50 protein-coding genes and 1 pseudogene (1 of these 51 running past the window's edge) are annotated in these 57,671 nt (G+C 50.3%); 19 read left to right on the forward strand and 32 right to left on the reverse strand.

What is annotated here, in order from left to right; all coding sequences use genetic code 11:
• Nucleotides 1-560: 560 nt before the first annotated feature.
• Entirely contained in the window at nucleotides 561-1,484 is a 924-nt protein-coding gene (locus BOC67_RS16080) for an AraC family transcriptional regulator (RefSeq protein ID WP_291911632.1), read from the reverse strand.
• A 164-nt stretch (nucleotides 1,485-1,648) separates the two neighbouring features.
• Between BOC67_RS16080 and BOC67_RS16085 the strand changes: the two genes are divergently transcribed.
• Both BOC67_RS16085 and gyrB read left to right on the forward strand, forming a co-directional pair.
• A complete protein-coding gene (locus BOC67_RS16085; RefSeq protein ID WP_291911633.1) occupies nucleotides 1,649-3,325 on the forward strand; it encodes a hypothetical protein in 1,677 nt (558 codons plus the stop codon).
• Nucleotides 3,326-3,447: 122 nt separating this feature from the next.
• A complete protein-coding gene (gene gyrB / locus BOC67_RS16090; protein WP_291911634.1) occupies nucleotides 3,448-5,427 on the forward strand; it encodes a DNA topoisomerase (ATP-hydrolyzing) subunit B in 1,980 nt (659 codons plus the stop codon).
• Nucleotides 5,428-5,497: 70 nt separating this feature from the next.
• Here gyrB and BOC67_RS16095 read toward each other — a convergent pair whose 3' ends face one another.
• Complete coding sequence (locus tag BOC67_RS16095) at nucleotides 5,498-6,718, reverse strand: tetratricopeptide repeat protein (protein WP_291911635.1); 1,221 nt, start codon at nucleotides 6,716-6,718, stop codon at nucleotides 5,498-5,500.
• Nucleotides 6,719-6,721: 3 nt separating this feature from the next.
• Complete coding sequence (locus BOC67_RS16100) at nucleotides 6,722-8,044, reverse strand: AAA family ATPase (protein ID WP_291911637.1); 1,323 nt, start codon at nucleotides 8,042-8,044, stop codon at nucleotides 6,722-6,724.
• Between the two features lie 408 nt (nucleotides 8,045-8,452).
• Here BOC67_RS16100 and BOC67_RS16105 point away from each other — a divergent pair, with 408 nt between their 5' ends.
• Together BOC67_RS16105 and BOC67_RS16110 are read left to right on the forward strand one after the other, a co-directional pair.
• Nucleotides 8,453-8,917: a hypothetical protein gene (locus BOC67_RS16105; RefSeq protein ID WP_291911638.1), complete on the forward strand. Its 465-nt coding sequence runs from the start codon at nucleotides 8,453-8,455 to the stop codon at nucleotides 8,915-8,917.
• Between the two features lie 240 nt (nucleotides 8,918-9,157).
• On the forward strand, nucleotides 9,158-12,385 hold the full coding sequence (locus tag BOC67_RS16110; RefSeq protein WP_291911639.1) for a carboxypeptidase regulatory-like domain-containing protein: 3,228 nt from the start codon (nucleotides 9,158-9,160) through the stop codon (nucleotides 12,383-12,385).
• Nucleotides 12,386-12,454: 69 nt separating this feature from the next.
• Here BOC67_RS16110 and BOC67_RS16115 read toward each other — a convergent pair whose 3' ends face one another.
• The 4 genes from BOC67_RS16115 to BOC67_RS16130 all read right to left on the reverse strand — a co-directional run bounded on the left by BOC67_RS16115 (nucleotide 12,455) and on the right by BOC67_RS16130 (nucleotide 18,495).
• Nucleotides 12,455-13,159: an SIMPL domain-containing protein gene (locus BOC67_RS16115; RefSeq protein ID WP_291911640.1), complete on the reverse strand. Its 705-nt coding sequence runs from the start codon at nucleotides 13,157-13,159 to the stop codon at nucleotides 12,455-12,457.
• A gap of 262 nt (nucleotides 13,160-13,421) precedes the next feature.
• A complete protein-coding gene (locus BOC67_RS16120) occupies nucleotides 13,422-14,105 on the reverse strand; it encodes an SIMPL domain-containing protein (RefSeq protein ID WP_291911641.1) in 684 nt (227 codons plus the stop codon).
• Nucleotides 14,106-14,183: 78 nt separating this feature from the next.
• On the reverse strand, nucleotides 14,184-17,558 hold the full coding sequence (gene mfd / locus BOC67_RS16125) for a transcription-repair coupling factor (protein WP_291911642.1): 3,375 nt from the start codon (nucleotides 17,556-17,558) through the stop codon (nucleotides 14,184-14,186).
• Between the two features lie 112 nt (nucleotides 17,559-17,670).
• Nucleotides 17,671-18,495, reverse strand: coding sequence for a hypothetical protein (locus BOC67_RS16130; protein WP_291911643.1), 825 nt, complete (start codon nucleotides 18,493-18,495; stop codon nucleotides 17,671-17,673).
• Nucleotides 18,496-18,656: 161 nt separating this feature from the next.
• Between BOC67_RS16130 and BOC67_RS16135 the strand changes: the two genes are divergently transcribed.
• Nucleotides 18,657-19,376: an FAD-binding oxidoreductase gene (locus tag BOC67_RS16135; protein ID WP_291911644.1), complete on the forward strand. Its 720-nt coding sequence runs from the start codon at nucleotides 18,657-18,659 to the stop codon at nucleotides 19,374-19,376.
• Nucleotides 19,377-19,419: 43 nt separating this feature from the next.
• Here the strand turns inward: BOC67_RS16135 and BOC67_RS16140 are convergent, their stop codons facing one another.
• The 6 genes from BOC67_RS16140 to dtd form a co-directional block, all read right to left on the reverse strand.
• Nucleotides 19,420-20,847 (reverse strand): glycine--tRNA ligase, encoded by a 1,428-nt coding sequence (locus BOC67_RS16140; RefSeq protein WP_291911645.1) that lies wholly within the window; start codon nucleotides 20,845-20,847, stop codon nucleotides 19,420-19,422.
• Between the two features lie 80 nt (nucleotides 20,848-20,927).
• On the reverse strand, nucleotides 20,928-21,866 hold the full coding sequence (locus BOC67_RS16145) for a YihY/virulence factor BrkB family protein (RefSeq protein ID WP_291911646.1): 939 nt from the start codon (nucleotides 21,864-21,866) through the stop codon (nucleotides 20,928-20,930).
• Between the two features lie 7 nt (nucleotides 21,867-21,873).
• Nucleotides 21,874-22,200 (reverse strand): nucleotide pyrophosphohydrolase, encoded by a 327-nt coding sequence (locus tag BOC67_RS16150; protein WP_291911648.1) that lies wholly within the window; start codon nucleotides 22,198-22,200, stop codon nucleotides 21,874-21,876.
• A gap of 226 nt (nucleotides 22,201-22,426) precedes the next feature.
• On the reverse strand, nucleotides 22,427-22,948 hold the full coding sequence (locus BOC67_RS16155; protein WP_291911649.1) for a hypothetical protein: 522 nt from the start codon (nucleotides 22,946-22,948) through the stop codon (nucleotides 22,427-22,429).
• An 80-nt stretch (nucleotides 22,949-23,028) separates the two neighbouring features.
• The gene (locus BOC67_RS16160) at nucleotides 23,029-23,550 is read right to left on the reverse strand and encodes a hypothetical protein (RefSeq protein ID WP_291911650.1); all 522 of its coding nucleotides are present in this window, start codon (nucleotides 23,548-23,550) and stop codon (nucleotides 23,029-23,031) included.
• Nucleotides 23,551-23,619: 69 nt separating this feature from the next.
• Nucleotides 23,620-24,072 (reverse strand): D-aminoacyl-tRNA deacylase, encoded by a 453-nt coding sequence (dtd, locus tag BOC67_RS16165; RefSeq protein ID WP_291911651.1) that lies wholly within the window; start codon nucleotides 24,070-24,072, stop codon nucleotides 23,620-23,622.
• 111 nt (nucleotides 24,073-24,183) lie between these two features.
• Between dtd and arfB the strand changes: the two are divergent.
• Both arfB and BOC67_RS16175 read left to right on the forward strand, forming a co-directional pair.
• A pseudogene (gene arfB, locus BOC67_RS16170) lies at nucleotides 24,184-24,567 on the forward strand (alternative ribosome rescue aminoacyl-tRNA hydrolase ArfB); the annotation flags it as partial.
• Between the two features lie 20 nt (nucleotides 24,568-24,587).
• A complete protein-coding gene (locus tag BOC67_RS16175; RefSeq protein ID WP_291911653.1) occupies nucleotides 24,588-26,123 on the forward strand; it encodes a polysaccharide biosynthesis C-terminal domain-containing protein in 1,536 nt (511 codons plus the stop codon).
• A 61-nt stretch (nucleotides 26,124-26,184) separates the two neighbouring features.
• Here the strand turns inward: BOC67_RS16175 and BOC67_RS16180 are convergent, their stop codons facing one another.
• Entirely contained in the window at nucleotides 26,185-26,826 is a 642-nt protein-coding gene (locus BOC67_RS16180) for an MBL fold metallo-hydrolase (RefSeq protein WP_291911654.1), read from the reverse strand.
• A gap of 57 nt (nucleotides 26,827-26,883) precedes the next feature.
• Between BOC67_RS16180 and BOC67_RS16185 the strand changes: the two genes are divergently transcribed.
• Complete coding sequence (locus BOC67_RS16185) at nucleotides 26,884-30,306, forward strand: hypothetical protein (RefSeq protein WP_291911656.1); 3,423 nt, start codon at nucleotides 26,884-26,886, stop codon at nucleotides 30,304-30,306.
• 86 nt (nucleotides 30,307-30,392) lie between these two features.
• On the opposite strand, the gene BOC67_RS16190 is transcribed toward BOC67_RS16185, so the two are convergent.
• The 5 genes from BOC67_RS16190 to BOC67_RS16210 form a co-directional block, all read right to left on the reverse strand.
• Nucleotides 30,393-31,070: a DUF1361 domain-containing protein gene (locus BOC67_RS16190; RefSeq protein ID WP_291911657.1), complete on the reverse strand. Its 678-nt coding sequence runs from the start codon at nucleotides 31,068-31,070 to the stop codon at nucleotides 30,393-30,395.
• A 41-nt stretch (nucleotides 31,071-31,111) separates the two neighbouring features.
• Complete coding sequence (locus BOC67_RS16195) at nucleotides 31,112-31,477, reverse strand: diacylglycerol kinase (protein WP_291911658.1); 366 nt, start codon at nucleotides 31,475-31,477, stop codon at nucleotides 31,112-31,114.
• A gap of 155 nt (nucleotides 31,478-31,632) precedes the next feature.
• A complete protein-coding gene (gene creD, locus BOC67_RS16200) occupies nucleotides 31,633-32,985 on the reverse strand; it encodes a cell envelope integrity protein CreD (RefSeq protein ID WP_291911659.1) in 1,353 nt (450 codons plus the stop codon).
• A 51-nt stretch (nucleotides 32,986-33,036) separates the two neighbouring features.
• Complete coding sequence (locus BOC67_RS16205; RefSeq protein WP_291911660.1) at nucleotides 33,037-33,333, reverse strand: transcriptional regulator; 297 nt, start codon at nucleotides 33,331-33,333, stop codon at nucleotides 33,037-33,039.
• A gap of 2 nt (nucleotides 33,334-33,335) precedes the next feature.
• Nucleotides 33,336-33,980, reverse strand: coding sequence for a hypothetical protein (locus BOC67_RS16210; RefSeq protein ID WP_291911661.1), 645 nt, complete (start codon nucleotides 33,978-33,980; stop codon nucleotides 33,336-33,338).
• A 133-nt stretch (nucleotides 33,981-34,113) separates the two neighbouring features.
• On the opposite strand from BOC67_RS16210, the gene BOC67_RS16215 reads away from it, so the two are divergent.
• The gene (locus BOC67_RS16215; RefSeq protein ID WP_291911662.1) at nucleotides 34,114-36,621 is read left to right on the forward strand and encodes a DUF5686 family protein; all 2,508 of its coding nucleotides are present in this window, start codon (nucleotides 34,114-34,116) and stop codon (nucleotides 36,619-36,621) included.
• Between the two features lie 41 nt (nucleotides 36,622-36,662).
• Here the strand turns inward: BOC67_RS16215 and BOC67_RS16220 are convergent, their stop codons facing one another.
• On the reverse strand, nucleotides 36,663-37,844 hold the full coding sequence (locus BOC67_RS16220) for an aspartate aminotransferase family protein (RefSeq protein WP_291911663.1): 1,182 nt from the start codon (nucleotides 37,842-37,844) through the stop codon (nucleotides 36,663-36,665).
• Nucleotides 37,845-37,934: 90 nt separating this feature from the next.
• On the opposite strand from BOC67_RS16220, the gene BOC67_RS16225 reads away from it, so the two are divergent.
• Together BOC67_RS16225 and BOC67_RS16230 are read left to right on the forward strand one after the other, a co-directional pair.
• Nucleotides 37,935-38,474 (forward strand): gamma carbonic anhydrase family protein, encoded by a 540-nt coding sequence (locus BOC67_RS16225; protein WP_291911665.1) that lies wholly within the window; start codon nucleotides 37,935-37,937, stop codon nucleotides 38,472-38,474.
• A gap of 199 nt (nucleotides 38,475-38,673) precedes the next feature.
• Nucleotides 38,674-38,820, forward strand: a complete 147-nt coding sequence (locus tag BOC67_RS16230) for a hypothetical protein (protein ID WP_291911666.1) — start codon at nucleotides 38,674-38,676, stop codon at nucleotides 38,818-38,820.
• Between the two features lie 36 nt (nucleotides 38,821-38,856).
• On the opposite strand, the gene rsgA is transcribed toward BOC67_RS16230, so the two are convergent.
• The 5 genes from rsgA to BOC67_RS16255 form a co-directional block, all read right to left on the reverse strand.
• Complete coding sequence (gene rsgA / locus BOC67_RS16235) at nucleotides 38,857-39,786, reverse strand: ribosome small subunit-dependent GTPase A (protein WP_291911667.1); 930 nt, start codon at nucleotides 39,784-39,786, stop codon at nucleotides 38,857-38,859.
• A gap of 91 nt (nucleotides 39,787-39,877) precedes the next feature.
• Nucleotides 39,878-40,888: a VWA domain-containing protein gene (locus BOC67_RS16240; protein WP_291911668.1), complete on the reverse strand. Its 1,011-nt coding sequence runs from the start codon at nucleotides 40,886-40,888 to the stop codon at nucleotides 39,878-39,880.
• A gap of 30 nt (nucleotides 40,889-40,918) precedes the next feature.
• Complete coding sequence (locus BOC67_RS16245) at nucleotides 40,919-41,902, reverse strand: hypothetical protein (RefSeq protein ID WP_291911669.1); 984 nt, start codon at nucleotides 41,900-41,902, stop codon at nucleotides 40,919-40,921.
• Nucleotides 41,903-41,919: 17 nt separating this feature from the next.
• A complete protein-coding gene (locus tag BOC67_RS16250; protein WP_291911671.1) occupies nucleotides 41,920-42,786 on the reverse strand; it encodes a DUF58 domain-containing protein in 867 nt (288 codons plus the stop codon).
• Between the two features lie 50 nt (nucleotides 42,787-42,836).
• The gene (locus tag BOC67_RS16255; protein WP_291911672.1) at nucleotides 42,837-43,838 is read right to left on the reverse strand and encodes a MoxR family ATPase; all 1,002 of its coding nucleotides are present in this window, start codon (nucleotides 43,836-43,838) and stop codon (nucleotides 42,837-42,839) included.
• Nucleotides 43,839-44,053: 215 nt separating this feature from the next.
• Here BOC67_RS16255 and BOC67_RS16260 point away from each other — a divergent pair, with 215 nt between their 5' ends.
• The 4 genes from BOC67_RS16260 (at nucleotide 44,054) to BOC67_RS16275 (ending at nucleotide 45,994) form a co-directional block, all read left to right on the forward strand.
• Complete coding sequence (locus BOC67_RS16260; RefSeq protein ID WP_291911674.1) at nucleotides 44,054-44,389, forward strand: hypothetical protein; 336 nt, start codon at nucleotides 44,054-44,056, stop codon at nucleotides 44,387-44,389.
• A gap of 7 nt (nucleotides 44,390-44,396) precedes the next feature.
• Nucleotides 44,397-45,056, forward strand: coding sequence for a peptidylprolyl isomerase (locus tag BOC67_RS16265; protein ID WP_291911675.1), 660 nt, complete (start codon nucleotides 44,397-44,399; stop codon nucleotides 45,054-45,056).
• 58 nt (nucleotides 45,057-45,114) lie between these two features.
• Nucleotides 45,115-45,495: a glycine cleavage system protein GcvH gene (gene gcvH / locus BOC67_RS16270; protein WP_291911676.1), complete on the forward strand. Its 381-nt coding sequence runs from the start codon at nucleotides 45,115-45,117 to the stop codon at nucleotides 45,493-45,495.
• A gap of 103 nt (nucleotides 45,496-45,598) precedes the next feature.
• Nucleotides 45,599-45,994, forward strand: a complete 396-nt coding sequence (locus BOC67_RS16275) for a VanZ family protein (RefSeq protein ID WP_291911677.1) — start codon at nucleotides 45,599-45,601, stop codon at nucleotides 45,992-45,994.
• A 71-nt stretch (nucleotides 45,995-46,065) separates the two neighbouring features.
• Here the strand turns inward: BOC67_RS16275 and BOC67_RS16280 are convergent, their stop codons facing one another.
• The 3 genes from BOC67_RS16280 to prfA form a co-directional block, all read right to left on the reverse strand.
• Nucleotides 46,066-46,671, reverse strand: a complete 606-nt coding sequence (locus BOC67_RS16280; RefSeq protein ID WP_291911678.1) for an OmpA family protein — start codon at nucleotides 46,669-46,671, stop codon at nucleotides 46,066-46,068.
• 248 nt (nucleotides 46,672-46,919) lie between these two features.
• The gene (locus BOC67_RS16285) at nucleotides 46,920-47,495 is read right to left on the reverse strand and encodes a hypothetical protein (protein ID WP_291911680.1); all 576 of its coding nucleotides are present in this window, start codon (nucleotides 47,493-47,495) and stop codon (nucleotides 46,920-46,922) included.
• Nucleotides 47,496-47,682: 187 nt separating this feature from the next.
• Nucleotides 47,683-48,747: a peptide chain release factor 1 gene (gene prfA / locus BOC67_RS16290; protein WP_291911681.1), complete on the reverse strand. Its 1,065-nt coding sequence runs from the start codon at nucleotides 48,745-48,747 to the stop codon at nucleotides 47,683-47,685.
• Nucleotides 48,748-48,847: 100 nt separating this feature from the next.
• Between prfA and BOC67_RS16295 the strand changes: the two genes are divergently transcribed.
• Both BOC67_RS16295 and BOC67_RS16300 read left to right on the forward strand, forming a co-directional pair.
• Complete coding sequence (locus BOC67_RS16295; protein WP_291911682.1) at nucleotides 48,848-49,993, forward strand: amidohydrolase family protein; 1,146 nt, start codon at nucleotides 48,848-48,850, stop codon at nucleotides 49,991-49,993.
• A gap of 96 nt (nucleotides 49,994-50,089) precedes the next feature.
• On the forward strand, nucleotides 50,090-51,190 hold the full coding sequence (locus BOC67_RS16300; RefSeq protein WP_291911683.1) for a mechanosensitive ion channel domain-containing protein: 1,101 nt from the start codon (nucleotides 50,090-50,092) through the stop codon (nucleotides 51,188-51,190).
• 54 nt (nucleotides 51,191-51,244) lie between these two features.
• On the opposite strand, the gene BOC67_RS16305 is transcribed toward BOC67_RS16300, so the two are convergent.
• From BOC67_RS16305 to BOC67_RS16315, 3 genes are all read right to left on the reverse strand, one after another.
• Nucleotides 51,245-51,763, reverse strand: a complete 519-nt coding sequence (locus BOC67_RS16305) for a thioredoxin domain-containing protein (protein ID WP_291911685.1) — start codon at nucleotides 51,761-51,763, stop codon at nucleotides 51,245-51,247.
• Between the two features lie 11 nt (nucleotides 51,764-51,774).
• Nucleotides 51,775-52,302 carry a MerR family transcriptional regulator gene (locus BOC67_RS16310; RefSeq protein WP_291911686.1) on the reverse strand — a complete coding sequence of 176 codons (528 nt, stop codon included), beginning with the start codon at nucleotides 52,300-52,302 and terminating at the stop codon, nucleotides 51,775-51,777.
• A gap of 127 nt (nucleotides 52,303-52,429) precedes the next feature.
• Complete coding sequence (locus BOC67_RS16315) at nucleotides 52,430-53,401, reverse strand: M23 family metallopeptidase (protein ID WP_291911687.1); 972 nt, start codon at nucleotides 53,399-53,401, stop codon at nucleotides 52,430-52,432.
• A 340-nt stretch (nucleotides 53,402-53,741) separates the two neighbouring features.
• Between BOC67_RS16315 and alaS the strand changes: the two genes are divergently transcribed.
• Nucleotides 53,742-56,360, forward strand: coding sequence for an alanine--tRNA ligase (gene alaS, locus BOC67_RS16320; protein ID WP_291911689.1), 2,619 nt, complete (start codon nucleotides 53,742-53,744; stop codon nucleotides 56,358-56,360).
• 159 nt (nucleotides 56,361-56,519) lie between these two features.
• Nucleotides 56,520-57,536 (forward strand): PDZ domain-containing protein, encoded by a 1,017-nt coding sequence (locus tag BOC67_RS16325; RefSeq protein WP_291911690.1) that lies wholly within the window; start codon nucleotides 56,520-56,522, stop codon nucleotides 57,534-57,536.
• A 120-nt stretch (nucleotides 57,537-57,656) separates the two neighbouring features.
• Here the strand turns inward: BOC67_RS16325 and BOC67_RS16330 are convergent, their stop codons facing one another.
• Nucleotides 57,657-57,671, reverse strand: partial view of an aldehyde dehydrogenase gene (locus BOC67_RS16330; RefSeq protein WP_291911691.1) — the 3' end only. It continues 1,365 nt past the right edge of the window; only the last 15 of its 1,380 coding nucleotides appear in the window; its start codon lies off the right edge, out of view; the stop codon is at nucleotides 57,657-57,659.

The following is a 57,671-nucleotide window of genomic DNA, read 5'->3' on the forward strand; positions in this document are numbered from 1 at the left end:
GTGTCACAATTATCAATTATTTTTGGTGAGCGGCTGAAATTACGATTGTAAATTAAATCTTGACACAGTTTATTTTACACTCCCAAGCAGGAAAGAGCCAGCCTTTTTCCTGCTTATTTTTTATCCCCCTCTTCCATTTCCCATCCTTCTCTCTCCCTTACCCCCTTACCCTCCTCCACGGCCGAAGGCCGCCTTTGCCTCTTTGCCCCTCCGCGCCCTTTGCGAGAAACCACTCGCGAGAAACCACTCGCCAGAAACAAAAAAGTCGCCCCGCAAATGCAAGGCGACTTTATAATGTGGTAGAAAACCTTTCCGGCAAAATTTTGCACTTTTTCAAATGGTGTTTGATATTGAATGCAAGTAGATTTATGGCTTTACTTACTCTTTGCCAGTTAAGTTTCTTCCATGGTCAAATCTGATAAGGAAGCTTATTGGAAGTGCGAATAGATATCCGCTTATCGTGACACAAAGATGCAACGATATTTATTCTTCACTATATCGGATCGGGAAAACTAATGATCGAATTGGGAAAATGCTGTAATCCTTTGTAAATAAACGGATTAGCGAAGCAGTAATTCACAGGGCTTCAAACCTGTGTGCTTCTTGAACGCAGTGGAAAAGTGGGAAATGCAGGAATACCCCATCAGCATAGCCACCTCGGAAACCGACATCCCCTTCTCGTACAGCAGGCCCTTGGCCTTCTCCATACGCTCCTTCTGGAAATAATCGTAAATAGTGGTGCCGTACATCGCTTTGAAACCTTTCTTCAGGTAACACTCATTCATCGCTACCCTGCGCGCCAGATCGCGGATTGTCACCGGGGAATCCAGCTGCTCCAGCAGGATGGCCCTGGCCTTCTCGATCTTCTCGCGGTCCTCCATCTGCGTGAGGAAGCGGCAACCATAACGCTCATCCGGATCGTTCTGGATAAACTGGTCGGAGCTGAACAACAACAGCTCCAGCGCCTTACTCTGAAGGAAAATGTTTTTCAACATCCCCTCGTAGTTGTGATGCACCATGGTTTCCAACACAGATTTGGATTTGGTGCAAGGCTGAATGGTTTTTACAAAAGGCTTGCGGGACTGCATCTCCAGGAAGGAAACGGTAGTGCTGCCCTTTTGGAGCGACTGTATAAAAGAAGGTTGGAATCGAACGGTGATCAGGTCCACCGAAGGCGCCTTCTCATTGCAATCCCCCTTTTTGCCTTCCACACAAAGCTGGTCCGTACAACCAGGGTTCTTGCAATACTTATTACCCGCCACACAATAGCGCAACTCAATCGCGGCAGCATGCCCGCGCTTCGCAGGCTGGTACACGACCATGGCCACATCCTCCACCGGCAAAGCAGTTTCGTAAGTAAACCGCTGCAGGGTAAAGTCCAGACAGTCAGGCACAGATACCTGATCCTGCTCCACCAGCTGTAGCTGATCGCTCATGGCTGGCTGCGGAATGGCCAGTGCTAGTATGTCCTGTACTTCTTTCATCGCGCTAGTGTGTTAAAGTCGTCACAAATTTAGGCATTCAGAATTAATTCAAAATGGTTTTGACACGCAGCTTACAATTCATCGAAATTCTTCAATACGTCGCGACGCCGGTCTGCCATCGCAAATCCAACCATTTGGCGTAATTTTCGTTTACAGCTATATACATGGAAAGGAAATTTCATATTATCAAGGCATTGAAAGTGACCGGGATTATACTCGGCGTGCTTATCATCCTGATATTAGGCACAGCATGGTACCTGAACCAGCATTGGAATAAATTGATCCGCACGGAACTGAAATCCTACGTACAGGACCTTTCCGACAGCCTTTACCGCATTGAATACAAGGACGTAAGGCTGAACGTACTCTCCGGCAGCGTCACCGTCGAAAAAGCCAGCATGCTGCTGGATACGCCGGTGTACCGTAAAATGCTGGCAAACCAAACTGCCCCCTCCTCCATATACCTGATCAGTGTAGAAAAACTGGAACTAAAGTATTTCAAACCCTGGCGATATTTCCGCAACAACGAAATCCACGCAGGGGTATTAAGGGTGACCGGGCCCAGCATCGTCATGGAGCAAAACGCAAATGTGGTGGATACGAGCAAACCCAAAACGGCGTACGAAAACATCTCCCGGAAACTAAAATCTATATTAATAGGTAGACTCATACTGGACAGTACCAACTTCCGGTACAGGTTCACCAAAAAGGATTCCTCCACGGTGGTACACCAGTTTAAGAACCTGAGCGTGCGGGTGAACGATTTTTTGATCGACTCCCTCGCCCTCAACGACCCCACCCGCTTCCTCTACGCGCGTAACTATGAGATCGGGATGAAGGACTATGTACACCGCACCAAGGACAGCCTCTATTACCTGAACGTAAACGGGATCAGGTACGTAGCCGCCGAACAAACCCTGGAAATCAGGCAGGTGGAGCTCAACCCCCGCTATGAAAAAGAAGCCTTCCAGAAAAAACTCGGTCATCAGCAGGATTATTACCACCTGGTCCTGGAAGACGTCCACCTCAAAAACCTCAACCCTAAACGCTTAATGCAGGATCAGCAGATCTGGGCGCATAAACTCATCATCAACGGCGGAAAACTGGAAGTTTACCGCGACAGGCGGCTGCCTATGCCGCCGGGCGACAAGCTGGGTCAGTATCCTAACCAACTGCTGGCCAAACTTCGCGTGCCCGTGGCTATTGATACCCTCATCGGGCGGCGGTTCAGCATCCATTATATGGAAACCAGCCCGGAATCCGACCGTACCGGCAACCTCCGCTTCAGCAACGTCAACGGGCGCTTCCTGAACCTCACCAACGTGGATTCCCTTGTTAAAAAAAATAACCACCTCACCGCCAGGCTGGACGCCGTGCTGATGAACAGCGGGAAACTCACCGCCCATTTCGACTTCCTCCTCGGCAGCAAAACCGGGAACTTCAGCGTTTCCGGGGAACTGAAGGACCTGAACGGGCGGGAACTCAACCCCGTGACCAAGCCCCTGGGCAAGGTGGAGATCAGGAGCTGCAACATCAACCAGCTGACGTTCAATATTCATGGAGACGAACGCAGGGCTGCCGGCGAGGTAAAACTGCTCTACGACCACCTGAAAATCGCCATCCTGAAGCAAAACAAGGATAGCAAGGAGTTCGAAAGAAAAGGGCTGATCAGCCTGCTGGCCAATATTATGGTGGTGCGCGACAGCAACCCCCTGCCGGGCGACCAGGTAAGGGTCACCCACCCGGCCATCCAGCGGGATATTCAGAAGTCTTTTTTCAACCTCGTGTGGAAAACTATTTTCCAGGGAGTGAAAGAAACCGTCGGGGCCGACAAAATATAGCAGTAAAATCACACATCCATCCCACTTAAAAACAGTACTTTTTTTATTGAAATCAGCCTTATTTTTCGTATTTTTGCATGATTGTCGACTGTTTTTATTTCTAATAGATTTTACACCAACATATGAGCGAAGAATTAGTGCAAGCAACCAGCCCCAGCAACGGCTATGATGCAGGCAGCATACAGGTACTGGAAGGTCTGGAAGCCGTGCGCAAGCGCCCGGCCATGTACATTGGCGATATCGGAATCAAGGGTTTACACCACCTGGTTTACGAGGTGGTAGACAACTCCATTGACGAGGCCCTCGCCGGATATTGCAAAAACATTGATGTAACTATCTGTGAAGATAATTCCATCCGTGTAGTGGATGACGGACGTGGTATCCCGACCGGCATCATCCCTAAGGAAGGACGTTCGGCCCTGGAAGTGGTAATGACTGTATTACACGCCGGTGGTAAGTTCGACAAAAACACCTATAAGGTTTCCGGCGGTTTGCACGGGGTAGGCGTGAGCTGCGTAAACGCACTGAGCTCCCGCCAGCACGTTACCGTGCGCCGCGAAGGCAAAATATTTGAACAGGAGTACCACCGCGGTATTCCGCAGTACGCCGTACGCGAAATCGGCGTGTCCGATACCACCGGTACTACCGTACACTTCAAACCGGACGGTGAAATTTTCAAGGAAACCACCTATAACCGCGAAATCCTGGCAGGCCGCTTACGCGAACTGTCTTACCTGAACAAACAAATCCGCATCACCCTGACGGACGACCGTGAAAAAGACGAACATGGCCAGCCTTTCAAGGAAACCTTCTACAGCGAAGGCGGTATCGTGGAGTTTGTACAGATGCTGGATAAAAATGGCCGCAGAAGCGCCCTGCTTCCTGCCCCCATCTTCATCGAAGCATACGATAAAGATTCCAACGTAACGGTAGAAGTAGCGCTGATGTATAACGACTCCTTCAGCGAAAGCATCTTCTCCTACGTAAATAATATTAACACCATCGAAGGCGGTACCCACGTTTCCGGTTTCCGCCGCGCCATTACCCGCGTATTCAAATCCTACGGCGATAAGAACAAACTGTTCGAGAAATCAAAAGTAGAGGTAACGGGCGATGACTTCCGCGAAGGCCTCAGCGCTATCATCAGCGTGAAAGTACCGGAGCCGCAGTTCGAAGGGCAGACCAAAACCAAACTCGGTAACTCCGATGTAATGGGCGTGGTAGACAGCTCCGTAGCCACCGTACTGGACGCCTACCTGGAAGAGCATCCCCGCGAAGCCAAACTGGTGATCAACAAAGTAGTGCTGGCCGCCCAGGCCCGCGAAGCGGCCCGTAAAGCGCGGCAGCTGGTGCAGCGCAAGAGCGTGATGACCGGTAGCGGCCTGCCTGGTAAACTGGCTGACTGCTCCGATAATGATCCTGAAAAATGTGAACTGTACCTGGTAGAGGGTGACTCCGCAGGCGGTACGGCCAAACAGGGTCGTAACCGTACTTTCCAGGCCATCCTCCCGCTCAGGGGTAAAATCCTGAACGTGGAAAAAGCCATGGAACACAAAATCTACGAAAACGAAGAGATCAAAAACATCTTCACGGCGCTGGGGGTAACCATCGGTACCGAAGAAGATGATAAAGCCCTCAACCTTTCCAAACTGCGCTACCACAAGCTCATCATCATGACGGATGCCGACGTGGACGGTAGCCACATCGCTACCCTGATCCTCACCTTCGTATTCCGTTACATGAAAGCGATGGTAGAACAGGGCTATGTGTACATTGCGCAACCGCCACTGTACCTCGTGAAGAAAGGTAAGGAGCAGGAATACTGCTGGACAGAGGAACAACGCAAAGCTGCCATCGCCCGTATTGCCGGCAATGGCCGTGAGGACAGCGTGACCGTTCAGCGATATAAAGGTTTGGGTGAGATGAACGCAGAACAGCTGTGGGATACCACCATGAACCCTGAAAACCGTACGCTGAAGCAGGTGACCATCGAGAGCGCCGCCGAAGCGGACCGCGTATTCAGCATGCTGATGGGCGACGAGGTGCCTCCGCGCCGCGAATTCATCGAATCGCACGCGAAGTATGCGAAAATTGATGCGTAAGCTTTTAACAAGAGATACAAAAAAGCCGGTAGCCATGCGCTACCGGCTTTTTTAATGTAATCCTGCGTAATCAGCTTTCCCGCGTGATTACATAGTTCGCTAAAAACTGGTAGGCGAATACGCCCAGCAGCATAACGGTCATGAATGTATTAAAAGGATCCCCATCATACCAGGCTTCCGCCACGCCGCAAACGCCCAACACGCCAACGGCTACGGTGTAGATCAGGAATATTTTTCTCCACTTCGGACTGTCGGACGCATATAAGCTGGACAGCGGCAGCAGCAACACGCCGGCGGCAATCGCCAGGGCCAGCAGCGCTGCAATGGAAGTAAGCCAGAAGCCGCCGGCAGCCAATAAACCCACCAGCATGAAAATACCCACCAGCGTAGATACTTTCGTTTGCTCCGGCGTCAGCGCATAACGGCCATAAGGGTTCAGCCGCAGGAAGAGGTTACTCACCGGGCCGATCAGCCAGGTGGAAATCGCCGCGAGCGCCAGCACCACGTACAGCGGGAAAAATACGGTGCTGGCTATACGGGAAAGTACAAAAATCCCGATGATTACCGCCCATTGCACACCGGCCTTCTGCCGGCTCATAAAGAAGGCATATTTCAGGAACATGCGGTACAACCAGTAGCGGGCCTGCATGGCCTGCACCATCCCGCTTTTGGCCCATTGCTGATTAGGATCCAGCTTCAGGGATTCCCGGAAGTGTTCCAGGGCCTGCTTGTGATCGCCGGCCTGCAGCCACTTCCAGCCGATGTTCGCATGGGTGTAGGCATTCTCCGGGTTATGTTCCAATGCTTCATGGAGATTGGAAAATGCTTCTTCCTTTTTGCCGAGGTTGAAGAGGGCATTGGAGCGGAGGTTCAGACAGGCTTCGTTTTCCGGGTCGATGGCCAGCCCTTCTTCGGCCTTTTCCAGGGCCTGGCTGTATTCTTTTTTATACAGCAGTATCTGGCTCCACAACGCGAAGTAAGCCGCGTCGTGGGGGTTGATGGCTACCGCCTCGCTGACAGCGTTGATAGCCGCACTGTATTGATTTTTGTGAAACGCAATATTGGCGCGCAGGTAAAAGAAACGATCATCGGCCGGAGCCAGGCTCAATGCATTGCTGATGATATGTTCCGCCTCTTCCGTGTTTTGCAGGTTGAGGTAGCAAAGCGCGAGCAGATACAATCCGTCGATATCGTTGGCATAAGTGCTGAGATGCTGCCGCAGGGCGGTTACCGCATCTTTATAACGGCCTTGTTGTAACAACAGATGAGCGCGTTGAATCAAAAAAGCCATAATTTATTTCTTAATATCCAGGTATTTCAACACCTCATCATACAGGCCTGCCTCGTTGGAGTATAGGGCGTAGTTACGGGCGGTATTAAACCACTCACGGGTAGTGGCGCGATGTAATTTGGAAGCCTTCAGCAGGTCCTTTTGCGTGATAGGCTGCGGGATGCCTTTTTGCAGCGCTTCCATGAGTTTATCCTCGATGGCCAGGTCCACGATCGCCTTGAGATCGGCGCCGGAGTAGCCGGCCGTCGCTTTGGCGATGGCGCGGTAGTCGATACCATCCACCGGTTTGTTGCGCAGCTGAATTTTCAGGATTTCCTCGCGGCCTTCCTGGTCCGGCGGCGCTACGAATATGATCCTGTCGAAACGGCCGGGGCGGCGGAATGCCGGGTCCAGGCTCCATGGCGCGTTGGTAGCGCCGATGATCAATACGTTTTCATTATTGGCGGCGATGCCGTCCATCTCGGAGAGGAACTGGTTGATCAGGTGACTGGCCCCGCTGTTGCGCATGGACGTGCGGTTGGCGCCAAGGGCGTCCACCTCGTCGAAAAAGAGGACGCAGGGCTTTGATTCGCGCGCCAGCTCAAACAGGCTGTGGAGGTTCTTTTCGCTGTTGCCGATCCACATGTCCAGCACATCATGTATGCCCACGTTGATGAACTCCGCCTGTATCTGCCCCGCCGTAGCCCTGGCGAGGTAGGTTTTGCCACAGCCCGGAGGGCCGTAGAGCAGGATGCCGCCGCCGGCTTTTTTGCCGTAGGCTTTATATAAGTCGGGGAACTGCAGGGGCTTGATGATCTTCAGGTCTATCTCCTGCTTCTCCCGCTCCATGCCGCCTACATCATTGAAATTGATTTCCGGTTTTTCCAGCGTAAATATCTTCTCTGCATCTTCCCCGTCTTCATCGGAGGAAGGGTTATATTGTTGTTGAGGCGCTCTGAAATAGCCGTCCAGCGCTTCGTCCCGGAAGCCGGGATTGAGTTGCAGCAGGTGCTGGTACACGTCCCTTGCGCTTTCCATACTGTTCTCTTTCACGAGGATGCGGCAGTGGAGGAGGAGCGCGTCAAAATTATCCGGGTCCTGGTGTTCCAGTTGCTCGAGTACCACGATGGCTACGGAATATTTCTGCTGGTGATAAAAGGTACGGGCCAGTCCCAGCTGGGCAGCGATATTGTCATGCGATAATTCCAATACCTTTCTGTATTGTTCTTCTGCCTGCTGGTACTGAAAATCCTGTAGCAGCACCTGGGCCAGGTGAAGGCGCAGGGGTACGTTTTCCGGGGAAAACTGCACGGCTTCCTGTAATTGTTTAATCACTTCCGATGACATAATGCGCTTTGTTAAAATGATGGCGTAAGATCGTAATTATAGGGATTTGCTGTGACAAAAATAATGTTAAATGTCTTGTTTGCATACTGCCTTTCAGCAGCGGTAGGGTAATACGGCACAGAGCCTCCGGGACCGGTGGCTTTGACCGGGACCTCACTCCCCGTGGCCTTGATTTATCCCCCCAACCCCCAAATATTCTTATAGAAAATTTATATAATTTATAAAAATCTGCATATATTGCGAATGTATTTTATCCCTATGCCACGAAGCTAACCGGCAACCTATGTCGATTTAAAAAGATTGCTGGCCTACTGGATATACAGGGGCCAGCAGTTTATGTATCCTATGAATTGACGCCACTTGATGACGGCGGTTTCTCCGTGCATATAACCACTCAAAAACTGCATTATGCGCCTTAAATTATGGTTTGCAGCCCTGTTTGCTGCCATTACCGTTTTATCCTCCTGCGAAACCAAGAAGGACACCACACCGGCCAGCACGCTGGTTTTCACACTGGACGGGCAAACATATCATTCCTCTCAGACGGATGCGCTGCTGGAAGTTGACAGCACCACCGGGGAGCAATTATTATCCATCAACGGGGTAACCAACAACCTGTCCCACCATATGGAACTGGTGATCGGCTTCCCTGAAAACATAGTACAGCCGGGCGTTTACGAGGCATCCGTGACCATGGTCCTGTCGGACATACAGGCCAATAAGGTAACGCATTACAGCATGGGCCGCGGTTTGAAAGTGAATTTAACTAGCATCAATAGTAAACATGCCGAGGGAACCTTCTCCGGCACTTTAACCAATGGTGAAATTGAAAAACCTTTAACGGACGGGACTTTTATAGTCAATATTAAGTAAATCATCGTTTTAAGATCTTCACCGGCCCTGCCTATATTAGCGGGGCCTTTTGCTGTTGGGAAATTTAACATTCACTTTACGATCCCGGTCCTAAACTGGTGTTCGTTTAACGGTTTTAACGGCTCACATTGCTAAAACGGGTTAATACCCGGCAGGTCTTAACAATTCCGTAATATTCTCTTAACATTCTGGTTGCTTTGGGTTCACACCTTTGCGCTGTAAATACAGACAGCAACTTTTATGAAATCGTTTATTGCGTTTTTAGCTAGCGTCATTGTATTATTCAGTATGAATACGATGGCCCAGGTAACCACCTCCTCTATTACCGGTAAGGTAGCCGATCCCAAAGGGGGCGCTATTCCCGGAGCAACGGTAGTCATCCTCAACGTGTCTACAGGCATCAAAAGTGGTACTCAAACCAATGCCGATGGTCGTTATATTATTAACAACCTGAATCCCGGCGGTCCTTATACTATTACCGTTTCCTTTATTGGCTATAAATCAGAGGTAAGATCAGATGTGAATCTGCCTTTAGGTTCTACTGCCTTCTCCTTCAAACTGGGCGAAGAGTCCAAAGCGCTCAGCGAAGTGGTGATCACCGGCAGCGCAGGTAAAAAAGAAGGTACCCGCGTAGGCCAGGAGCAGATCAAACGCATCCCGTCGCTGAACCGCAGCCTGCAGGATATGACGAAAGTGACGCCGCAGAGCAGCAACAACTCCTTCCTCGGTACCAACTACCGTTATAACAACGTGACGCTGGATGGCGCTATCAACAACGATGCGATCGGCTTCAGTCCTTCCATGGGCGGCCAGTCCAACTCCAGCGGCCAGCCGGGCAGCAGCACCCGTACCAACCCCGTATCCCTCGATGCGATCCAGGACGTACAGGTATTACTCGCTCCGTTTGACGTGAAAGTAGGTAACTTCCTCGGGGGTAGCATCAACGCGGTAACCCGCAGCGGTACCAACGAATTCCATGGCTCTGTTTACGGTTACGGCCGTACGGCAGGCCTGGTAGGTAAAAACAATGCCGGCGACGGTTCCAAACTGCCTTCCGACTTCCATGATTACCAGGCAGGCGTACGCCTCGGCTTCCCTATCATCAAAAACAAACTCTTCTTCTTCACCAACGAAGAGATCACCCGCCGCGTTGATCCCGTGATCCTCGCCGCAGGTTCCAAAGATGTAGCCAACATCCTCAGCGAACAGGATGCGATGGACATCACCGCTAAAATGAAAGAATATGGCGTGGATGCAGGTACTTATAAAAACACCAGCATTTACTCCAACTCCAATAAATTCTTTAACCGCCTCGACTGGCATATCAACTCCAAGCACACGCTCTCTTTACGTAATAACACCATTACTTCAGAGGCTACCAACCTGGAGCGCGACCAGCAGAACTTCCGTTTTGGCGGTATCGATTTCAAACAGGTTAACAACCAGACATCCACTGTTGCTGAGCTGAAAAGTAACTTCAACCCCACTGTTTCCAACAGCCTGATCCTCGGTTACTCTTATGTACACGATTACCGTGACCCATCTTCCGATCCTGCCACGCCGCAGATCCAGATTGCCGGTAAAACGCCTGGTACTACCATCTTCCTCGGTACTGACCGCGAAGCAAGTATCTTCAACATGAAACAAAAAACCTTTGAAGTAACCGATAACGTTACCATCTTCAAAGGAAAAAATACTTTCACCATTGGTACGCACAACGAGTTTTACAACATCACCTATGGTTTTGTGAACTCCTGGAACGGCCGCCTGGACTATAACTCCGTTGCCGACTTCCTGAACAACAACCCAAGCCGCGTACGTGGTAACTATAACTACGCCAACAACTCCCGTGATTACATCATGGCGAATCCGCCGGCACAGTTCAAAGTAAACCTGCTGAGCCTCTACGGACAGGATGAAATCCAGCTGACAGACCGCTTCAAAATCACTCCAGGCGTACGTTTAGACTATGCGGGCATTCCTAACAAGCAACCGCTGAGCGATAAAACTACCAAAGCGCCGGTGGATGCCAACTACGGTAACACCTATACGTACACCAAACCGCAGGATATCAAAAACAACTTCCTGAATAATGTACAAATCTCTCCACGCCTCGGTTTCAACTGGGATATCAAAGGTGACAACACCATGGTACTGCGCGGTGGTAGCGGTTTGTTCACCGGCCGTATTCCTTTCGCATGGCTGGGTTACGCGTACTACAACAACGGGGTAACTTACGGTGCATACGATCAGAAATCATCTGATAAACCTTTTGTAAACGCTCCGCTGCCGGCTGCCAAACCATCTCCGAATGGTATTGCCGACTTCGCACAGCAGAACGGCGTAGATGTGAAAAACGCTGCAGGCGCTACCCAGGTGGACCTGATCGATAATAACTTCAAAATGCCGCAGGTATGGAGAAGCAGCATCGCCTTTGACTATACGACCAACGACCAGTGGAAATTCACCGTGGAAGGAATTTACACCAAAGTGATCAAGGACCTGATGTTCCAGCAGATCAACCTCGTGGATAATCCTACTTATTATGCATACGATGTAAATAAGCAACAGCCTATTTACTCCGGTAAAAAAATCAACAGCCTGTACACCAACGCGTACCTGCTGTCCAACACCGATAAAGGTTACCGTTACAGCGTAACCGGTCAGATCCAGAAAACATTCCCATGGGGCTTTAACTTCATGACTGCTTATACTTACGGTCAGGCAAAAGATATCACCAACGGTATCCGCAACTCCATGGAATCCAACTGGCAGCTGAACCAGGCGCTGAATCCTAACAACCCGGGTCTGGCTTATTCCAACTTCGATATCCGTCACCGTATCGTGGCTACGGCCAACTACAGACAGGATTGGGGTTCAAAAGGCAAATGGGTTTCCAACTTCAGCCTGTTCTTCTCTGCACAATCCGGTACGCCGTTTACCTACGGTTTCGTGAATGCTACCATCCAGGGTACGCCACAGCAGGTGAGCCTGGCTTACATTCCGAAAGATGTAACTGAAGCGCAGAAATTCTTTGTGGATATTGCCGGTGGTAAAACTGCCGCTCAGCAGGCAGCCGAATTCATGAGCTATGTGGATGGCAACAAATACCTCAGCGGCCGTAAAGGCGATTTCACTGAGCGTAACGGTGGCCGCACGCCATGGAACTACCAGGCCGACTTCCGCTTCTCCCAGGACCTGAATATCAAAACTGCAAAACGTACGCACACCATTACGTTCACTTATGACATCGTGAACCTGACCAACCTCCTGAATAAAAACTGGGGTATCCAAACATTCTCTCCAAACACTTTCAACTCTACTTCTTCCGTGGGTCTGAAAGCAACGAAGAATGCGCCGGTAAATGGTTATCCGATCTACACCTGGTCTAACCCGGGCGTACCGTATGCGACAGACTTCTTTGCATCCCGTTATCAGATGCAGCTGGGTCTGAGATACAGCTTCTAAAACAACTACATAACAGCAATAAAAAAGGCTCGCAGGTGCGAGCCTTTTTTATTGTGTGTAACATTCAACTTATTTAATACCAAACACAGTTCTTACTTCTGCGCGTACTTTGATGGTTTTGAAATCCACGTCAGATATACCAGCCATACCGTCAGCCGCTTTAGCCATATAGTTTACCGCCATCGGGCGAACGTCGGAATAACCATCGGTATTGATTTCCTGGATTTCAATGATACCGCCGAGGGTTTCGCCGAGCGCATTCACCATATAATCCGCTTTTGCTTTCGCAGCCTGTAACGCTTTTATTTTGGTTTCCTTACGGTATTCTTCCATTTTGCTGGAAGTATAGCCGGTGATGCGGGTGCTTTCAATACCTTCCGCATCTACAGCGCCGAGGATGATGTTGATTTTATCCAGCTTGTTCAGCTTCAGTCGAAACTGTTTGCTGGCCATGAATTCCTGCGGATTTTTCTTTTTATTCAGATAGTCGTAATAGTTATACCCGGATACATTTTCCACGGTCAGGTTTTCCTTCGGAATACCGGCGTCGATCACCGCTTTCTGTAATTGTTTTTCCAGCGTGGTAATCTCTACTTTGGATTTTCCTTTCAGGTATTCTTTCAGGGAGATGTTAAAGTATATTTCATCCGGCGTGATCTCCATTTCCGCGGAGCCGGTTACTTCAATTTTCTTTTCCGGCGCTTTGGTCGCAGTCTGTGCAAAAGAGCTGATCGCTAAAAATAATCCTGCTGCTAATAACATTACCTTTTTCATGTTTCTGAGTTTTATTGTTTGTGATGTTGTTTTTTATGTTTTACAGCAACATGATGCGGGGTTTCCACACGTTTCCATAAAATCCATAAAAAAATTTTTGGTTTAGGTTATGTGTTAATTTGTTTAAGATTGGTTCTTAAACGCTTACAACATAAAAAAGGTTACATTTTTTTATTTTTAGGGGGAAGATTCAAGGCATAAAAAAAGACACGGTCCCGTGTCTTTTTTAAGTTTTTCCTTGCCATATGCCATGGCGGCGGGGTTACCTGATGGCGAAAACTGCCTGTATAGTAGCCTGTATCTTTATGGTAGTGAAAGCTGCCTGTTCCAGCCCTATAAATTTATTCAGATTAAAATCGTTCGCATTTACCTGGGAATAGAGGCCGGGAAACTGGTCGCTTTTCGTTTCATCGATTTCCAGTACTTCGCCCAGTTGCTGCTTGGCAATTTCCGCGAGGTAGAGGGCTTTTTCGCTGGCCGCTTCAAACGCCATGACCCTTACTTTCTTGCGGTACTCCTTCATTTTACTGGAAGTATATTGCGCCAGCCGGGCGGATACGACGCCTTCGCTGTCCAGTGCGTCCAGGATGGCAATTAGCTTGTTAGGTTGGGTGAGCTTGAGGCGGAAGTCCTTGCTGGTAAACAGTTCTGCGGCATCCTTCTTCCTGCGGGTATAACTCATGCCGGCGAGGTCCTGCACGTTCAGGTCCTCTTTTGGTACGCCTGCATTTACGACCGCCTGTATCAATTCTTTTTCCAGCTGGGTGATTTCCACTTTTGTTTTCCCTTTCATGTATTCCTTCAGGGAGATGATGAAGTAAAACTCATCCGGGGTAACTTCAATTTCGGCGGTACCGTTGACGGAAATTTTTCTTTCTGCGGGCTTCTGGGCGAATGTGCTGATGGTCAGCAGCATGGCAGCTACAAACAGTAAACATTTGTTCATTGTACAGAGATTTAATCAGCGAAAAAATAGGTTTTTCCCGCTGATACTGCTTCACCTCTGGTCAACATTAACAGGATATTAGGAGTTTCTGCTGTCCGTCATGCCTTTGAGGAAGTCGTACAGGTCGTTCATATCCTTGATGCGGCTGGCTACCAGCATGAAGTTTTTACCTACCTGTTTGAGCTTCGCGTTGTTCGTACGGGTTTGGATATACGTAAGTATATGGTTGAAAGTAGGGGACTCGAAATACGGTGAATCCGGGTTGTTGATAAAGTAGCAGCGCAGCGTTTCCTCTTTCAGCATCATCTTCTCGAAGCCCAGTTGGATGGCCATCCAGCGGCAGCGTATCATCGTCAGCAGGTCCTTCACGGGTTCCGGCAGCGGGCCAAAACGATCTGCCAGTTCTGCCTCAAACGCTTTCAGCCTGGTTTCTTCCACAATGTTATCAAGTTCCTGGTAAAGGTTCAGGCGTTCCTGTATGCTTTCGATATAGGTATCCGGGATCAGTATTTCCAGGTCCGTATCGATGGTACAGTCGCTCACGAAATCTTTCTTCTCTTCCAGTTGTTCCTTAAAGAGGTCGCGGAATTCGTTTTGCTTCAGTTCGCGGATCGCTTCATCGAGGATCTTCTGGTACATATCGAACCCGATTTCGGCCATGAATCCGCTTTGTTCGCCACCAAGGAGGTTACCGGCGCCGCGGATGTCGAGGTCGCGCATGGCGATCTGGAAACCGCTTCCCAGCTCGCTATGCTGCTCCAGCGTTTGCAGGCGCTTGCGGCTGTCGCCCGGCAGTGTGCTCATAGGCGGGGCGAGCAGGTAACAGAAAGCTTTCTTGTTGCTGCGTCCTACGCGGCCACGGAGCTGGTGCAGGTCGCTCAGCCCGAAGTGATGCGCGTTGTTGATGATGATCGTATTGGCGTTGGGGATATCCACACCGCTTTCCACGATGTTGGTACATACCAGCACGTCGTATTTACGATCGATGAAATCGAGTACTACTTCTTCCAGTTGATGCCCTTCCATCTGGCCGTGGGCCGTAGCAATGGAGAGGTCAGGGCAGAGGCCCTGTATGAGCGCGGCCATTTCCCCGAGGCCTTTCACGCGGTTGTACACGAAGTACACCTGTCCGCCGCGTTCCGTTTCGTAATAGATCGCGTCGCGGATAAGGTCGTGGTCAAATACGTGCACTTCCGTTTCAATCGGCTGCCGGTTAGGCGGCGGCGTATTGATGATGGAGAGGTCGCGGGCGCCCATGAGGGAGAACTGCAGCGTTCTTGGGATAGGCGTTGCCGTTAGTGTCAGCGTATCTACGTTATGTTTGATCTGCTTGAGCTTTTCCTTCGCGCTTACGCCAAATTTCTGCTCTTCGTCTACCACCAGCACGCCGAGGTCTTTGAACTTCACGTCCTTACCGAGCAGGGCGTGGGTGCCTACGATGATATCGATCTTCCCTTCTTCCAGCCGTTTGAGGGTTTCCTTCTTCTCTTTGGCGGATTTGAAACGGTTCAGGTAGTCCACCGTGCAAGGGAAGTCCTTCAGCCTTTCGGAGAAGGTTTTGAAGTGCTGGAAAGCGAGGATGGTGGTAGGCACCAGTACGGCGGCCTGTTTTCCATCCACGACCGACTTGAAAGCCGCGCGGATGGCCACTTCTGTTTTCCCGAAGCCTACGTCGCCACAGACGAGGCGGTCCATAGGAGCGGGGGCTTCCATATCCCGTTTAACGTCCGCGGTGGCCTTACTTTGATCCGGGGTATCCTCATAGATAAAGGAGGCCTCGAGTTCCGTTTGCAGGTAGGTATCCGGGGAGTGGGAGAAGCCTTGCTGCGCCTTGCGGACGGCATATAACTGAATCAGGTCTTTGGCGATGTCCTTAACCTGTGTCTTAGCTTTTTCCTTGAGTTTATCCCATGCATCGCTACCGAGCTTGTTCACACGGGGTTCCACGCCTTCTTTACCGGTGTATTTGCTGATTTTATGCAGGGAGTTGATATTTACATACAACAGGTCGTTGTTCTTGTAAATGATCCGGATGGCTTCCTGCATTTTGCCGCCTACTTCTATTTTCTGCAGGCCGCTGTACACGCCCACGCCGTGGTCGATGTGGGTTACGAAGTCGCCGGGTTGCAGCTCCCGCAGCGTTTTCATGGTAATCGCCTTATTCTTGTTATAAGCCTGGCGTACCCTGGATTTATGAAAACGCTGGAATATCTGGTGGTCCGTATAGCAGACCAGTTTCAGGGAATGATCGATAAACCCTTTGCTGATAGGCACCGGGATGGGATAGAATACGAAGGCTGCTTTCAAATCCTCGAAGATGCTGCGCAAGCGCTCCAGCTGGCGGGGATTATCGGCAAATATGAAGAGGGCGTATTTGTTGTTATGGTGGGTGGCGAGGTCTTTCAGCAGCATATCAAACTGCCTGTTAAACACCGGCTGCTCCTGTGTGTCGAAGGAAATGGCCTCGTAGGCGAAACCGTTTTCCTGCAGCCAGTCCTTATTGCCGAACACGATGGCGGTGCGTTTAAAGAGTTGCTCCATGATAGGGCCAGCCTTCACGAAGTCGTCTTCCTTCAGCACCATTTCTTCGTCTTCGTCCACCCTTACTTTACTGCCTGTTTGCAGGAAATCATCCAGGCGCTGTTCCATTTGTTCGATCACGCCCCGCACGTATTCCGGGTCCTTGATCCATACAACGGTATTGGCCGGCAGGAATTCCAGCAGGGATGTTTTCTGGTGATCCACGCCGCGGGTATCCATGTTGGCGATGAGGGTCACCTGGTTCAGCTTACGTTCGCTCAGCTGGGTTTCCGGGTCAAACAGGCGGATGGAATCGACGTCCTCCCCGAAGAGTTCAATGCGGTAGGGCTTATCGTTTCCGAAAGAATATATATCCAGGATACCGCCCCTGAGTGCGTATTGCCCGGGTTCGTACACGAAATCGGTGATGTGGAATCCCCATTCCACCAGTTTTTCCAGGAGTTCATCCACCTTCAGTACATCGCCCACTTTGAGCTGCACCATGTTGGTATTGAAGGCCTGGTTGGCGGCTACTTTTTCCCATAAGGCTTCCGGGTAGGTTACCAGTATCTTTTTATGGATAGACGGGCCGGAAAATTTCATGAGCGCCTCTGTGCGCAGCATGCTGTGGCTGCTGTTCAGGTCGGCAAAGAGGCCGGTTTTCTTAAAGGAGTCGGGGAAGTAGAAGATATCAAGCGCTTGTGACAGCTGTTCCAGGTCGTTTTGAAAATAGGCTGCCTCCTCTTTATCATTCAGGATAAAGAGATGGTTTGCCTCTGCCTGTGCCCAGGTACTTACCGCTACAAAATTGATGGCACTCCCTGCAAGGGATGATAGCTGGAAGTACTGGTTTGCGGGGGATTGTACCCCTTTCACCAGGGTTTGCAGGCGGCTATCTCGCTGAAACTGATGTAATACGCCTTGTAAATTCATGAAGGATGCAAAGATACGAAGAAAATAGTATTAGCATACCTATAAAAAGGAAGCGATGCAGGTGGCTGCATCGCTTCACACATTAATTTTTACAGTAAAGTATCGAGTGCGTTTACTTCCTGTACACAAACCTGACCGTCCCGTCGTCGCTCACGCCTTCCCCGGTTTTTACATAAGCGGCGCTTGCCGGATAGTGCTTGTCGTTATAGGTGTACGCGTACCTGATGTTGTGGGAAACGCCATTGGTCACCTGGTAAGCCACTTCTACGGCGTTATTTTCACTCAGCTTCCACCTGTCTTCCTGGTAGAAGAAGGAGCTGGAAGGAACGCCCTGGTAAGGGTTCTTCTGTTCATCATACTTAAAGGTCCACGTTTGGATGTACACATCGTTTTCCGTGCCGCCGTAAATACGCTGGACAGACCTGTAAGCTGTGAGGTTCTTACCTGTCCAGGTAAGGGTATCGGCGTATTCCAGCTCATTGGAATAGAATTTATACCTTCTTACCAGCTGGTTGGCGTCGTTATATACCAGCGAATCACGGTTACCCCAGTTATCAGGGTTGATGATGGCCAGCCTGCCCTTACTATCGTAACTGCACATATACACATCGGTGGAATCATTGATATTGCCGGTGGGCGAATACACGTAACGCGTAAGCTGTTTATTCTTATAAAGGAGGAAGACGCCGTTCAGCTGGCCGGTGCTGATGTAGATATCGGCAGCCTGTGTACTGTCCGCGTTATACCTGTATGCAGTAGCCTCATTCCATTCCGGGTTGGATGAAATTGTAATCACTGAATCCAGCAACGGGCGCGTTTCCGTCGCAACCGGCGGCTCTACTTCAGGGCTCGCATTGTCGGACTTTTTACAGGAAAACAGGGTTAAGGCGAATAGCGAAAACAGGGTCCCTGTTACCAGCGTTGATCTTTTCTTCATAGGTTTACTGGTTGTTAAATACATTATATTTTATATAAAAATAATAAATATTAAGTATTTAATTGAATTACAGCAGGGCATAGGGAGAGATTAAATTACTGCACGGAAAGTTTCCCACAGGAATATTCGTTATATTCAGTATAAGAAAATCCTGATTCCACATGGTCGAAAACTGGTACACCGGCATAGTTACAAAAATTGAAAATGCCACAGATAACACCCGTCGCTTCTGGATTCAAATACCTGAACTGGAGCGGTTCGACTTCAAGCCGGGCCAGTTTGTAACGCTCGACCTTCCCATCCATGAAAAGAAGAACAAACGCTGGCGCAGTTATTCCATCGCTTCCCATCCGGATGGCAGCAATGTGATAGAACTGGTGATTGTGTTACTGGAAGGAGGAGCGGGTAGTACTTACCTGTTCAATGAAGTAAAGGAGGGCAGCGAGCTGACGCTCCGCGGGCCGCTCGGCGTTTTCGTACTGCCGGAAACGTTAGATACCGAAATTTTCTTTATTTGCACCGGCACCGGCATTGCGCCTTTCCGCGCCATGACTCATTACCTGAAAAACCATCAAATACCCCATAAGGATATACACCTCATCTTCGGCAGCAGGTATGAAAAAGACCTGCTCTATGCGGATGAAATGCGGCAGCTGGAGCAATCCTTCCCGGGGTTCCATTATATCCCCACCTTATCCCGGCAGGAGGACTGGAACGGCCGCAAAGGCTATGTACATCATATTTACGAGGAAATGCTGCAGGATAAACGCCCTGCCAACTTCTATCTCTGCGGGTGGAAGAACATGATTGACGAGGCAAAGCAGCGCATACAGGCTTTGGGGTACGACCGGAAGCAGATTCACCAGGAACTATACGGCTAGCCATAAAAAGAAAAAGGTCCGGTAAGTTACCGGACCTTTTCTTTTATAAAATTTTGTTGAGTACGATGTTTTTCACTTCAGACATCGGAACGCGTTCCTGTTCCATCGTATCGCGGTAGCGGATGGTTACCGTACCATCTTCTTTCGTCTGATGGTCTACCGTTACGCAGAAAGGAGTACCGATGGCATCCTGGCGGCGGTAACGCTTACCGATGGCATCCTTCTCTTCATAGAAGCAATAGAAATGCTGCTTGCACTCATCCATCAGTTGCTGTGCCAGTTCAGGCAGGCCGTCTTTTTTGGTGAGCGGGAAGATGGCCAGTTTGGTAGGCGCCAGTTTAGCCGGTAAGCGCAGTACCACGCGGCTATCCTGCTTTTCAGGCGTGCTCAGGTCTTCTTCGGCGTATGCCGCGCAGATCACCAGCAGGAACATACGGTCCAAACCGATAGAGGTTTCGATCACATAGGGTACATAGTTCTGGTTGATCTCCGTATCAAAGTACTGGATTTTCTTTTTGCTGTACTCCTGGTGCTGCTTCAGGTCAAAGTCAGTACGGGAGTGGATACCTTCTACTTCCTTGAAACCGATCGGGAATTCGAACTCGATATCCACGGCGGCATCCGCATAGTGCGCCAGCTTCACGTGATCTTTGAAGCGGTATTTGGATGGATCGATACCCAGGCTCAGGTGCCATTGCATACGGGTTTCCTTCCATTTCTCATACCATTCCTTCTGCGTGCCAGGGCGAACGAAGAATTGCATTTCCATCTGCTCAAATTCACGCATGCGGAAAATGAACTGGCGGGCTACGATCTCGTTACGGAAGGCTTTACCCACCTGGGCAATACCAAAAGGTACTTTCATCCTGCCTGTTTTCTGCACGTTCAGGAAGTTCACGAAAATACCCTGGGCAGTTTCAGGACGGAGGTATATTTCACTTGCTTCGTCGGTAACGCTACCTAACTGGGTAGAGAACATCAGGTTGAACTGACGTACATCCGTCCAGTTAACGGTACCGCTCACGGAGCAGGCAATTTTGTTTTCTTCAATCAGGGTTTTCAGGCCGGCGTAGTCCTGCGCCGCTTCCAGCTTCTCCATTGCGGCCAGCAGTGCTTTGCCCTGCTCTTCCGGTAAGGTAGCTGCATGCGCTTCAATCAGGTGATCCACCCGGTAGCGTTTTTTGCTATCCTTGTTATCGATCATCGGATCGCTGAAATTATCCACGTGACCGGATGCCTTCCAGGTAGTAGGATGCATAAAAATAGCCGCGTCAATACCCACGATGTTATCGTGGAGCTGCGTCATACTCTTCCACCAATAATCCCTGATGTTCTTCTTTAACTGCGCGCCGTTCTGACCATAGTCGTACACCGCGCTGAGTCCATCATAAATTTCGCTGGACTGAAAAATAAAACCGTATTCTTTACAGTGCGATATGATCGCCTGGAATATATTCTGATCTGTAGACATAGTTGCGCAAAGATAATTGGCAAAATTGAAAATATGGATGTAATTATTTTCACATCCTTAATCAATTGATAGTGATTAAATTAATCGTTTAAGGTAGTAGGATTTTGCGTGCTGACAACTTCCACTTCCCGCATCCAGATGGCGTAATCATTGGGGTATATACGGGACCCGAAGTGTTGTACCCAAACCCGGGTGAATACTGCGCCGAAATAAAGGATAGCGGCGGAATAGTACACCCACAGGAGTATAATAACAATGGAGCCGGCGGCCCCATATGCGGAAGACACTTTACTGGCGCCCAGGTAGTAACCAATGGCAAACTTCCCGATCATAAACAGCACCGCTGTGGCGATAGCCCCTACCAGCACATCCTTCCAGCGGATGCGCGCATCCGGCAGCACCTTGAAGATAATGGCAAACAGGGAAGTGATCACCAAAAAGGTAATGGCCAGGTTAGCTACATAGAGGGTGAAATATTCTATCTCCGGAAATACGGACAGCAACCGGTGATTCAGTACCTCCATCACGCCGTTCAGCGCCAGGGATACCAGCAGGATGAAGCCCATGCTGATCACCAGCGAAAAGGACAGCAACCGGTTTAATATCATCTTGAGGATGCCGCTCTTTTTGGGCTTTGCTTTCAGCTTCCAGATGAAGTTGATACTATCCTGGATTTCGGCAAATACCCCGGTGGCGCCTATCACCAGCGTTACCACCCCTACGATGGTAGCCCAGCTTACATCCCCGGATAAGGAAGCATTTTTGATCATGCTCTGTATCTGTATGGTAGCTTCATCGCCCACCATAGACCGGATCTGTGTGTAAATGCTGCCCTCGATGGATTCCTTGCTGAGGAAAAGGTCGCAAAGGAAGATGATGATGATCAACATCGGGGCAATGGAAAATATCGTGTAATAGGAGAGCGCGGCACTTAACTTCAGTACTTTATCATCAATAAACTCGCTGCCTGATTGCTTCAGCACCTGCCAGATGACTTTAAGTCTGTTCAAAAACCGCATAACTCCGTTACTTTAATTTAGGATTATTCAAATGCCGGTCAGCATCCCGGATATTTTTTTTGTCGAAATTTTTTTCCAGCGCAGCCGTCATGTCCACACCGGTTTGATTGGCGATACAGAGCAATACCCACATCACATCAGCCAGTTCATCCGCCAGTTCTTTTTTCGTATCCGACTCTTTGAAGGACTGCTCTCCGTATTTGCGGGCCATGAGCCGCGCTACTTCCCCTACTTCCTCCGTGAGTATCGCCATATTGGTCAGTTCGCTGAAATAGCGCACGCCGGTAGTGTTTATCCAGCGGTCTATCAGCTCCTGCGCTTCTTTGATCGTCATCCTCGTGAAAATTAATAATTCCCCTAAAGATAACGAAAGTCCAAAAAACAATGTTCAGGCCAGAAATATCTTTCCGGTCTGAACATGCAGTGAATTCGTATAACCGTTATTGTTAGGAGGCAATGGGTTTGTTAACAGCGGTGTCAGGTAAGGGTTATGCAAAATAAAACCAACGGGTTGTTAACAGCAGTGTCAGGTAAGCGCACCCGGTTTATTACCAGCGCCGTCAGAGTACCAACGGCAGGTTTACCGGCTGATAACCGTTATTGTCCCCGGATTTGTACACAATACCTGTCTTATTGATTTGAATGCCCTGCACTATTGCGCCGCAGCAGTTGCGGTGGTTCAGCACATGCAGCAGGAAGGTCTTTTCTCCCGTGGCCAGCTTTACCTTTAAAGTGAAGTCCAGCGCGAAGTCATCCCCCGGCGTCTGTAAACTGCCGGCAGCGTAAACCGGCTGCAGGTGCACGGATAAGTATCCCGTACTGGTGGCAGAATCAGGCGAGGATATCCAGGCGACCGGTTTGTCCGCATAATAAAGGGAAATATTTTCCTTTGGTATGCTGGCATCCGGCCCGTACAGCAGGTTCTTTTTACCATCCGCATCCATCAGCCGGATGTTCAGTAAATGCGCCATGGTAATGCAGAGCACCGTTGCGCAATCCGCTGGCTTTTCAGGATTATCCTTCTTTTTGCAGGCCTGCAAAAGGAAGATGGCAGCCAGTGCAAGTGTAATAATCTTGTTCATAAAAAAATAGATTTGCCAATGATAGAGGTTCAGGCTGCAAGACAGTTTTATTCATCCATCGTATTCCCATCCCTGGCCGGTTACAGCCGGATGGGTATTGCTATCACCCCATGCGGACTGGCGGAAAACAGGACCGGCTTATAAGGAGTGGCAGCGTTATCTGTAAATAGTTCCCTGACAATACCGTCGCAACAAACGCTTTCGCTGTAAATGGTTAACAATATGGATTTAAGGCCGGCAGCTGTCTTGATTTTCAAGGTTACTTTTTGCAGAAATGTAGCGGAACGGTCATGGGTGACTGTAGCGGATGGCACGCCCACCAGGTTCAGGATTATCATACCCTTCGCCGTGGCGGAATCGGTAGAGGAGAGCCACCTGAGCTGCTTGTCGCCGTCCCAGAAACTAATACTGTCCTTCGGGAGGGTAGCGCCGGGGCCGTAAACGAGGTTTTGCTGCCCGCCGGCATCCATAAGCCGGAGATAAACGTTATGATTAAATGTAAAGCACTCCGGACAGGGCTGCGGGGCCTTTTCTTCATCTTTTTTCCGACAGGATGCCAATGCCAGTATGCACAAAGCGCACAGCAGCAACTTTCTGATCATGGTTGATAACATTTAGAGGTTAATAGCTACCCCAGTTAAACGGCCATGCCCGGAATAAGTTACACCTGCCTACTCCCTGTTTTTTGTATCAATAATAATGGTTACAGGGCCGTCATTGAGGAGTTCCACTTTCATATCGGCGCCAAATATCCCCCGCTGGATGGTGGTTTCCATGTCCTGCTCGAGCTGGGCGATCATCTTTTCATACAGCGGAATCGCCACATCAGGCTTGCTGGCTTTCAGGTAGGAGGGGCGGTTGCCCTTTTTGGTGGAGGCATGGAGGGTAAACTGGCTGACCAGCAGGATGTCGCCATGGGCGTCCTTTACGGATACATTCATCACGCCGGCATCGTCGTTAAATATCCGCAGGTTCACAATCTTACTGCTCAGCCACTGGATATCTTCCTGGGTATCGGCGTCCTCAATGCCCAACAATACCAACAGCCCTGTTTGAATGGCCCCGGTTACCGTACCATCCACCATTACGGACGCCTTGCTTACTCTTTGTATTACAGCTCTCATTATTGCGTATTTTTGCAGGCCGGAATTTACGCACAGTTTTTAATAACTTGCTCCACCGGGTTTATTTTATATTAAAGAGAGATATAATACATAATGATTATAGATGTAACGGCCGAACTCACCTTCCGCACGGCACGGAGCGGAGGAAAAGGCGGTCAGAATGTGAATAAGGTGGAAACAATGGTGGAAGGGTATTTTGATATAGCCGCTTCCGCATTGCTGACGGAGGATCAAAAGGCCCTGCTGCAGGAGAAGCTTTCCAACCGTATCAATGCCGAAGGCCTGCTGCTGGTAAAATCACAGTCGGCCCGCACCCAGCTGGGCAATAAGCAGGAAGTGATCCGCAAGGTGAACGACCTGGTAAACAATGCGCTCATCCCCCGCAAAAAGCGGATCGCCACCAAACCTTCCCGTGCCATGGTGGAAAAACGCATCCAGTTTAAAAAGCGGCTGTCAGAAAAAAAGCAGCAGCGCCGGGGCGGAAACTTTGAATAACTTTACAAAAATCACTGGCTTTGAGCATAAAGAATCTGGCAGGACAAACGATCTTCTACGGCCTCAGTAATATAGTGAGCAAACTGCTCAATTATTTCCTGACACCCTTTTACCTGGGCATACTCACCGCCGTTTCCTACGGCGAAATGAATACCGCCTACGCCTATATCCCATTTGCCAATATTGTACTCACCTATGGAATGGAAACCGCCTTTTTCCGGTTTGCCCAAAAAGGCAGGGAGAACCTGGTACTAAGTACCTCCATGCTCTCCCTCATCTTTTCCACCATAGGGGCTACGCTGCTGCTCTTCCTGTTGCAGGGGCCTATCCTGAAAACGCATTCAGCGGAAATGGCCGGCGTCGCGGGCCATCCGGCATTCTACGTGTACATTGTGCTGATCATGGCGTTTGATGCGCTGACGGCCATACCTTACGCGCAACTGCGACTGGAAAACAGGCCGCTGAAGTATGCCTTCATTCGTATATCCAATATCGTTACCAACGTATTTTTCAACTTCCTCTTCCTCTACATCTGCCCGAAGCTCTATAATGCCGGCCACCACTGGCTGCCGGATGTAATGGGCGGAGGAGCCACCCTGGGCTATGTGTACCTCAGCAACCTGCTGGCCAGCGGCCTTACCCTGCTGATGTTCCTCCCGCAGATCAAAGGCATTAAATGGCAGTTCGATAAATCGCTCTGGAAGGAAATGATCACCTACTCGCTGCCCCTGATCGTAGTAGGAATGGCAGGGATGGTAAACGAAACCTTTGACCGCGCCTGGTTTCTGCCCACCTTCCTGCCGGTAGACAGCGAGGAGAAAAAGAAATACCTCATTGGTATCTACAGCGCCAACTACAAGCTCTCCATCCTCATCAACATGTTCATCCAGGCCTTCAAACTGGGGGCCGAGCCATTCTTCTTCAAGCAGGCGGAGTCGGAAAGCAACCCGCAGAAAACTTATGCCCGCATCATGAAAATATTTGTGGTGCTGCTTTGCTGCATGTTCCTCTTCGTAAGCCTGTACCTGAATATCTGGAAGTTCTTCCTCCGCAAGCCGGAGTACTACGCCGGCATGACCATCGTGCCATTGCTGCTGATGGGATACATGTTCCTCGGGGTATATTACAATCTCACCATATGGTTTAAACTGACCAACAATACCCGGGCGGGCGCCGTTATCACGCTGATTTCAGCAGGCATGGCCATCCTGCTCAACTGGTGGTGGATCCCCATCATGGGCTACTTTGGCGCCGCGCTGGCCACCATGGTCTGCTACCTGGCCCAGATGGTCATTTGTTACGTGTGGGGGCAAAAGCACTACCCGGTGCCTTACCACCTCCCTAAGATCCTTACCTATATGGCATCCGCCATTGGGCTGTACTATATCTATAACTGGATTAACGTCACCTTCCTGACGCCTAACGATATCTACGCCGTCAAAGGCTCCTCGCTGGCAGTGGCCACCCTCTTCTTCCTGGCCTACCTGGCGTTTATATTCCGTATGGAAAAACGGGAATTCGCCCGGCTGCCGGTGATAGGGAAATATATCAGGTAAAAAACAAACGATCCGCCGCTGGCGGATCGTTTGCGTTAAATAAGGTGGCAGGCCGGTGAAGTTATTCGTTCAGGAACGGGTTATGCTGCTTTTCATACCCGATGGTTGTAGCCGGACCATGCCCGGGATATACCACCACATCGTCCGGCAGTACAAAGAGTTGGGTACGGATACTGCTCAGGAGTGTCTCATGGTCGCCACCCGGCAGGTCCGTACGCCCTATGCTGTCGCGAAATAATACATCTCCCCCAATCACAAATTTTTGAGCCGCACAGTAAAAAGCCACACTCCCCGGGGAATGGCCGGGCACCAGCCGTATCTCAATCCGGTTATCGCCGAAATCAAACGTCTCGCCGGCAGTCAGGTACGCGCCGGGCATGGGAGAGGGCGGGAAAGGCATATTGTACATATTGCCCACCTGCTGGGAAAGGTCCAGGATCGTTTGTTCGTTAGGGTGAATCTCCGGCCTTACCTTGTACGTTTCGGATACAAGTTTGTTACCAAAGATGTGATCCAGATGGCAGTGCGTATTCAGCAGCCTTGTAACATTTAGCCCCTCCGTTTGTATATATTGTAATAATTCTTTTCTTTCGTTCTCAAAATAACAGCCCGGGTCTATAATTATGCATTCCTTTTTTTCGTTAATAAGCAGGTACGTGTTTTCCTGCATAGGACTAAAGGTGAAATGGTGAAGTTCGATCATGTTACCCGATTTTTAGCTAATTTGTAAACAGATCACAATATTATCAATACTTTCTGTATGAACAGATTTATTACCAGGTTATTATTCCACGGAGCCCTATTACTTGGAACGACGGTGTCGTTTGCCCAGACCAATACCGTAGAATTCGGCCAGAATCGCGTGCAGTTCAAGAATTTCAAGTGGCGGTACTACCAGAGTCGGCATTTCAACACCTACTTCGCCCAAAATGGCCTCGAACTGGGAAAATACGTGGTACAAATCGCGGAAAAGGAATTGCCCCAGCTGGAACAGTTCATGGAAACCACCCCTCGCCAACGCATCAACATCGTTGTGTACAACAGCTTTGGCGAAATGAAACAATCCAATATAGGCATTGGCGTTGACTGGCAGAACACCGGCGGCGTTACCAAGCTGGTAGGCAACAAAATGATCGTGTATTTCGACGGCAACCACGAAAACCTCCGCCGGCAGATACGCCAGGGGATTGCCCGTATTATGCTGGAAACCCTGCTCTTTGGGGAAGATATCGGGGAATTTGCCGGAAATGCCGCGCTGATCGACTTCCCGAAATGGTTTACCGACGGCTTCATCGCCTATGCGGCGGAAAACTGGACCGCCCGGGAAGATGAACAACTGAAAGCTATCATCCTCTCCGGAAAATACAATAACTACAACCAGCTGGCCTACGACCATCCCCTGCTGGCAGGCCATGCCTTCTGGTACTACGTGGAAGCCAAGTACGGAAAGGACGCCGTGCCTTACCTGATGTACATCACCCGTATCAACAGGGGCCTGAAAAAAGGTTTTGAGCAGGTGCTGAGTATGACCCCTAAAAAGGCTACGCAGGACTTTATGCTGTTTTATACCAAACGCTTCGCAGACGATAACAAACGCCGGAAAACTTCCGCCAAAGGCCGTACCATCGTAGCCCAGGAAGTCGGTAAAGCCGATTACTTCCGCTTCAACCCTAATCCTAAAAATAATTCCTACGCAGTAGTAGAATTCAAAAAAGGCGTGTATAAAGTACAGATTCAGCTGGGATGGAACAAGCCTAAAGTACTGCTCAGAAGCGGCGTAATGCAGCTGGCCAACCAGCTGGACCCTAACTATCCGCAGATGGCCTGGAATACCAAAGGCAACCGCCTGGCAGTGATCTATGAACACGAAGGCAAAACCAAACTGATGGTCTATGACCTGATCACCCGCATCACCCTGCGCCAGGACCTGCCGCAGTTTGACCGCGTGATCGACTTCAAATACATGCCGGTGATGGAAAACACCCTGCTGCTGTCGGCCGTGAAGAACGGTCATACCGATATCTTCACCTATAACATCAGCAATTCCAAAACCGACCAGATCACCAACGACGTGTATGATGACCTGGAACCATCCTTCGCGGCATTCCCGGGCAAAAGCGGCATCATTTACGCTTCCAACCGCCCCGGCCCCAAAGGCCGCGGTACGGATACCTCGCTGCTGCGCAACCGCTACAACATCTTCATGGTAGATAACTGGAGCAAAAGCGCCGACCGGCAGATTACCCAGCTGACGGACCTGCAATACGGGGATGCGCGCCTGCCCATGCAGTACAACACCACCCACTTTACCTTCGTTTCCGATGCAAACGGTATCCGTAACCGTTATGCCGGGTTCTTTAAATCCCAGAATGTGGGAGTGGATTCCCTCTTCTATGTAGGTTCCGAAATCCTGCATAACCCTGAGAAGGAAGAACTGGACTCCGCCCTGGCAGCCTACGGTACCACCGCGCCGGATTCCGTGGAAACAGTGGTGATCACTAACGACTCCACCTATACGTTCCCGATCTCCAACTACCCTTACGGTATCCAGGAGTCGCGCGTAACCGGGGAGCAGGGCGAAGTATCGGAAGTAGTCGCCTACTCCAATATCAAACGCCTCATGAAGCTCAAGGTAGATACCACTACCCTGAAGAAAAGGAATGTATCCGCCCGTAATACGCACTTCCGCCAGGATCAGATGCACCAGGACAGCATCCGCCTCGGGCTGCCTACGTTTATGGCTCCCCGTAAGGATACCGTCACCCAGCCAAACTTCTTCCAGAATGAGTTTGCCAACGAGCCGGCGGATACCGCCGCGGCGCAGATCAAACTGGTAGATGAAGCGGCGCAGCAGGGCGGCCTGTCTATGTTCGATAAAAAACCGCCTACCCCGTCTATACTCAAGCAGTCCAAACTGCTGCCGTATAAATGGAAGTTCGCATCCGATTATCTCATCCTGCAAATAGATAACTCTATCCTGATCAACAGGTACCAGATCTTCACCGGCCAGCCCGCCTCCCCGATACGGCTTACCGACCCGGTTAACGGGCTGATTCGTATAGGCGTGAGCGATCTGTTCGAAGATGTGAAGATCAACGGCGGTTTCCGCATTCCGTTTGACCTCCAGGGCTCTGAATACTTCATTACCGGCGCTTACCTCAAACACCGGTTTGATTATAAATTCACCTACTACCGTAAGGTAGACAAAAGCGGCTCCGCCCTGCTGATCGATAGTACGCTCAGCCAGGCATTCTGGACGCCGGTGCGGCTGATCACCAACCTTTACCAGGCGGAAATGCGTTATCCGTTTGACCAGGTGAGGAGCATACGCCTGTCAGTAGGTTACCGTACCGATAAAATGGTATGGCAGGCGGATAAACGCGTAAGCCTTAAAGAACCGGACCTGAAGGAAAGCTACATCCTCGGCCGGCTGGAATACGTGTACGATAATACGATCAACCCGGCGATCAATATCTGGAACGGTACCCGTTTCAAAGTATATGGCGATATCAACTCGCAGATCACCAACGGTGGCCTGAACGAGAAGTTCAACCCGCAGGCGCCTGCTGTAAACGGCAGGTTCACCTATAACATGGGTGTGGACATCCGCCACTACGAAAAGATTTACCGCAATTTCATCTGGGCTACCCGCTTTGCGATGGATATGTCCTGGGGCAGCCGCAAAATGATCTACTACCTCGGCGGTATTGACAACTGGCTGAATCCGCAGATACACCGCAACAACCCGGTTGATCCGTCCGTTAACTACGCTTACCAGACGCTGGCCGAAAACCTGCGCGGTTACAAGCAGAACGCCAAAAACGGGAATAACGTGATGCTGCTGAATACAGAACTGCGCCTCCCGGTATTCGCCACCTTCATTGACAAGCCTATCAACTCGGCCATGATCCGCAACTTCCAGGTAACTACCTTCATGGATATCGGTACCGCCTGGAACAAGAAGCTGACCTTCAAGGATGCCAACTACGGCAACTACGGCCAGGCGCCTGAGGTGGTCACCCGCATTAAAGAGGGCTTCCTCGGTCCGTTCATCGGCGGTTATGGATTCGGCGCCCGCACCACTATCGCCGGCTACTTCCTCCGCGTGGATGCCGGCTGGCCAATGGTTGACTTCTTCAAGAGCAAACCAATCTGGTACTTCGGTATGGGTGTGGATTTCTAAGCAAACATTGCCTACATAATAAAAGCAGGTGTATCATTCCAAATGATACACCTGCTTTGTTTTTAGGGATAGCAAGCCGGGGCTGGTTACGCTCTGCGCAACTGCTTTACCAGCGGGTACATCAGGCTGAGGAATACGCCCATGCAGATGGTAAAGGCCCAGGCATGCCGGTTTTCCCAGGGATGGATAAATAAACCGATCATATCCCTGGAGAGCGTCATGGGATCTTTCACCACGTCCCAGCTGTTATAGCGCAGATACCGGCCTATATAAACGCCCAGGCTGCAGAGGAACATCACGGGAATGGAAAACAGCCAGGCAGGCCAGCGGGAATACCTGCTGCTCCACATCTTTTCCATGCTGCGGATGGAGAGATAGCCCAGCATCATTCCATTAACGACAAAGGAGGAAATGAGGAACAGCTCGAACCATACCGGCACGCCGCCGTCGAAGAGATGGAACAGGTCAGTGATGATATACGGCGCATTGGGGATAAACAGCAGCCATACCATGAAGCAGGCGTACCAGTTGAGCCGCTGCTGCATTTCCGCGGGATGCCTTTCCATCCACCGGGTGAGGGCAAACGGAATGTAGGCGAGGAAGAGGTTCCATACCAGGGATGCCCGCAGCATACTACCGGTATAGTATATACGAAAAAGGATGAGCACTAGGCTAAACAGGATGGAGGCGTACAGAATATGATGCACCTGCGGCTTTTCCAGCATACTGCCAATGGCAGCCAGTCGTCTTTTAAACACGTTCATGATGTTGCTATTAATTGGTGAATAGCATAGGGATAAAGAGATTAACCAAACAGGTAAGGCCAGAAGATGCACCCGCCGGTGATAGCGGCGGCAATGGCGGCTACCAGTACGGCGGCAGCGGCCAGGTCCTTGATGAACTTTACCCGTGGATGAATGGCCGGCGATAAATGATCCATCATTTTTTCAATCACGGTATTCAGCATTTCGGTGATCCATACCAGCGCCATTGCCCACAACAGCCATAGCCAGTCGGTTTTGCCCACCCTGAACCAGCAGCCGGCAGTAATTACCGCCACGGTAGCCACTGCGTGTATGCGTGCGTGTGGTTCCGACTTTACAAAGGCAAAGAACCCTGCAAAGGCATACCGGAAACTGGCAAATCGCTTTTTTAAATAGGATGTAGGCATGTCAAAGCTATCTGTTGGCAGTGCATATCACCGGCACTGCGCGTGATGAAATTGTTAAAAAGACTGTTATCAAATTTACTAAAAAACGGCCCCGGAACCATATTAGTATAAGCTTGTCATATCAACCATAGGGGCCGTTGTAGTTTACAGCGTCGTTATACATTTCCAGGCGCCGGCTGCGTTCTGCTCCAGTTGATCTTCCGGCTGTAATACATGATGCCTGCCAGCGTGAAGAAGAGGCCAAAGCTGCCCATGAGCAACGCATAATCTTCCGCGCTGATGATCACGTAAATGAAAGTATAGAACAGGGCCAGCAATCCGCCGATAGTGAGCCCGATGCGGCGCGTGAGCACGGCGCTGGTGTACAGCACTATCAGGCCGATGGTCATGGCGCTGGCAATGATGTAAGCAAGTAAAAAGCTGGTATGCTCCGATAAGGACAGCAGCAGGATGTAGAATACGGAGAGGGCTATCCCGATCAGACCGTACTGGATAGGATGTACCGTGCGGCGCTGCGCAATTTCTACAAAATAATACAGGAAGAAGGTAATGCCGATGATGAGGAAGGCATATTTGATCGCACGGGCGCTCTGTTGGTACACATCGACGGGCGTGATCAGCTTTACGCCAAACTGCTTCGTGTTTACGTGGAACGACATGGGTTTTAAAGGGTTCCAGTTCATGTTCTGTACGATCCATTTGGCCGTAAAACCGCTTTTGGATACCTCGCGGGTGTGCGGCGGGATGTCGCCATAAAAATTAGGGCTTTCCCAGGTGGACTGCAGATTTACTTCCGTGTTTTTGGAAGTAGGCACAAAGTTCAGCGCAGTGCTGCCTTTCAGGTCCATGTCGATAGAGAAGGCATTAACGTCTTCCTTCATCGCACCCGCCGGAATGGAGATTTCCACGATGCCCTCGTTGCCGGCCGACGCATGGATTTCTTCCGTGGTGTTGGCCGGGGCAGCAGTCGTTTCTATGCCGGTGACGTTGGGCTCTGTGGCCAGGGGCTGCCCGTTCCAGGTTATTTTAGGCTGGGAATATACTCCTCCGATGTCTTCAATATTCAACAGCAGCTTTGCTTTGTCCAGGAAAATGGCGGAAGGAGCTTCGTCTGCTTTTTTCAAATCAGCCAGCGAAAAGCTGCCGCTGATCTGCAGTTTGGTATCGTACACCGTAACAGTATAAATGCCCCGTTTGAGTTCAGATGGCTTAACGTTTCCATCCACCTTCACCGACCTGGGGTTAAGGGTAAATGTCCGGTCATGAGCAGCGCTACCCGTTGTTTGATAAGGAATGCTCAGTTGCGGCAACAGGATGCTCTGCTCACCGCCCCAGGTGCGCGCAATGGCAGCCGCTGCGCCTTCGCGCAGCTGGTGGCGCTCTTCCACCAGCGAGCCAATGTTAAACGTAGGCACCAGCAGGAGGATCATGAGAAAAATAATGAATGCGGCCTTGATGGCGTAGGCAAAACGGTCAAAGAAAGAAAGGGGAGCGGATGTGTTTTCCATATTCTGGTATTTAAAAGTACTTTGCATTTCAAAGTGTAAAGACAAAAAAAATTATTTAGTAAACCGGATCATGTGTTCGAGCGCAGCGAGATGGCCTTTGAAAGCCTTTTCGCCCGCGGGTGTGATGGCATAGGTAGTATTGGTTTTACGCCCAATAAACCCCTTATGCACTTTGATATAGCCGTTTTCTTCCAGTGTGTTCAGGTGAGAGGCGAGGTTGCCATCGGTCACTTCCAGCATCTGCTTGAGATCATTAAAATTTATCTCGTCGTTTACCATCAGCACACTCATCACACCCAGGCGTATCCGGCTTTCAAATATCTTATTTAAATTTCCTATCGGATTCATGCTCATGTTTGAAGACTTCCTTTACGTTCATACTTCCACCACATCAAAGCTCCATAAATTATATGACAAAAGCCAAAGCCTATGGCCCAAAAAATTATGCCTTTCTTCAGGAAGAACATATTGATTAAGCCCAGCGCTATCTCTGTAATGCCCAGGTAGCGCACATCCTGCAACGTGTATTTACTTCCGTTCACCAGTGCCAGCCCGTAAAAAATAAGGCAGCAGGGCGCTATGATCTGCGGTACGTTATTATAGATCAGGGCCAGGATAAATACCCCGCCGGTCAGAAACGGAATCGCGCAGTTTATCAGCACCTTCCTGGCCGTATGATCCCATACCGGCAGGTTACTGCGGCGGGCTTTCCGGTAGGTGAACAGGAAGCCGGATAAAAACGCCGCTGCCATAATCACAAACCCCAACACGATCAGCTTTCCCCGCAGGCCGGCGAAATCCAGGTCGTCATAACCGCCACGTATTTCCCAACGATCATAGTAAGCAGCAATCCAGGAATGCGCCAGGTACGCGCCTATCAGCCCTATAATGCCGGCCGATACGCCACTCAGCCCGCTCAGCGCCCTGAAGCGGCTGCTGCGTTCCATGATGTTCCTGATGTCCGTTAATGTCTTGAGATGTTCATGATCTGTCATGATAAAAAGCACTTTGCACTACAAAGCTAATAGAAAATTTTATATGTCAAAATATATTTTTTTGTCATCCCAGCGTTAAGGAAGCCGGCGAGTGTACAGGGTACCTGTAAATGCGCTAATATTGTTCTCTGATATGGTAGACTGGAAAAGAATTATAGCAATCATTTTTATTGTATGTGCCTGGTCCTCAGGCGTAATGGCCCAACAGTACAAGGTAAGCGGAGTTGTCAGAGATGCCCACTCCCAGGAAATTATTCCCTTCGCCACCCTTCAGTTCACCAATACTCAAACCGGAATGGTCAGCAATGCGGAAGGTACCTACCTGTTTGAGCTGAATGTAATCCCGTCGGACTCCCTGCAGGTACGCGTGATGGGTTACAACATCACCAAAATGAAGGTGGACCGCAACCTGAAAGAGCAGGTTATCAATTTCGATATCACCCGCTCCGACGTTTCGCTGAAAACACATGAAATAAAGGCCAACGTTAACTTTGCCCTCATCCTCCTCCGCCAGATCATCCGTCATAAACCGGAGAACAATTACAACCGGCTGGATAACTATAAGTACCAGGTCTATAATAAACTGGAGCTGGATATGAAAAACCTGAACAAGGAAAAATTATCCAAAAACAGGTTCACCAAACCATTCGCTTTTATCCTCGATAATATTGACAGTACCTCGGAAGACAAACCTTTTCTGCCCATTTTCCTGACCGAATCTTTATCCGATTACTACTACCAGGCAAAACCGCATAAAACGAAGGAAGTCATCAAAGCGGCCCGTACTTCCGGCATCGATAACGAAAGCGTACATAAGTTCCTCGGGGGGATGTACCAGAACATCAATATCTACGATAACTTCATCCCCGTATTCGATAAACAGTTTGTGAGCCCTATCAATAACAACGGGGCTTTCTACTACGATTATAAGATTGCGGACACGCAATACGTTAATAACCAGCGGTTCATCAAACTCAACTTTACGCCTAAACGTAAAGGGGAAAACGTGTTCGTGGGCGACATCTGGGTACACGATACCACCTACGCGGTGCAGAAAACGACGCTGTCCGTACCCTCCGCCGCCAATATTAACTTTGTACGGAAAATCAGCCTGGTACAGGAGTTCCGGCAGCTGGAAGACAGTACCTGGTTTTTATACAAGGATAAATTTGTGGCCGACTTCTGGGCGCCCAGCCCCAAACCCGGTAAAACGCTCGATTTCATAGGCCGGAAAACCACCACCTATACGGACGTTATTACCAACGATACCGCCGCCACGAATATATTCGGGGATAAACGCTATCCGGAGGCCATCACCCTGCTGGACAGTGCCCGTTTCCGCCACGAAGCCTTCTGGGACAACAACCGCCCGGAACTGCTGAGCAAAAACGAAGCAGGCATTTACAAAATGGTGGACAGCCTGCAAAACATGCCCCTGTTCCAGAAATATTCCAATACCATCAAGTTCCTCGCCACCGGCTATAAGCCATTCGGCCTGCTGGAATGGGGCCCTTACTGGTACGCGTTTTCCAAGAACAGGCTGGAAGGGTTCCGCATGCGGCTCGACCTCGGCACCACCACCAAATTCAATAAGGACCTGTACCTCTATGGCTACCTCGCGTATGGCTTCAGCGACGAAGCGTGGAAAGGTAAGATGTCCGCCCTGTGGCTGCTGAAACGCCATCCCCGGATGTACCTCTACGGCGCCTACTCCCGCGATCTTGACAATGGCTCGCACTACTATGATGAAGTAGGTTCCGATAATATCTTTACCCTGGCCATCCGGAAAAGCGGCGTACCGCAAAAGTTTCTCCTGGCCGATGAAAAACGCGTGGAATTCTTCAAGGAATACTACAGCGGCTTTTCCCACCAGGTAACGCTGGCGCATAAACGCCTGCGCCCATTCGAACCGCTGCCTACCATTGAAGCCTTCAAGAATTTCAGCAGTAAAGGCGATCCCATGACCAGCATGGAAGTGGAGCTCAAACTCCGCTATGCTTTCCAGGAAGAGTTCCTGGAGGGCGACTTTTACCGCTACAGCCTGGGCAGTAAGTACCCGATCGTGGAACTGAAATACGCGCTCGGTATCCCGGGTATCGCCAACAGCAGCCAACAGTATAATAAACTCACCCTCAGTGTAAGCGACTACGTTAAACTGCCGCCTTTCGGAACGTTGTACTATAACATCTACGGTGGAAAAATATTCGGAACGCTGCCTTATACTTCTCTCGAAGTACACCCGGGTAATGAAATCTATTACTACAACAAGTATGCGTTCAACATGATGAACCGCTTCGAGTTTCTCAGCGATCAATACGCCGGATTCAACGTGGAACATACCATCGGCAACGGCATCTTCGCTTATATCCCGCTGATCAAAAAGCTGAAATGGCGCCAGTTCTGGACAGCCAAAGGGGTAGTGGGTTCCCTCTCGGATGCCAACAAACAGCTGAACCTCTATAACGGTTATCCGTTTAAAACGCTGGAAAAAAATCCATATGCGGAAGTGGGAACCGGTATTGAAAATATCTTCAAATTCCTGCGGGTCGATTTTGTATGGAGGGTAGCGCCGGCGGCTTTGCCGGACGAGCCTAAGAGCAAGCGTTTCGGGGTATTCGGCAGCTTCAAACTTACATTCTAAAAATATACCGGAGAGATGGCGCTGCCATCTCTCCGGTGGTTTTATACCTGGTCCAGCGCTTCGCAAATCACCTTGCAGGCGTGGATAATCTGTTCTTCCGTAATGATCAGCGGCGGCGCAATGCGCATGCAGTCGGAAGCAAACAGGAACCAGTCCGTCAGCACTCCGTGCGCAATGCAATAATCAATCGCTTTCTTGTTGACCTCAAAGCTTTCCAGCTGCACGGCCATCATGAGGCCGAGGGAGCGTACCGCCTTTATTTTCGGGTGTTGCAGGTGTTGCAGGAAAAGTTCTCCTTTCGCTTTCACGTCCTTCACCATGTTTTCCTGCAATAAGGCTTCGAATGCGGCTTTGCCGGCAGCGCAGTTTACCGGATGGCCTCCGAAGGTAGTGATATGCCCGAGTATGGGAGCATTCGTCAGGCTCCACATAATGTCTTTGGAGGAGATAAAAGCGCCGAGCGGCATACCGCCTCCCAATGCTTTCCCGAGTATCAGTATATCCGGTTCGATACCCAGCTGCTGAAACGCCCACAGCGTGCCATTACGTCCAAGGCCGCACTGCACCTCGTCCAGCACCAGCAAAGTGCCGGTAGCAGTGCATTTTTGGCGGAGTGCGTGTATCCATTCAGGTTGTGGCACAATCACGCCGCCTTCCCCCTGTACGCTTTCCGTAATAACGGCGGCGGTATGTTCGGTAATCAGTTCCAGGGATTCGAAATTGTTGTATTCCAGGTGTTGAATGCCCGGTAAGAGCGGCCGGTAGGCATTCCTGAAGTATTCATCCCCGAGGATGCTGAGGGCGCCCTGTGTAGAGCCGTGGTAACTGCGGTTAAACGCCGCAATCTCCGTGCGGCCGGTATAGCGTTTGGCCAGCTTCATGGCGCCTTCTACGGCTTCCGCGCCGGAGTTGGTGAAGTACACGCAGTTGAGGTGCGCCGGCAGATGATCCGTCAGCAGTTTGGCATAGGCAACCTGCGGCGACTGTACAAACTCTCCGTACACCAGCAGGTGCATGTATTGCTGCGCCTGCTCCTGGATGGCCTTTACCACCGCAGGATGGCAGTGCCCTACGTTACATACGCTGATGCCGGCAATCAGATCGAGGTATTGCTTCCCGTCCGCATCCCACATGTACATTCCTTCCGCCTTCACGATTTCCAATGCCAGCGGCGCGTCCGTTGTTTGCGCTACATGCTGCAAAAAAAGTTGCCTGTTATTCATATCTCATTCACACTATTACCTGCGAAGTTAGAAAACAACTGGTAATTACTAATTGTTATATTTGTACACCAAGCGCTAAAACTCTTATATATGGCTCATATTCTGCCCTTAAATGGTCACACACCACAACTCGCTGACGACATCTTTATCGCTCCCAATGCCACCATCGTAGGCGATGTAGTGATGGGAAAAGGCTGCACCGTATGGTTTAACGCCGTGGTTCGCGGCGATGTAAACAGCATCCGTATAGGCGAAAACGTAAATATCCAGGACGGCGCCGTTATTCACTGCACCTACCAGAAGTCGCAGACGATTGTAGGTAACAACGTATCCATCGGTCATAACGCCATCCTGCACGGTTGCAAGGTTGAGGACAATGTACTGATCGGCATGGGCGCCATCGTGATGGACAATGCCCGCATCAGCAGCAACAGTATTATTGCCGCAGGCGCCGTAGTACTGGCGGATACGCATGTGGAACCCGGTACCATCTGGGCAGGCGTGCCGGCCAAAAAGGTGAAGGATATTGATATGGCGCTCATCAACGGCGAAATCAACCGTATTTCAAAGAATTACGCCATGTACGCCTCCTGGTACGAGGATGTGCTGCCGAAAGAAAAAACGCTTTAAGAAAATTCATTATATTGCAGGCAAATATCCTCCTATGAAATCTCATATTTGCCTGCTTTTATTGGGTTGTATCCTGCTGGTAAGTTGTGCTTCGCAAGAAAAGGGATGCCCGTCTTCCAACTACTACACAAAAGAGATTAAAACCCACAACCGGAAAGCCGGCAAGCAGATGGGAAGATTGTTTTAAACCTTATCTGCCATGAAGAAAGCCCTGTTTATCCTACTGCTGCTCGTCGCAGCCGTTACCGCCTGCCGTACGCAAAAGAAAGGCTGTCCGCAGCCCCGCCGCAACTGGGGTGCTGAAAAAGTGCTGGACGAGCTGAACTCGCCCTTCAGGAAAAAATAAGGGAGTTGTCATGACATCCCGGGGAGCTTTTCCAGGTCAATACTCCTTCTCGTTGATGGTTTCCAGGATGGTCGCATAACTCACATACCTGTCCACATTAATTTTACCTTCATTGACGGCCTCTTTTACGGCGCATCCCGGCTCGTTAATATGCAAACAGTTATTGAACTGGCATTCGCTCAGGTAGGGCACCATTTCCAGGAAATAATGTGATAGTTCCGCTTTGGGGATATCCACAATGCCGAACTCCCGCACGCCGGGCGTGTCAATCAGCCTGCCTCCATCCGGCAGGTCGTACATTTCGGCGGAAGTAGTGGTATGGAGGCCCTTACCGCTCCATCCGCTCACGGCGGTGGTACGGAGGTCCAGGCCGGGCAGCAGGTCGTTGATCAGGGAGGATTTACCTACGCCGGAATGGCCGGAAGCCAGCGTGGTTTTATCTTTCAGGAGGGCCCGCACTTCGTCGATACCGTCTTCTTCCTTTGCGGAAATCAGCATAACGGGGTAGCCTATACTGGTGTATAACTCGTGCAGCTCCTCGTACCGCTCCATTTCCTTATCCTTGTAAATATCCTTTTTGTTGAAGATAAGCACTACGGGAATGTGGTAAGCAGCCGCCGTAACAAGGAAGCGATCGATAAAGCCCTGGGAGGTTTTCGGCTCCTTCAGGGTGCAGATCAGGATGGCCTGATCCAGGTTGGCCGCTACAATATGTTTTTTATTCCGGCCATGGGGAGAGCTGCGCACGATGTAATTCCTGCGTTCTCCAATGTCCGTGATCATCGCATTGGCGGTATCTCCCTCTTCCGGTTCAATCTCCACCAGGTCGCCAACGGCCACGGGATTCGTGGAAGTGATATCTTCATTCTTTTTAAAGATACCCTTCATTCTCGCCTGGTAAATCGCGCCATCGTTGGTTTTTACCACATACCAACTGCCTGTTGACTTGTATATTGTAGCTTGCAATGCCTCGTGTTTAATAATTGATGCTCAAAGTTAAGAATAAAAAAAATGCCCCGCCGGGTGGGCAGGGCATTGCGGTATAAGTTAATGCGGTTTATGGTAAACTGCGGAAGAGCGTGTATCTCAGCAGCGTCTCCAACAGGATGCATGCCAGCGCGATCATTGCCAACGGGAAGAAGTGTTCTGCAAACTTCTTGTAGGAAGTGATTTCCACCTTGGTTTTCTCCATCTGGTCAATTTCGTCGTACACATGTTTCAGGTCGTTGGTATTGGTAGCGCGGAAGTACTGTCCGCCGGTTTCCTTGGAAATCTTTTTCATCAGCGGCTCATCGATCTGCACGTCCTGCATCACCGTTTGCACGGAGCCATCCGGCATCGGCATCGGGAACGGCGCCTTGCCTACGGTACCCACGCCAATGGTGTAAACGCGGATCTTGAACGCCTTGGCTATTTCCAGTGCAGTGAGCGGGTCTACGAGGCCGGTGTTATTCACCCCATCCGTCAGGAGGATGATCACCTTGCTTTTCGCATGGCTGCTCCGCAACCTGTCTACCGAAGTGGCCAGCCCCATACCGATGGCGGTACCATCCTGCAGCATGCCGCTTTTCACCTGCATGATCTGACTTTTCAATACGCCATGATCCGTAGTGATAGGGCATTGGGTAAAGCTTTCGCCGGAGAAGACCACGAGGCCGATGCGGTCGCTGATGCGTTTATCCACAAAGTCCATCGCTACATTCTTCGCCGCTTCCAGCCTGTTGGGCTGCAGGTCCTGCGCCAGCATACTTCCGGAGATGTCGATCGCCAGCACGATGTCTATACCTTCGCTGTCGATATTCTCCGAGGTATTACTCGTTTGCGGGCGGGCCAGCGCTGTTACCAGCGCTGCGAAGGCCAGCAAACGCAATACCAGCAGCAGTGGCCGGAAGCGGACTTTCCAGGAAACCGGGAAGCCTTTCAGCCCTTGTAATGAGGACAGCATCATTACGCCCTGCTGTTTTTTACGCCTGGATATATACCAATAGACCATCACCGGCGCCAGCAGCAGTAGCCAGAAGAATGCCGGGTGGGCAAATTCAATATTTTTCCAAGTAGATAGATCCATTAATATCTGATTATATCCTTTCTGTTAATGTTATGCTTCCTGGGTGACCACGCCTTCCCCGGAGGTTTCCTCTGCTTTCGGGCGTGTCCATTCCAATATTTCCTCCGCTTTCTGCATGCAGGTGAGGTGTTCATCTGCACTGGGCTGCAGCTTCGCGAATTTGGCCAGGTCAGCAACGGCCAATATGCTGCGCAACTTGTCCCTTTGCTGGTTAAGCTTGGTAACAGGCTTGATGTTTTGTAACAGTTCCTCTGAAGTTTGTTCCAGCGCGGCAATGCCGAACTGGTGCTCAAAGTAGGTACGCAAAATATCGGTGAGGCGGGTATAATAGCCTTTCACATCGCCGTTTTCCCATACCTTATCTTCCTTCAGGGCTTTCAGTTGTTGCATGGCCAGCTCATACGGTGTAACCGTTGGCGTTGGTACTTCAGGCACGCTCTTTTTACGGGTGCGCAGGTACCAGATGATACCGATGATGATCAGCACCAGCAGCATACCGCCTGTGATCTCCATCCAGTAGTCCCATATCCGCCAGGGCGCTGCCACAACGGATTTGATGGGCTTGAACGCCTTCGTGGTGTCTACCGCTACGGTGCCTACATCGATGCCTACAGGCTGGGTGTAGAGGGAATCCGCCAGCGAGCTGTTGTTTTGCAGCACTTCAAACCGCATGGCCGGGATTTCCCAGTGGCCGGAGTCGAAGCTGGTGATCACGAAGGTTTGCCCCAGTACTTTCAGCTTATCATCGCCGCTGGTATCTACGGAAGAGCGGGATACCACTTCAAAATGATCCAGCGAATCCGGCAGTATAGGGAAGCCCAGGCGGATGCCCTTCAACTGTTCGGCCGGTATGGTAGCCGTCAACCGGAGTTTTATCTGTTCCCCGATCCTGATACTGGTAGTGTCCACGCCGGCATGCACTTCAGGCGCCGTCTGCGCCAGCAGTGTGCCGGGCAGTACCAGGCCCGGTAAAAAACATAAAAAAAGACGGATGATTATTTTTTGTATGTACATGATTTCTTTGCTCCGCTTTATGCTCTGTTGAGGAAAAATGTTTGCAATGCCTTTACATAATCCTCGTCGGTACGTACGGATACGAGTTCCGCACCGCTTTTCAGGAATGCGTTTTTGCAGTATTGCGCATGCTGCGCAAACTGCCGCTCGTAGTACTGCCGTACCTGTCTGTCATTGGTATCGATCCACTGCACGGCGCCGGTTTCCGCATCGGACACCTGTATGAGCCCTACGGCCGGCAGTTCCTTATCCCGCTGGTCATACACGTGTACGCCTACCACATCATGCCTTTTGGAGGCGATGTTGAGGGCATCCTGGTAATCATCGGAAAGGAAGTCACTCAGCACGAATACGATACTTCTCTTTTTTGTCGCGTTATTGAAGAAACGCAGCGTTTCCTTCAGGTTAGTTCCTTTTCGTTTAGGCGTAATCGATAGGAGCTCACGGATAATGAAAAGGATATGCGATTTACCTTTTTTAGGAGGGATATATCTTTCCATTCCATCGCTGAAGAAGATGACGCCTACCTTATCGTTGTTGTTGATGGCGGAAAAGGCCAGCACGGCGCACAGCTCGGTAATCAGGTGCCGTTTGTCCTGCTTCTTTGTGCCGAAGGCGGAGCTTTCGCTCACGTCGACGAGGAGCATTACGGTCAGTTCCCTTTCTTCCTCAAATACTTTGATGAAGGGCGTATTGAAGCGGGCGGTTACGTTCCAGTCGATAGAGCGTACATCATCCCCGAAGTGGTATTCCCTTACTTCGCTGAACGACATACCACGGCCTTTGAAGGCGCTGTGATATTCGCCTGCAAATATGTGATTGGTAAGACCTTTTGTTTTGATCTCAATCTGTCGGACCTTTTTAAGTATTTCAGCAGTATCCACCTGGTAAGTATTTGTGTGACGAAATGAGGTTGCGGGCAGGAGTGCAGCTATTAAGGCACTTCTACCGCGTTCAGGATTTCGCTGAGGATATTTTCGCTGGTAACGTTCTCTGCTTCTGCTTCATAGGTGAGTCCAACGCGGTGGCGCATGACGTCGAAGCAGATGCTGCGCACGTCTTCCGGGATTACATAACCTCTGCGTTTCATAAAGGCGTAGGCTTTGGCAGCCAGCGCCAGGTTGATGCTGGCCCTTGGGGAACCGCCGTAGGCGATGAGCGGCTTCAGCTTCTGCAGTTTATAGTCTTCCGGATTACGGGTCGCAAAAACGATATCGATGATATATTTTTCGATCTTCTCATCCATGTACACCTCGCGCACCAGCTTACGCGCTTCCAGGATATCGGAAGGCTGGATAACCGGGCGGATTTCTGGCGTAGCCTGCGGGTTCAGGTTCTGGCGGATGATATGACGTTCTTCTTCCCGGGTAGGATAGCCGATCACCACTTTGAGCATGAAACGGTCTACCTGCGCTTCAGGGAGCATATAGGTACCTTCCTGCTCGATCGGGTTTTGGGTAGCCAGTACCAGGAAAGGCTCGTCCAGTTTGAAAGTGCTGTCGCCAATGGTGATCTGTCTTTCCTGCATGGCTTCCAGCAGGGCGCTCTGAACCTTGGCCGGGGCGCGGTTGATCTCATCCGCCAGGATAAAGTTGGCGAAGATAGGACCACGGCGTACCATGAATTCGTTGCGTTGCTGATTATAGATCATTGTACCGATAACATCCGCCGGCAACAGGTCGGGCGTAAACTGAATACGGCTGAATTTACCATTGATGGCAGATGACAGGGATTTGATGGACAGGGTTTTAGCCAAACCCGGCACACCTTCCAGCAGCACGTGCCCCTGGGCCAGCAGGCCGATGAGCAGGCGCTCTACCATGTATTTCTGCCCTACGATTACTTTACCCAGCTCCAAGTTTAACAGATCCACGAAGGCGCTGGCCTGGTGAATCTTCTCATTCAGTTGTCGGATGTCGGATGATGTATTTTCCATGCTAATTATTTTTCAGGTGTGCTAAAATAATCATTCTTAGAACAAATAAAACTTATCACTATGTGAATGGCCCGTTAAAGTGCTGTTAAACTTGCCACCGTGGCGGGTCTTGCTCATTTTTACCCCCTCCGGCCGCCCAAATTAATAAAGCGCTTCCTTTTATCATAATAATTTAGCTTGGTGTACATTTGCTGTTCAAGCTAAATTTATAGACTATGGAGGACTTCGCGCAACGCTGGAAACCTATAGAGGATATGCTCACAGAAAGATTCGGCAAGACCCCGAATATGGAAGCGATACTGTTTCTCATAGGCATGAACGAAATTAATAACCTGAAAAAGAAATACACCAAAGAACAGAAACAGGACCTGATGCACGTGGCCGTATGCACCCTGCTCAGCCAGAGCGGCTATTTTGAGCTGGAAGGCTACGATAAGGACGGATGGCCGCATTTTAAAGAAGTACAGCCCGTTCCTAAAATGGAAATGGCGGAACAGGAACAGTTTTTAAAAGAACACATCATTGCTTACTTTAACGAAAAGGAAGACTAACCTCATTATGAAAAAATTGTTACTCCTTGGCGCCCTGCTGCTGGTAGTGGCCGTAGCTTTTGCTAAGAACCGCAAAGTGAAGATCATTACGCCCTATGGCACCATGATCGTGCAGTTGTACGACCAGACGCCGAAGCACCGGGACAACTTCATCAAACTCGCCCGCCGTCACTTCTACGACAGTACGCTGTTTCACCGGGTGATCAAAAATTTTATGATACAGGGCGGCGATCCGGATTCCAAACACGCTAAACCCGGTCAGCAATTAGGCGAAGGAGATGTGGGTTATACCATTCCTGCGGAGTTCGAGCTGGACCTCTTCCACCGCAAAGGCGCGCTGGCGGCGGCCCGGGAAAACCGGCCGGACAAAGCATCTTCCGGCTGCCAGTTCTATATCGTGCAGGGGAAGGTTTTCACCGACGGGCAGCTGGACACGCTGGAAAGAACCCGCCTCGGCGGCCGCAAAATACCGCTGGATCAGCGGGAGGTGTACAAAACCGTTGGCGGCACGCCACACCTGGATCAGAGCTACACCGTGTTTGGCCAGGTGATAAAAGGCATGGATATTATTGACAAAATTGCCGCTGCCAAAACCGATAAAAATGATCGCCCGGAAGCCGATATTCCCATGAAAATCAGGCTGAAGAAAAAATGGCTATTCTTTTAGCCGGGAACTCATTGTAATATAACTTTCTGTATTTTTACGGCTCAAAAATCAAACTTGTATGAATTTTCCATCCAATCTGCGTTACACAAAGGACCACGAATGGGTTCTGTTAGAAGGTAACACAGCTACTATCGGTATCACTGAATTTGCTCAACGTGAATTGGGTGACATCGTTTTTGTTGATATTCCAACCGTAGGCAAATCCCTCGGAGCGGAAGAAGTATTTGGTACTGTAGAAGCGGTAAAAACAGTGTCTGACCTGTTCCTGCCTGTTGCTGGTACAATCAACGAAATCAATCCTGAACTGGATGGCAGCCCTGAACTGGTTAACCAGGACCCATACGGCGATGGCTGGATGGTGAAAATGACCGTTAATAACCCTGCTGACGTAGAAGGTTTGCTGGACGCTGCTGCTTACCAGGCGCTGGTAGGCGAATAAGCAGGATAATCATACTTACTATACTTACGAAGGACAACAGGCCGCGTTATTACATGCGCCCGTTGTCCTTCGTGCATAAAGACCTTAAAGGAAACTACGGTAAATGAAAAAGAGATATTTCCTGCCGGCTGCGCTGTGGCTGATTTTGATCATGGTGCTTTGTACGCTGCCCGGTAACGACATCCCCAACAACTCATTCCTGGAAAAAATTCATTTTGATAAATTCGTTCACTTCAGCCTCTTCGGCGGTATCGTCTTCTTTCTCAATCTCGCTATTTACTGGGCCCGGAAACAGGTATCCCCCGGCCTGCAGGTACTGTTCGTTCTATTTGCCGCATTGTACGGACTGGCCATTGAATTCATCCAGAAGTACTATACCGTAGGCCGCAGCTTCGACCTCATGGATGCCCTCGCAGATACCATTGGCGCTATCGCGGGCGTTTTCGTCTTCAAGATTTTTATCGCGCTCCTGACAAAAAATAAAACCTCCGGAAAATAAAAATCCCTCCTGAAACCAGGAGGGAATGTATTTTCAGCTTATGAGAAATAAGTGTACCTTAAAATTCTTTATTACTGCTGACCAGCTTCTTTCTTCGCATCAGCCTTCATCTTGTCGTTCGCAAAGATGGAGAACTCAACACGACGGTTTTTAGCACGGCCTTCTTCAGTTTCGTTATCAGCAATCGGCTGAGATTCGCCATAGGCAAAGCCCTGGATACGGGAAGCAGCCACGCCCTGTTTGATCAGGAAAGCGGTTACGCTGTTAACCCTGCGCTGAGACAGACCCATGTTGTACTCGTCTGTACCTTTTGAGTCAGTATGACCTTCTACACGTACATATGTATCAGGATACTTGTTCAGCACTTCAGCCAGTTGGGTAATGCTGTTCTGCGCAGCAGGAGAGAGGTCGGATTTATCGAAACCAAACAGTACGCCAGCGTCAAACTTCACGTTAATACCTTCACCCACACGTTCTACTGTCGCATTTGGCACTTCGTTTTTAATTTCCTGTGCCTGTTTGTCCATTTTCTTACCGATAATCGCACCGCCGGCGCCACCGATAACCGCACCCAGGATAGCTCCCAATGCCGTGTTACCAGCAACTTTACCGATTACAGCGCCCGCAGCAGCACCGCCGCCTACGCCAATTGCAGCACCTTTCTTAGTATTGTCCATGCTCTGCCAGGTTTTACAACTAAACAGCATTGTTACGGATAAGACCACTGCTACCAGAACATTTAATTTTTTCATCATAGTAATTTTTGATATGAAGGTATTATGTAATTATGAGGATGACGGCTCTCCGTCATTTTCCCTGCTCAACAAATATACTGCCAAAGTCGAATTTCTTAGGCAAATACGTTGCTTTGCAAGTGTTAAAAAATATAAAAAAATCTACAACTATAATTGCATTACCCCCGGAATTACCCAAAAAGATTCTTCAGCACATCCCCGAAACCGGCTCCGCTGTTCCCCTGTTGTTGTTTGGCGCCATTGCTCAGTACATTTTTGAGGTCGTTGAAATCCACATCGCCATCGCCATCTTTATCCAGGCCGCCTTTCAGCTTACCGAGGATTCCGCCGATGTCCATCCCGGAAGAAGCGCCGCCGGTCAGGGAACCGAGGATGCCATCCAGGCTAAAACCTTTGTTGGACGGGTCATTCGTTTTGTTAACCAGGGATCCCAGCACCGCAGGGATCAGGCTGCCGGCAATTTGGGTAGCGGCTCCCTTGTCCAGGTTAAATTTCTTTAACAGCGTATCCAGGAAATTGTTGGAAATATTGTTTACCAACGGATTGGCGTTCGTGTCCGACTGACCGCCCAGTAGGCTGAGCACCCCGGCTGTATTGCCGTTGGCCAGCTCCTGTTGCAGGCTGGATGTGATAGATTCCGTGGCAGCCTGTACCACCGCCTGGTTTTGATCATTAGGGACAGCAGGATTGTTAACCACGGCAATTTGCGCGTGCTCCTGAACCAATTGCAGTAATTGCTCGAACATGGTATTATGATTTAAAGTGGGGGAGAAAATACGGTTTCACAACTGGATTAAATGTAGGATTTTTCCAGAAGATACGGACAGATCAGTGAAAAGTTTCTATTAACAAATTGTAAGTGAGCAGGCGCATATAGCCCCCGCTCACAGTTCAAACATTAACGCCGAAGGATTAACTGAAACAGTGCCGCTATCAGCTGCCCTGCTTCAGTTTCTCCGCATTTTCAGCAAAGGCAAGCGCCTCGATCATATCTTTGATATCGCCGTTCATGAACGCATCCAGGTTATAGACAGTCATCCCGATCCTGTGATCCGTTACGCGGCCTTGCGGATAGTTGTAAGTCCTGATTTTGGCAGAGCGGTCGCCCGTGGATACAAGGCTCTTACGCTGGCTGGCAATGGCGTCCTCATGCTTGCGCACTGCCGCTTCGTAGATGCGGGTACGGAGCATTTTCATGGCCAGGTCGCGGTTGGAGTGCTGGCTGCGGCCTTCCTGGCATTCCACCACCACGCCGGTAGGGATGTGCGTCAGGCGCACGGCGGATTCCGTCTTGTTTACGTGCTGGCCACCTGCACCGCTGGAACGGAAGGTATCCATCTTGATATCGGCTTCACGGATTTCCACGTCCACGTCTTCCGCTTCCGGCAGCACCGCCACGGTAGCCGCGGAGGTATGCACACGGCCGGAGGCTTCCGTTGCCGGCACACGCTGCACACGGTGTACGCCTGATTCAAACTTCAGGGTACCATATACGTCATCTCCAGTTACTTCCAGCACCACTTCTTTATAACCGCCGGCAGAACCGGGGTTTTCGCTGATTACGCTGGTGCTCCAGCCTTTCAGCTCGCAGAAACGGAGGTACATGCGAAGGAGGTCGCCCGCAAAGAGGCTGGCCTCATCCCCACCGGTACCGGCGCGGATCTCCAGCATCGCGTTCTTCTCGTCCTGCGGATCCTTAGGGATCAGCAGGTTGCGGATATGCTCTTCCTGCGCTACCTTCTGCTCCTGGAGTTGTTCGGTTTCGGCTTTTGCAAGTTCGCGCATCTCCTCATCTCCGCTATCCAGCACTTCTTTATTAAAGGCGATATTGTCCAGCAGGTTGCGGTAGGCATCATAGGCCTTTACAATCTTCTCCAACTGACGGTATTCCTTACTCAGCTGGCCAAACTTTTTGTTATCACTTACCACCTCGGGGTTGGTAAGGGCCAACGATACCTGTTCAAATCGGCCTTTTATAGCTTCCAGTTTGTCTATCATAATTATCTTTGACTTTTGAGTATTCCACCCAATGGGGTAGAAACGCTACTCAATCGGGATGCAAAATTAACATCATTCACGTAATTAAACACCAGGGTTGTTGAAACAGATCAAATTAAAGGGAAAAGATATATTTGACGGGCATCGGTTTTTAGGTGGAAATAAAGTGCTGCTGCTCGACGAAAGTGGCGTGGTTACTGGCATTACAGACGAATCAGCCGCGGGTGAAGCTATCCGGGAAGTGGATGGCATCCTCCTGCCGGGCTTTGTAAATACGCATTGCCACCTGGAATTATCCCACATGAAAGGCGTCATTCCTGAAAAAACGGGGCTTCCGGCCTTCCTCACGCAGGTAATGCAGCGCCGGGCGTCCGGGGCAGCGGACCCTCAGGCGGCCATGGCGACAGCGGCACAGGCCATGTGGAATGCGGGTGTTAACGCGGTGGGTGACATCAGTAACGGTGACTCTTCTCTCCCCCCTAAAAAAAATAGTACTCTTTACTTCCACACGTTTGTGGAATGTATGGGCGTTGCGGATGCCGGCGCTGAAAGCCGCTACCAGTACAGTTTGGGCGTATTGGAAGCTTTCCGGCAGATCAACGGCCGCCTGCACCAGTGCTCCCTCGTGCCGCATGCGCCCTATTCCGTGAGTAAAACGCTGTTCGAGAAACTGGCCGCTACGCCGGATAATACGCCGGTCAGCATCCACAACCAGGAAACGGCGGCGGAAAATCAGCTTTTTGGCAGCAAAACCGGGGATTTCATGCAATTTTACGCCACATTTAACATGGATATCTCCGGGTTCGAGCCCACCGGCGGCAATAGCATCGAGGCTTACCTGCCGTATTTTGCCGGCCAAAAGCTCCTGCTGGTGCATAATACTTTTACCTCCGAAGCGGATATCCGCTTTGCTCAGTCGCAACCGCTGGAAACCTGGTGGTGCCTGTGCCCCAACGCCAACCTGTATATAGAAGACCGCCTGCCGGATATTGCGTTGCTCCGAAAAATGAATTGCAATATTGCGATTGGTACGGACAGCCTGGCTTCCAATCACCAGTTGTCAGTTTGGGAAGAGATTAAAACCATCCGGGCGCATTTTCCCGGCATTCCGCTCGAAGAGCTGTTGCAATGGGCCACCAGCAATGGCGCCGCGGCGCTGGGTATCAGCGGCCGGTACGGCAGTTTCACGCCTGGCAGCCAGCCGGGAGTATTGCTGCTGAACGAAGAAGTGATGCGACTGTTCTAAATAAATTAGCCGCCTAAGCATTTATACGGCAGAATTTCCGGAAATTCGGGCCCGCCGGGTGCATACCGGCATCAAAAATTATCACCTCCCGTGAATATGAATAAGTTTTTGGATACCATTATCCTCGATAACCCGGTCAGGGATTACCTGATACTGATTGGGGTACTGCTCTTTGTAACCGTGATCAAACGGTACCTGTCAAAAATTGTGGCGGCATTGCTGTTTAGGCTGGTCAAGCGCTGGTCGCCCCTGATTGAGCAAACCAGCTTTGTGGAGCTGCTGCTGAAGCCACTGGAATTCTTCTTCCTGCTGGTGACCTTCATGTTTACGATCGACAGGTTTAAATTCCCGTCCGTCCTGAATGTGAACGTCTACGGGAAGGCCACGTTGCAGCATGTGACGGACACCCTGCTGGAGCTGGCGCTCACCATGAGCATCATCTGGATCGTATTGCGATTGATCGATTTTGTGGCGCTGGTGCTGGAAAAGAAGGCGGATCAAACGCCGGATATGACGGACAACCAGTTTGTTATTTTCTTCCGCGACTTTTTTAAAGCGATCATCTTTATCATGGGGGCCATTGCCTTCATCCGGATACTGTTTGGCGTGGCGCTGGTAGAAAAGATCATTGCGGGTCTTGGAATTGGCGCGGCGGCCCTTGCCCTTGCAGCCAAAGAGAGCATCGAAAACCTGATCGGCTCTTTCATTATTTTCTTCGACAAACCTTTTAGGGTAGGCGACAACGTTAAGGTAGACGCTTACCAGGGGACTGTAGAAAAGATAGGGCTGCGCAGCACGCGCATACGTACATTGGAAAAGACTTTTGTGACCGTGCCTAATAAGAAAATGGTTGACAGTATCCTCGATAACCTTTCATTACGTACGCAGCAACGGGTGAACATGAAATTGGAATTGAGCGGGGATACGCCACCGGACCGTATCATGGCGATATTGAAGGACATCCGCGCCATCCTTTCCGGCAATAAAAAAATACTGGAAGGCTTTACCGTGAACCTGCACGATTTCAATAAGGACACCGTACTGGTGCAGGTGATCTTCAACACCTATATTATTGACGGCCAGCAGTACGCCGCGCTGCGGGAGGAGGTCAACCTCGCGATCATGCAGGCGCTGGACAAGGAAGGCATCAAGCTGCCGGGCAGCAGTACCAACGTGGTGTTGCACAACGCATCATAAACAAAAAAGGACGCTTTACGGCGTCCTTTTTTTATGTCTGTCGGAGTATGTTTTTTACTCTTCTCCCTTGGCAGGCTTATCGCCCTTGCTGCTCTTCAGCAGAATGCGGGACAGGTCTGCCTCGATGGACTCCTTGGGAGCGCCTACGATGCGGCCTTCTTCCTTACCATCTTTGAAAACGATGATGGTAGGGACTTTTTTCACTTTGTAATCGGTAGGGGCGTCGGTATTCATTTTCTGGTCAGCGCCAAACATGGTCACCTGCTCTTCCGGGCTGCCACCCATGATCATTACTTTATAGAGTTGTGGAACTACATCGCGGCTGGTTTGATCCCATGTGCCGAGTACCGCTACAATGTTGAAATTGGTACGGTTGGATTTGATATAGTTGAGCATATTATCATTAGGCTGGTAGTCGTTTACCCCTTTATAGAACCAGGCGTACTCGCTACCGTTCATGAGCGTTTTCATGTCGATCTTTCCTTTCAGCACCTTGTCGTTGCTGTTGGATTGAGCCCATGTCAGGGAGGAGACCAGCAAGCCACCACCTAATAGTAACATTTTTAATCGCATAACCTTGTATTTTATAATTGATCTTTCAGTTCGGTCAAAAAACCTCTAACCTTTAGCAAAGCTTGTACCATTTCGAAATTGCGGGCTGCCAGCTTACGGTCTTCCTTCAGCTTTTGCTTGGCCCCTTCGATGGTGTACTTCCTTTCCCGCAGGAGGTGGTAGATAAGTTTCAGGTGTTGAATATCCTCCTGGCGGAACAGGCGGTCACCTTTGCGGTTCTTTTTGGGTTGGAGTATATCAAATTCATTCTCCCAATAACGGATCAGCGAAGTATTTACCTTAAACATAGCGGCAACTTCACTGATGGAATAGTATTGTTTGTCCAATGCCAGTTTGTCCAATTCCATAATCAGATCCGGGTCTTCCGAAAATTCTTTCAATGATTTGCGCCCCCGCTTCCGGCCATTGCCATTGGCAGGAACATCGGCTGCGGAGGGGGCCACCGCCTTCACTTTTGCTTTAGACTTGGGCGCCGCCTTGTTTGCCGGGGGCAAAGGAGGGGGACTTCCTGTTGCGGAGAAAAGGTCTAATTGGTGCATGGCAGTAAAAAACACGTTGAAAAATATCTTTTACGAGCATGAATTTAGCCAATTTACTCCAGCTTTCGTCTATTTATCGTTCATTAACAATCATATTACAATTGATCCGGATATCATCAGGCTGCTGTTAGTCGAACGACTGGTTGCCGGATCTGGCCATTTTAACGAGTGTTTCGAACTGTTCAGCTGTAAGATCGCTGAAGAAGAAGTACACCGGGTCAACTTTGGTTCCGTTTTTAATGACCTCGTAGTGGCAGTGAGGTCCGGTGGATTTACCGGTGCTGCCTACCCATCCGAGTACGTCCCCGCGCTTAACGGCCTGGCCGGCTCTTACCTTCATGCGGAGCATGTGCCCGTAGAGGGTTTTATAACCGTAGCCATGGCGTACGACCACGTGGTTACCGTAGCCTACGTCGCTCATACTGGCCTCTTCCACCACGCCGTTGCCGGTAGCGTAGATCGGCGTACCGCTGGGCGCCGCGAAATCGAGCCCGGAGTGATATTTCATCATTTTATAGATAGGATCGATGCGGTATCCGAAACCGGAGGCGATGTGTTTGAGGTCCTTATTGGATACAGGCTGGATGGCCGGAATGGCCGCCAGCATCTCCTGTTTGTTCTTAACCAGTTTATCTATTTCATCGAAGGACTTTTCCTGAGCCTTGATGCGGTTGGTAATTTCGTTGAGCAGTACCGATGTGGAAGCGATGATTTCACTGCTGGCGAAAGATTGCAGCTGCGCCGCTTCTTCATCCGCTGCCACCTTGCCCATGCGCGTACTGTCCGGGATAGGCTCCGCTTCAAATATCACACGGTAAATGTCGTTATCTCTTTCTTCCAGCGCCGTCAGCTTGGTTCTTACCTCCTTCATACGGCCCTGGAGGGCTTCGTAGCGCTCTTTCATGGCGTCGAGGTCGCGCTGCAGCAGCTTTTCCTTCGGGGACGCAAAAAAGCGGTAGGCAAAGGAGAGAAAGATTGCCCCGGTAACAATGGCCGCCGAAACAAAACCAAGGATGCGCAGCACCTTCACCCGCAGGGATACTACGAGCTTCTCATATTTTAAAGTTTGCGTATTGTAGAAATATTTAACCTTCTTCATTGCACCAATGGTGTACGTTTCTTACCACAGCTATACGCTGCGACAGCCGATTTTATTACACTAGAGTTCAAACGGATGAATAAATTGGCATATTTTGCTGCCCTTCCCTTAACTTTTTTACCGGCCAGGCTATCCTGTTTTGAATAATCCTACAGGTTTCAATATTTTTGCACTCCCTGTTTCACGACGGGAAATAAGGCGCACAAACCTACTGTAATTAGATTAAAACATCAACCTTTTGATGTTCAAATTTATAACTAGTTGATATACAGACGCGAGTCTGGCGCTGGCCAACATAGCAATAAGATATAAAATATATATTAATTCGCATCAATATTTTATGACAGCATCCGAAATAAGACAGCAATTCCTGGACTTTTTTGCGTCAAAAGGGCACACCATCGTGCCATCTGCCCCTATCGTACTGAAAGACGATCCGACCTTAATGTTCACCAACGCGGGTATGAACCAGTTTAAAGACTACTTCCTCGGCAATAAGGTACCGGCGCACAGCAGGGTGGCAGATACGCAAAAGTGCCTCCGCGTGAGCGGCAAGCACAACGACCTGGAAGAAGTAGGTATCGATACCTACCACCACACCATGTTTGAGATGCTGGGCAACTGGAGCTTTGGCGACTACTTCAAGAAAGAAGCCATCGCCTGGAGCTGGGAACTGTTGACCGAAGTGTACAAAATACCGGTGGATCGTTTATACGTAACCGTATTTGAAGGTGATGCGAGCGAAAACCTGCCAAAAGACCAGGAAGCCTTTGACTTCTGGAAACAACATATCGCGGAAGACCGCATCCTCCTTGGCAACAAGAAGGACAACTTCTGGGAAATGGGCGATACCGGCCCTTGCGGTCCCTGCTCTGAAATTCATGTGGACTGCCGCCCGGACAACGAGAGGCAGGCCATCGACGGGAAAACCCTCGTCAACAACGACCACCCGCAGGTGATCGAGATCTGGAACAACGTATTCATGCAGTTCAACCGCATGAAAGACAAATCCCTCGTGCCGCTGCCGGCCAAACACGTGGATACCGGCATGGGCCTCGAGCGCCTCGTACGTGTACTGCAGGGCAAATCCTCCAACTACGATACCGACCTTTTCATGGGTACCATCCATACCACCGAAAAGCTCACCGGTAAAATCTATAAAGGCACTGATTCCAAGTCGGACATCGCTTTCCGCGTAATCGCCGACCATATCCGGGCCATCTCCTTCACCATCGCCGACGGGCAGCTGCCATCCAACACCGGCGCCGGCTACGTCATCCGCCGCATCCTCCGCAGGGCGGTGAGGTATTACTTCTCCTTCCTGGATGTGAAAAAGCCGCTGCTGGCCGAACTGGTGCCCGTACTGGCCGCACAGTTCTCCCACGTTTTCCCTGAACTGGAAAAACAGGTGGACTTCGTGAAGAAAGTGGTGTTTGAGGAAGAAAGCAACTTCCTGCGTACGCTCGACAGCGGTATCCGCCGCATTGAGGACTTTATGCAGCAGGCAGCCGCTAAAGCCATCGACGGCCAGACCGCCTTTGAACTGTACGATACCTACGGCTTCCCGTTTGACCTCACCAGCCTGATCGCTGCGGAGAACAAATTCTCCGTAGACGAAAAAGGCTTCGAAGCTGCCATGCAGCAACAGAAAGAACGCTCCCGCGCCGCTACCAAGCTGGATACCAGCGACTGGGTAGTGCTGGACGAAACGCCGGACGTGATCTTCGTGGGCTACGAAAACCTGGAAGCCAATACCAAATTGCTGAAATACCGCAGCGTTAACGCAAAAGGAAAAGAGCAGTACCAGCTGGTGCTGAGCAAAACGCCTTTCTATGCTGAAAGCGGCGGACAGGTAGGCGATACCGGTATCCTCTACTTCGATGAGGAGATCATTCACGTGACCGATACGAAGAAAGAGAACAACCTGATCATTCACTTTACCGATAAGCTGCCGGCTAACCCTGCAGCCCATGTGAAAGCAGTAGTGGCAAAAGAGAAACGCCGCGATACTGCCCGCCACCACTCCGCCACCCACCTCCTGCACGCCGCCCTGCGCCAGGTACTCGGTACCCACGTTGCGCAGAAAGGCTCCCTGGTGAATGCAGAAGGCCTGCGGTTCGACTTCTCCCACTTCGCCAAAGTAACGGATGAAGAGCTGGCGCAGATCGAAAACATCGTCAACGAAAAAATCCGCGCCAACATACCGGTGGTGATCAAGGAACTGCCGAAGGAAGAAGCCCTGCAACTCGGCGCCATGGCCCTCTTCGGCGAAAAATACGGGGATGTGGTACGCGTAGTGATCATGGACCCTGCCTATAGCGTGGAGCTTTGCGGTGGTACCCACGTAGGCGCTACCGGCGAACTCGGTTTATTCAAATTCGTATCCGAAGGCGCAGTGGCCGCAGGCGTACGCCGCGTGGAAGCCGTAACCGGCGCGGAAGCCCTGGCATTCGTCAACAACCAGCTCCAGCAACTGAAAGAGGTGAAAGCCGCCCTGAAAAATCCGAAAGAGATTGTAAAGGCCGCTGAAACGCTGGTGCAGGACAAAGCCGCCCTGGAAAAACAGGTGGAAGCCCTGGAAGCGGAGAAAGTACGCCAGCTGGGGAATGAGCTGAAATCCAAAATACAGACCATCAACGGTATCAACTTCCTGGGACAGGTAGTAAGCGTGAACAACGCGGAAGGCCTGAAACAACTGGCTACCCAGCTGCGGACAGACCTGCCGGACCACCTGCTCGTATTTGCGGCCAACATCGGCGGCAAAGCAAGCGTGGCGCTGGCTATCGACGAAAGCCTGGTTGCCGGCAAAGGCTGGGAAGCGCCCAAGCTGATCAAAGAACACGTGGCTCCGCTGATCAAAGGCGGCGGCGGCGGTCAAAAGTCCTTTGCTACCGCAGGCGGACAGGAAACCGACAAGCTGGACCTCGTCATCAAAGCAATCCAGCAGATCATCAACTGATTTTAACATTTACCTTATAATGCAGGGCGGGCGCTTCTTACGCGCCCGCCCTGCGTGTTTTTAGCCGTATGAATCCGCCAGGCCGCCGGTTTTAACTTTTCCTTAGTGTACCCGCTTATTAAATTTGCTGGCGTATATTAAATTTAAACAGATCAGCATATGAGCAAGTTACTGCAAACATTATCCATTGCAGGTTTCACCTGCTTCAGCCTCTTGACTGGCAGCGTACAGGCGCAACAGTCAAAAGACAAGCTGGGAGAATTTGATGAAATTATTATCAAGCGCAAAGGCAACAGCGACGGTAAGGTAACCGTGGAGATCAAAAACGGAGAAGTATTCGTGGACGGTCAGAAAGTTGATAATTATAACAACCCGGATATCTCCGTATTCAGGCGCAAAGTAACGCCGGTGGATGGTAATACGCTCGGCATGAGCGGCAGCAGCCTGCCGTCCATGAACGGATTTAATTTCTTTAATGATGACGATGCCGGGGAAGGCGACGCCCCGGAAGTATTCAACATCAAACCGAATAAAGCCTTACTGGGCGTAATCACCGAAAAGGAAGAAGCTGCCGGCGTTACGGTAAAATCCGTATCTCCGAACAGCCCCGCGGCAAAAGCCGGCATTAAACCCGGCGACGTCATTACCCGCATCGACGCCAGGAAGATTTCAGAACCTAAAGAGTTGTATGAAACCATCGGCACTTATGACCCGGGCGACAAAATAACGGTGACGTACACACGTAACAAAAAAGAAACCCAGGCTACCGTTACCCTCGATGAGCGTAAAGAGCAGGGCGGCATGGGCCTGATGATGCCATCGCCGGACCGCAACCGCGGGTTCTTTAACTTCCAGCGGCCGGATTTGGGGGATAACTTCTTCTTCCGCGGCGGCAGCAGCGTTCGTTTAGGCTTGCAGGTAGAGGATACCGAAGACGGTAAAGGCGCTAAGGTGACTGATGTGGAAGAAGGATCTGCTGCGGAAAAGGCAGGATTCAGGAACGATGACATCGTGACGGAATTCGGCGGAACTACTGTAAAATCAGCCCGCGACGTAGCCAATGCCTACCGTGCGAACCAGCAGCGATCAAATATAACTGCAAAGGTTATACGAAATGGCGCTACGGAAACGTTAGAGGTGAAAATTCCAAAGAAAATTAACAAGGTTAATTTATAGTGTGCAAAGGGAAGGCTGCCGGTTGGCAGCCTTTTCTGATTTATGGAGGGTTACATAATCTTCTTCAGTAACTTTAGTTTGTTGCCAAATGGCGGGTACTTTTTTCCGATTTATGAAGGGTTACATAATCTTCTT

Origin of the sequence: Chitinophaga sp. CB10 (assembly GCA_001870995.2) — a bacterium.
Lineage (GTDB): Bacteria > Bacteroidota > Bacteroidia > Chitinophagales > Chitinophagaceae > Chitinophaga.

Excerpts from the sequence above, each read along its gene's own strand:
- BOC67_RS16080 (WP_291911632.1), bottom strand. The coding sequence starts at position 1,484 with ATGAAAGAAGTACAGGACATACTAGCACTGGCCATTCCGCAGCCAGCC.
- BOC67_RS16085 (WP_291911633.1), top strand. The coding sequence starts at position 1,649 with ATGGAAAGGAAATTTCATATTATCAAGGCATTGAAAGTGACCGGGATT.
- gyrB (WP_291911634.1), top strand. The coding sequence starts at position 3,448 with ATGAGCGAAGAATTAGTGCAAGCAACCAGCCCCAGCAACGGCTATGAT.
- BOC67_RS16095 (WP_291911635.1), bottom strand. The coding sequence starts at position 6,718 with ATGGCTTTTTTGATTCAACGCGCTCATCTGTTGTTACAACAAGGCCGT.
- BOC67_RS16100 (WP_291911637.1), bottom strand. The coding sequence starts at position 8,044 with ATGTCATCGGAAGTGATTAAACAATTACAGGAAGCCGTGCAGTTTTCC.
- BOC67_RS16105 (WP_291911638.1), top strand. The coding sequence starts at position 8,453 with ATGCGCCTTAAATTATGGTTTGCAGCCCTGTTTGCTGCCATTACCGTT.
- BOC67_RS16110 (WP_291911639.1), top strand. The coding sequence starts at position 9,158 with ATGAAATCGTTTATTGCGTTTTTAGCTAGCGTCATTGTATTATTCAGT.
- BOC67_RS16115 (WP_291911640.1), bottom strand. The coding sequence starts at position 13,159 with ATGAAAAAGGTAATGTTATTAGCAGCAGGATTATTTTTAGCGATCAGC.
- BOC67_RS16120 (WP_291911641.1), bottom strand. The coding sequence starts at position 14,105 with ATGAACAAATGTTTACTGTTTGTAGCTGCCATGCTGCTGACCATCAGC.
- mfd (WP_291911642.1), bottom strand. The coding sequence starts at position 17,558 with ATGAATTTACAAGGCGTATTACATCAGTTTCAGCGAGATAGCCGCCTG.
- BOC67_RS16130 (WP_291911643.1), bottom strand. The coding sequence starts at position 18,495 with ATGAAGAAAAGATCAACGCTGGTAACAGGGACCCTGTTTTCGCTATTC.
- BOC67_RS16135 (WP_291911644.1), top strand. The coding sequence starts at position 18,657 with ATGGTCGAAAACTGGTACACCGGCATAGTTACAAAAATTGAAAATGCC.
- BOC67_RS16140 (WP_291911645.1), bottom strand. The coding sequence starts at position 20,847 with ATGTCTACAGATCAGAATATATTCCAGGCGATCATATCGCACTGTAAA.
- BOC67_RS16145 (WP_291911646.1), bottom strand. The coding sequence starts at position 21,866 with ATGCGGTTTTTGAACAGACTTAAAGTCATCTGGCAGGTGCTGAAGCAA.
- BOC67_RS16150 (WP_291911648.1), bottom strand. The coding sequence starts at position 22,200 with ATGACGATCAAAGAAGCGCAGGAGCTGATAGACCGCTGGATAAACACT.
- BOC67_RS16155 (WP_291911649.1), bottom strand. The coding sequence starts at position 22,948 with ATGAACAAGATTATTACACTTGCACTGGCTGCCATCTTCCTTTTGCAG.
- BOC67_RS16160 (WP_291911650.1), bottom strand. The coding sequence starts at position 23,550 with ATGATCAGAAAGTTGCTGCTGTGCGCTTTGTGCATACTGGCATTGGCA.
- dtd (WP_291911651.1), bottom strand. The coding sequence starts at position 24,072 with ATGAGAGCTGTAATACAAAGAGTAAGCAAGGCGTCCGTAATGGTGGAT.
- BOC67_RS16180 (WP_291911654.1), bottom strand. The coding sequence starts at position 26,826 with ATGATCGAACTTCACCATTTCACCTTTAGTCCTATGCAGGAAAACACG.
- BOC67_RS16185 (WP_291911656.1), top strand. The coding sequence starts at position 26,884 with ATGAACAGATTTATTACCAGGTTATTATTCCACGGAGCCCTATTACTT.
- BOC67_RS16190 (WP_291911657.1), bottom strand. The coding sequence starts at position 31,070 with ATGAACGTGTTTAAAAGACGACTGGCTGCCATTGGCAGTATGCTGGAA.
- BOC67_RS16195 (WP_291911658.1), bottom strand. The coding sequence starts at position 31,477 with ATGCCTACATCCTATTTAAAAAAGCGATTTGCCAGTTTCCGGTATGCC.
- creD (WP_291911659.1), bottom strand. The coding sequence starts at position 32,985 with ATGGAAAACACATCCGCTCCCCTTTCTTTCTTTGACCGTTTTGCCTAC.
- BOC67_RS16205 (WP_291911660.1), bottom strand. The coding sequence starts at position 33,333 with ATGAATCCGATAGGAAATTTAAATAAGATATTTGAAAGCCGGATACGC.
- BOC67_RS16210 (WP_291911661.1), bottom strand. The coding sequence starts at position 33,980 with ATGACAGATCATGAACATCTCAAGACATTAACGGACATCAGGAACATC.
- BOC67_RS16215 (WP_291911662.1), top strand. The coding sequence starts at position 34,114 with ATGGTAGACTGGAAAAGAATTATAGCAATCATTTTTATTGTATGTGCC.
- BOC67_RS16220 (WP_291911663.1), bottom strand. The coding sequence starts at position 37,844 with ATGAATAACAGGCAACTTTTTTTGCAGCATGTAGCGCAAACAACGGAC.
- BOC67_RS16225 (WP_291911665.1), top strand. The coding sequence starts at position 37,935 with ATGGCTCATATTCTGCCCTTAAATGGTCACACACCACAACTCGCTGAC.
- BOC67_RS16230 (WP_291911666.1), top strand. The coding sequence starts at position 38,674 with ATGAAGAAAGCCCTGTTTATCCTACTGCTGCTCGTCGCAGCCGTTACC.
- BOC67_RS16240 (WP_291911668.1), bottom strand. The coding sequence starts at position 40,888 with ATGGATCTATCTACTTGGAAAAATATTGAATTTGCCCACCCGGCATTC.
- BOC67_RS16245 (WP_291911669.1), bottom strand. The coding sequence starts at position 41,902 with ATGTACATACAAAAAATAATCATCCGTCTTTTTTTATGTTTTTTACCG.
- BOC67_RS16255 (WP_291911672.1), bottom strand. The coding sequence starts at position 43,838 with ATGGAAAATACATCATCCGACATCCGACAACTGAATGAGAAGATTCAC.
- BOC67_RS16260 (WP_291911674.1), top strand. The coding sequence starts at position 44,054 with ATGGAGGACTTCGCGCAACGCTGGAAACCTATAGAGGATATGCTCACA.
- BOC67_RS16265 (WP_291911675.1), top strand. The coding sequence starts at position 44,397 with ATGAAAAAATTGTTACTCCTTGGCGCCCTGCTGCTGGTAGTGGCCGTA.
- gcvH (WP_291911676.1), top strand. The coding sequence starts at position 45,115 with ATGAATTTTCCATCCAATCTGCGTTACACAAAGGACCACGAATGGGTT.
- BOC67_RS16275 (WP_291911677.1), top strand. The coding sequence starts at position 45,599 with ATGAAAAAGAGATATTTCCTGCCGGCTGCGCTGTGGCTGATTTTGATC.
- BOC67_RS16280 (WP_291911678.1), bottom strand. The coding sequence starts at position 46,671 with ATGGACAATACTAAGAAAGGTGCTGCAATTGGCGTAGGCGGCGGTGCT.
- BOC67_RS16285 (WP_291911680.1), bottom strand. The coding sequence starts at position 47,495 with ATGTTCGAGCAATTACTGCAATTGGTTCAGGAGCACGCGCAAATTGCC.
- prfA (WP_291911681.1), bottom strand. The coding sequence starts at position 48,747 with ATGATAGACAAACTGGAAGCTATAAAAGGCCGATTTGAACAGGTATCG.
- BOC67_RS16300 (WP_291911683.1), top strand. The coding sequence starts at position 50,090 with ATGAATAAGTTTTTGGATACCATTATCCTCGATAACCCGGTCAGGGAT.
- BOC67_RS16305 (WP_291911685.1), bottom strand. The coding sequence starts at position 51,763 with ATGCGATTAAAAATGTTACTATTAGGTGGTGGCTTGCTGGTCTCCTCC.
- BOC67_RS16310 (WP_291911686.1), bottom strand. The coding sequence starts at position 52,302 with ATGCACCAATTAGACCTTTTCTCCGCAACAGGAAGTCCCCCTCCTTTG.
- BOC67_RS16315 (WP_291911687.1), bottom strand. The coding sequence starts at position 53,401 with ATGAAGAAGGTTAAATATTTCTACAATACGCAAACTTTAAAATATGAG.
- alaS (WP_291911689.1), top strand. The coding sequence starts at position 53,742 with ATGACAGCATCCGAAATAAGACAGCAATTCCTGGACTTTTTTGCGTCA.
- BOC67_RS16325 (WP_291911690.1), top strand. The coding sequence starts at position 56,520 with ATGAGCAAGTTACTGCAAACATTATCCATTGCAGGTTTCACCTGCTTC.